Annotated in this window: 46 protein-coding genes, 1 tRNA gene and 1 pseudogene; 26 read left to right on the top strand and 22 right to left on the bottom strand. The window is 65.3% G+C overall.

Going from position 1 to position 57,658, the window contains the following annotated elements:
* The 5 genes from RTO53_RS03695 to RTO53_RS03675 all read left to right on the top strand — a co-directional run.
* Positions 1-3,066: efflux RND transporter permease subunit (locus RTO53_RS03695; protein ID WP_312236530.1), on the top strand; the 3,066-nt coding region annotated here is incomplete at its 5' end.
* Between the two features lie 275 nt (positions 3,067-3,341).
* A complete protein-coding gene (locus RTO53_RS03690) occupies positions 3,342-4,859 on the top strand; it encodes an alanine/glycine:cation symporter family protein (protein WP_312236529.1) in 1,518 nt (505 codons plus the stop codon).
* Between the two features lie 52 nt (positions 4,860-4,911).
* The gene (locus RTO53_RS03685) at positions 4,912-5,691 is read left to right on the top strand and encodes a TrmH family RNA methyltransferase (RefSeq protein ID WP_312236532.1); all 780 of its coding nucleotides are present in this window, start codon (positions 4,912-4,914) and stop codon (positions 5,689-5,691) included.
* Positions 5,692-6,189: 498 nt separating this feature from the next.
* On the top strand, positions 6,190-7,188 hold the full coding sequence (locus RTO53_RS03680) for a hypothetical protein (RefSeq protein WP_312236528.1): 999 nt from the start codon (positions 6,190-6,192) through the stop codon (positions 7,186-7,188).
* A 36-nt stretch (positions 7,189-7,224) separates the two neighbouring features.
* Positions 7,225-8,694 (top strand): alanine/glycine:cation symporter family protein, encoded by a 1,470-nt coding sequence (locus tag RTO53_RS03675; RefSeq protein ID WP_312236527.1) that lies wholly within the window; start codon positions 7,225-7,227, stop codon positions 8,692-8,694.
* A gap of 43 nt (positions 8,695-8,737) precedes the next feature.
* Here RTO53_RS03675 and RTO53_RS03670 read toward each other — a convergent pair whose 3' ends face one another.
* From RTO53_RS03670 to RTO53_RS03655, 4 genes are all read right to left on the bottom strand, one after another.
* On the bottom strand, positions 8,738-10,159 hold the full coding sequence (locus RTO53_RS03670) for a M28 family peptidase (protein ID WP_312236526.1): 1,422 nt from the start codon (positions 10,157-10,159) through the stop codon (positions 8,738-8,740).
* Positions 10,160-10,294: 135 nt separating this feature from the next.
* A complete protein-coding gene (gene mscL / locus RTO53_RS03665; RefSeq protein WP_312236525.1) occupies positions 10,295-10,699 on the bottom strand; it encodes a large-conductance mechanosensitive channel protein MscL in 405 nt (134 codons plus the stop codon).
* A gap of 56 nt (positions 10,700-10,755) precedes the next feature.
* Complete coding sequence (locus RTO53_RS03660; protein ID WP_312236524.1) at positions 10,756-11,463, bottom strand: fumarylacetoacetate hydrolase family protein; 708 nt, start codon at positions 11,461-11,463, stop codon at positions 10,756-10,758.
* A gap of 131 nt (positions 11,464-11,594) precedes the next feature.
* Positions 11,595-11,873 (bottom strand): hypothetical protein, encoded by a 279-nt coding sequence (locus RTO53_RS03655; protein WP_312236523.1) that lies wholly within the window; start codon positions 11,871-11,873, stop codon positions 11,595-11,597.
* Between the two features lie 178 nt (positions 11,874-12,051).
* Here RTO53_RS03655 and RTO53_RS03650 point away from each other — a divergent pair, with 178 nt between their 5' ends.
* The gene (locus tag RTO53_RS03650) at positions 12,052-12,399 is read left to right on the top strand and encodes a Rieske (2Fe-2S) protein (protein WP_312236522.1); all 348 of its coding nucleotides are present in this window, start codon (positions 12,052-12,054) and stop codon (positions 12,397-12,399) included.
* Between the two features lie 57 nt (positions 12,400-12,456).
* On the opposite strand, the gene RTO53_RS03645 is transcribed toward RTO53_RS03650, so the two are convergent.
* From RTO53_RS03645 to thiS, 4 genes are all read right to left on the bottom strand, one after another.
* On the bottom strand, positions 12,457-14,304 hold the full coding sequence (locus tag RTO53_RS03645; RefSeq protein WP_312236521.1) for an SLC13 family permease: 1,848 nt from the start codon (positions 14,302-14,304) through the stop codon (positions 12,457-12,459).
* A 27-nt stretch (positions 14,305-14,331) separates the two neighbouring features.
* Positions 14,332-15,066, bottom strand: coding sequence for a tRNA (guanosine(46)-N7)-methyltransferase TrmB (gene trmB / locus RTO53_RS03640; RefSeq protein WP_312236520.1), 735 nt, complete (start codon positions 15,064-15,066; stop codon positions 14,332-14,334).
* A complete protein-coding gene (locus tag RTO53_RS03635; RefSeq protein ID WP_312236519.1) occupies positions 15,066-15,860 on the bottom strand; it encodes a thiazole synthase in 795 nt (264 codons plus the stop codon). Before RTO53_RS03635 ends, trmB begins: the two co-directional genes overlap by 1 nt.
* An 83-nt stretch (positions 15,861-15,943) precedes the next feature.
* Entirely contained in the window at positions 15,944-16,144 is a 201-nt protein-coding gene (thiS, locus tag RTO53_RS03630; RefSeq protein WP_312236518.1) for a sulfur carrier protein ThiS, read from the bottom strand.
* Between the two features lie 230 nt (positions 16,145-16,374).
* On the opposite strand from thiS, the gene RTO53_RS03625 reads away from it, so the two are divergent.
* Entirely contained in the window at positions 16,375-18,174 is a 1,800-nt protein-coding gene (locus tag RTO53_RS03625; protein ID WP_312236531.1) for an autotransporter domain-containing protein, read from the top strand.
* Between the two features lie 124 nt (positions 18,175-18,298).
* Positions 18,299-18,372 (top strand) — tRNA-Gly (locus tag RTO53_RS03620).
* A 221-nt stretch (positions 18,373-18,593) separates the two neighbouring features.
* On the opposite strand, the gene RTO53_RS03615 is transcribed toward RTO53_RS03620, so the two are convergent.
* Positions 18,594-19,307 carry a hypothetical protein gene (locus tag RTO53_RS03615; RefSeq protein ID WP_312236517.1) on the bottom strand — a complete coding sequence of 238 codons (714 nt, stop codon included), beginning with the start codon at positions 19,305-19,307 and terminating at the stop codon, positions 18,594-18,596.
* A gap of 309 nt (positions 19,308-19,616) precedes the next feature.
* Between RTO53_RS03615 and rimK the strand changes: the two genes are divergently transcribed.
* The 4 genes from rimK (at position 19,617) to RTO53_RS03595 (ending at position 23,241) form a co-directional block, all read left to right on the top strand.
* A complete protein-coding gene (gene rimK, locus RTO53_RS03610; protein ID WP_312236516.1) occupies positions 19,617-20,510 on the top strand; it encodes a 30S ribosomal protein S6--L-glutamate ligase in 894 nt (297 codons plus the stop codon).
* A 244-nt stretch (positions 20,511-20,754) separates the two neighbouring features.
* Positions 20,755-21,225 carry a hypothetical protein gene (locus RTO53_RS03605; RefSeq protein ID WP_312236515.1) on the top strand — a complete coding sequence of 157 codons (471 nt, stop codon included), beginning with the start codon at positions 20,755-20,757 and terminating at the stop codon, positions 21,223-21,225.
* Positions 21,226-21,233: 8 nt separating this feature from the next.
* Positions 21,234-21,911: a response regulator transcription factor gene (locus tag RTO53_RS03600; protein ID WP_017356179.1), complete on the top strand. Its 678-nt coding sequence runs from the start codon at positions 21,234-21,236 to the stop codon at positions 21,909-21,911.
* Positions 21,874-23,241 carry a HAMP domain-containing sensor histidine kinase gene (locus RTO53_RS03595; RefSeq protein WP_312236514.1) on the top strand — a complete coding sequence of 456 codons (1,368 nt, stop codon included), beginning with the start codon at positions 21,874-21,876 and terminating at the stop codon, positions 23,239-23,241. The genes RTO53_RS03600 and RTO53_RS03595 overlap by 38 nt, the downstream gene beginning before the upstream one ends.
* Before the next feature lie 109 nt (positions 23,242-23,350).
* Here RTO53_RS03595 and coaE read toward each other — a convergent pair whose 3' ends face one another.
* The 3 genes from coaE to RTO53_RS03580 are packed head-to-tail and all read right to left on the bottom strand — an operon-like array spanning position 23,351 to position 26,121.
* The gene (gene coaE / locus RTO53_RS03590) at positions 23,351-23,980 is read right to left on the bottom strand and encodes a dephospho-CoA kinase (RefSeq protein ID WP_312236513.1); all 630 of its coding nucleotides are present in this window, start codon (positions 23,978-23,980) and stop codon (positions 23,351-23,353) included.
* Positions 23,981-23,990: 10 nt separating this feature from the next.
* Positions 23,991-24,854: an A24 family peptidase gene (locus RTO53_RS03585; protein WP_312236512.1), complete on the bottom strand. Its 864-nt coding sequence runs from the start codon at positions 24,852-24,854 to the stop codon at positions 23,991-23,993.
* 7 nt (positions 24,855-24,861) lie between these two features.
* Positions 24,862-26,121 carry a type II secretion system F family protein gene (locus RTO53_RS03580; RefSeq protein WP_312236511.1) on the bottom strand — a complete coding sequence of 420 codons (1,260 nt, stop codon included), beginning with the start codon at positions 26,119-26,121 and terminating at the stop codon, positions 24,862-24,864.
* 359 nt (positions 26,122-26,480) lie between these two features.
* Here RTO53_RS03580 and RTO53_RS03575 point away from each other — a divergent pair, with 359 nt between their 5' ends.
* From RTO53_RS03575 to RTO53_RS03560, 4 genes are all read left to right on the top strand, one after another.
* On the top strand, positions 26,481-26,894 hold the full coding sequence (locus tag RTO53_RS03575) for a pilin (protein WP_312236510.1): 414 nt from the start codon (positions 26,481-26,483) through the stop codon (positions 26,892-26,894).
* Between the two features lie 76 nt (positions 26,895-26,970).
* The gene (locus tag RTO53_RS03570; RefSeq protein ID WP_312236509.1) at positions 26,971-27,378 is read left to right on the top strand and encodes a pilin; all 408 of its coding nucleotides are present in this window, start codon (positions 26,971-26,973) and stop codon (positions 27,376-27,378) included.
* A 53-nt stretch (positions 27,379-27,431) separates the two neighbouring features.
* Positions 27,432-29,159, top strand: coding sequence for a type IV-A pilus assembly ATPase PilB (gene pilB / locus RTO53_RS03565; protein WP_312236508.1), 1,728 nt, complete (start codon positions 27,432-27,434; stop codon positions 29,157-29,159).
* A 590-nt stretch (positions 29,160-29,749) separates the two neighbouring features.
* A complete protein-coding gene (locus tag RTO53_RS03560) occupies positions 29,750-34,612 on the top strand; it encodes an RHS repeat-associated core domain-containing protein (protein ID WP_312236507.1) in 4,863 nt (1,620 codons plus the stop codon).
* Positions 34,613-35,051: 439 nt separating this feature from the next.
* Here the strand turns inward: RTO53_RS03560 and RTO53_RS03555 are convergent.
* Positions 35,052-35,453, bottom strand: a pseudogene (locus RTO53_RS03555) (sigma 54-interacting transcriptional regulator); the annotation flags it as partial.
* A gap of 93 nt (positions 35,454-35,546) precedes the next feature.
* Between RTO53_RS03555 and RTO53_RS03550 the strand changes: the two are divergent.
* The 3 genes from RTO53_RS03550 (at position 35,547) to RTO53_RS03540 (ending at position 37,354) form a co-directional block, all read left to right on the top strand.
* Complete coding sequence (locus RTO53_RS03550) at positions 35,547-36,266, top strand: RHS repeat-associated core domain-containing protein (protein WP_312236506.1); 720 nt, start codon at positions 35,547-35,549, stop codon at positions 36,264-36,266.
* Positions 36,267-36,271: 5 nt separating this feature from the next.
* Entirely contained in the window at positions 36,272-36,592 is a 321-nt protein-coding gene (locus RTO53_RS03545) for a hypothetical protein (RefSeq protein WP_312236505.1), read from the top strand.
* Between the two features lie 459 nt (positions 36,593-37,051).
* On the top strand, positions 37,052-37,354 hold the full coding sequence (locus RTO53_RS03540) for a hypothetical protein (protein WP_312236504.1): 303 nt from the start codon (positions 37,052-37,054) through the stop codon (positions 37,352-37,354).
* 678 nt (positions 37,355-38,032) lie between these two features.
* Here the strand turns inward: RTO53_RS03540 and RTO53_RS03535 are convergent.
* On the bottom strand, positions 38,033-38,251 hold the full coding sequence (locus RTO53_RS03535) for a helix-turn-helix domain-containing protein (protein WP_312236503.1): 219 nt from the start codon (positions 38,249-38,251) through the stop codon (positions 38,033-38,035).
* Here RTO53_RS03535 and RTO53_RS03530 point away from each other — a divergent pair.
* Positions 38,231-38,605 (top strand): DUF6869 domain-containing protein, encoded by a 375-nt coding sequence (locus RTO53_RS03530; RefSeq protein WP_312236502.1) that lies wholly within the window; start codon positions 38,231-38,233, stop codon positions 38,603-38,605. The two genes, RTO53_RS03535 and RTO53_RS03530, sit on opposite strands and share 21 nt — an antisense overlap.
* A gap of 891 nt (positions 38,606-39,496) precedes the next feature.
* On the opposite strand, the gene RTO53_RS03525 is transcribed toward RTO53_RS03530, so the two are convergent.
* Both RTO53_RS03525 and RTO53_RS03520 read right to left on the bottom strand, forming a co-directional pair.
* Positions 39,497-40,876 (bottom strand): sigma-54 dependent transcriptional regulator, encoded by a 1,380-nt coding sequence (locus tag RTO53_RS03525; protein ID WP_312236501.1) that lies wholly within the window; start codon positions 40,874-40,876, stop codon positions 39,497-39,499.
* A 91-nt stretch (positions 40,877-40,967) separates the two neighbouring features.
* Positions 40,968-42,581 (bottom strand): HAMP domain-containing sensor histidine kinase, encoded by a 1,614-nt coding sequence (locus tag RTO53_RS03520; protein WP_312236500.1) that lies wholly within the window; start codon positions 42,579-42,581, stop codon positions 40,968-40,970.
* A gap of 340 nt (positions 42,582-42,921) precedes the next feature.
* On the opposite strand from RTO53_RS03520, the gene sucC reads away from it, so the two are divergent.
* The 3 genes from sucC to RTO53_RS03505 all read left to right on the top strand — a co-directional run bounded on the left by sucC (position 42,922) and on the right by RTO53_RS03505 (position 46,971).
* Complete coding sequence (gene sucC / locus RTO53_RS03515) at positions 42,922-44,091, top strand: ADP-forming succinate--CoA ligase subunit beta (protein WP_312236499.1); 1,170 nt, start codon at positions 42,922-42,924, stop codon at positions 44,089-44,091.
* Between the two features lie 175 nt (positions 44,092-44,266).
* On the top strand, positions 44,267-45,142 hold the full coding sequence (sucD, locus tag RTO53_RS03510; RefSeq protein WP_312236498.1) for a succinate--CoA ligase subunit alpha: 876 nt from the start codon (positions 44,267-44,269) through the stop codon (positions 45,140-45,142).
* A gap of 194 nt (positions 45,143-45,336) precedes the next feature.
* The gene (locus tag RTO53_RS03505; RefSeq protein ID WP_312236497.1) at positions 45,337-46,971 is read left to right on the top strand and encodes an NAD+ synthase; all 1,635 of its coding nucleotides are present in this window, start codon (positions 45,337-45,339) and stop codon (positions 46,969-46,971) included.
* Between the two features lie 36 nt (positions 46,972-47,007).
* Here the strand turns inward: RTO53_RS03505 and RTO53_RS03500 are convergent, their stop codons facing one another.
* Both RTO53_RS03500 and RTO53_RS03495 read right to left on the bottom strand, forming a co-directional pair.
* Complete coding sequence (locus tag RTO53_RS03500) at positions 47,008-48,249, bottom strand: lipase family protein (protein ID WP_312236496.1); 1,242 nt, start codon at positions 48,247-48,249, stop codon at positions 47,008-47,010.
* A 187-nt stretch (positions 48,250-48,436) separates the two neighbouring features.
* On the bottom strand, positions 48,437-49,321 hold the full coding sequence (locus RTO53_RS03495; protein ID WP_312236495.1) for an outer membrane protein assembly factor BamD: 885 nt from the start codon (positions 49,319-49,321) through the stop codon (positions 48,437-48,439).
* A gap of 116 nt (positions 49,322-49,437) precedes the next feature.
* Between RTO53_RS03495 and rluD the strand changes: the two genes are divergently transcribed.
* The 3 genes from rluD to RTO53_RS03480 are packed head-to-tail and all read left to right on the top strand — an operon-like array spanning position 49,438 to position 51,639.
* Complete coding sequence (rluD, locus tag RTO53_RS03490; RefSeq protein WP_312236494.1) at positions 49,438-50,433, top strand: 23S rRNA pseudouridine(1911/1915/1917) synthase RluD; 996 nt, start codon at positions 49,438-49,440, stop codon at positions 50,431-50,433.
* A complete protein-coding gene (gene pgeF, locus RTO53_RS03485; RefSeq protein ID WP_312236493.1) occupies positions 50,433-51,212 on the top strand; it encodes a peptidoglycan editing factor PgeF in 780 nt (259 codons plus the stop codon). The genes rluD and pgeF overlap by 1 nt, the downstream gene beginning before the upstream one ends.
* Before the next feature lie 4 nt (positions 51,213-51,216).
* Positions 51,217-51,639, top strand: a complete 423-nt coding sequence (locus RTO53_RS03480) for a thiol-disulfide oxidoreductase DCC family protein (RefSeq protein ID WP_312236492.1) — start codon at positions 51,217-51,219, stop codon at positions 51,637-51,639.
* A 7-nt stretch (positions 51,640-51,646) separates the two neighbouring features.
* Here RTO53_RS03480 and RTO53_RS03475 read toward each other — a convergent pair whose 3' ends face one another.
* The 4 genes from RTO53_RS03475 to otsB all read right to left on the bottom strand — a co-directional run bounded on the left by RTO53_RS03475 (position 51,647) and on the right by otsB (position 57,354).
* Positions 51,647-52,990 (bottom strand): OmpA family protein, encoded by a 1,344-nt coding sequence (locus RTO53_RS03475; protein WP_312236491.1) that lies wholly within the window; start codon positions 52,988-52,990, stop codon positions 51,647-51,649.
* A gap of 386 nt (positions 52,991-53,376) precedes the next feature.
* Positions 53,377-54,741 carry an alpha,alpha-trehalose-phosphate synthase (UDP-forming) gene (gene otsA, locus RTO53_RS03470; protein WP_312236490.1) on the bottom strand — a complete coding sequence of 455 codons (1,365 nt, stop codon included), beginning with the start codon at positions 54,739-54,741 and terminating at the stop codon, positions 53,377-53,379.
* Positions 54,738-56,519 carry a glycoside hydrolase family 15 protein gene (locus RTO53_RS03465; protein ID WP_312236489.1) on the bottom strand — a complete coding sequence of 594 codons (1,782 nt, stop codon included), beginning with the start codon at positions 56,517-56,519 and terminating at the stop codon, positions 54,738-54,740. The genes otsA and RTO53_RS03465 overlap by 4 nt, the downstream gene beginning before the upstream one ends.
* 76 nt (positions 56,520-56,595) lie before the next feature.
* Positions 56,596-57,354, bottom strand: a complete 759-nt coding sequence (gene otsB, locus RTO53_RS03460; RefSeq protein WP_312236488.1) for a trehalose-phosphatase — start codon at positions 57,352-57,354, stop codon at positions 56,596-56,598.
* Positions 57,355-57,658 lie beyond the last annotated feature (304 nt).

Below are 57,658 nucleotides of genomic sequence, written 5' to 3'. Positions count from 1 at the left end.
CTGGTCGTACTGGGCATCATGTCGTTCACCCGCCTGACCCTGCGCGAACTGCCGGCCATCGATCCGCCGATCGTGTCGGTGTCGGTCGATTACACCGGCGCCTCGGCCGCGGTCATTGAAAGCCGCGTCACCCAGGTGCTGGAAGATGCGTTGGCCGGCATCGAAGGTATCGACACCATCAACGCGCGCAGCTCCAACGGCCGCGCGCAGGTAAGCATCGAGTTCAATGCCAGCCGCGATATCGAGGCGGCCGCCAACGACGTGCGCGATGCGGTCAGCCGTGTCGCCGACCGCATGCCCGAAGAAGCGCGTCCGCCGGAAATCGCCAAGGTCGAATCCGATGCCGACCCGATCATCTGGTTCAACATGGCGTCCTCCACCATGGACACCCTGGAGCTGAGCGACTACGCCGACCGCTACGTGGTGGATCGCTTCTCCAGCCTGGATGGGGTGGCCCAGGTCCGGATCGGCGGCCGCCAGCGCTACGCCATGCGGATCTGGCTGGACCGCGACCAGCTCGCCGCGCGCGGCCTCGCCGTGGGCGATGTGGAAACCGCGCTGCGCAATGAAAACGTGGAACTGCCGGCCGGTCGCATCGAATCGACCGACCGCGATTTCACCCTGCGCGTGGAGCGCAACTACAGCAAGCCCGAGGACTTTGCGACCATCCCGCTGGGCAAGGGCAACGACGGCTACGTGGTACGCCTGGGCGACGTGGCGAAGATCGAACTGGCCTCCTCCGAACGCCGCGCCTACTACCGCAGCAACGGCGAGCCGGGCATCGGCCTGGGCATCGTCAAAACCTCCACCGCCAACGCGCTCGACGTGGCCCGTACCGCGCGCGCCGAGGCCGAGCGCGTCGCGCTGACCCTGCCCGAAGGCACCCGCATCTTCGTCGCCTTCGACAACACCACCTTCATCGAAGCGGCCGTGGACCGGGTGTATGCCACGCTGGTGGAGGCGATGCTGCTGGTGCTGGCGGTGATCTGGCTGTTCCTGGGCAGCTTCCGCGCCGCGCTGATTCCTGCGGTGACCGTGCCGGTGTGCCTGGTCGCCGCGTTCATCGCGCTGTACGCCTTCGGCTTCTCGATCAACCTGCTGACCCTGTTGGCGCTGGTGCTGTGCATCGGCCTGGTGGTGGATGATGCGATCGTGGTAGTGGAGAACGTGCAGCGTCGCATCGACCTGGGCGAACCGCCGCTGGTGGCCTCCAAGCGCGGCACCGCGCAGGTCGCCTTCGCGGTGATCGCCACCACGGCGGTGCTGGTGGCGGTGTTCCTGCCGGTGGGCTTCCTGGAAGGCAATACCGGCCGCCTGTTCCGCGAGCTGGCCGTCGCCCTGGCCGCCGCGGTGGCGCTGTCGGCGTTCGTCTCGCTCACGCTCACCCCGATGATGGCGTCCAAGTTGCTCAAGCCGCATACCGGGCGCGCCCCGCGTGGCCTGCACGGCGTCATCGATCGCAGCCTGGCGCGTGTGTCCGGCGCCTATGGCCGCGTGCTCGAGCGGCATGTGGGCCGCACCTGGATCTACGTCGTGGTGATGCTGCTGTCGCTGCTGGCCAGCGCACTGCTGCTGAAACTGCTGCCCGCCGAACTGGCCCCGGCCGAAGACCGCGGCTCGTTCCAGATCATGATCGACGGCCCCGAAGGCGCCGGCTACGACTACACCGTCGGCCAGGTGCAGCAGGTGGAGAAGATCGTGTCCGGCTTCGTCGGCGACGACAAACCGATCGTGCGCGCCAACCCACGCGTGCCCGGCGGCTTCGGGGCCAGCGAGGAAATGCACACCGGCCGTATCAGCGTGTTCCTGCAACCGTGGAAACAGCGCGAGGTGGCCACCCCGGACGTCGCCGCCGACCTGCAGAAACACCTGGATGGGCTGCGCGGCGTGCGCGTGCGCACCCAGGTGGGGGGCGGGCTGGTCCGCAGCCAGGGCCAGCCGTTCCAGATCGTGCTCGGTGGGCCCGAGTACGCCGAGATCGCGCAGTGGCGCGACCGCATGCTGCTGCGCATGGCCGACAACCCCGGCCTGGTCGGCGTGGACTCGGACTACAAGGAAACCCGCCCGCAGATGCGGGTCAACATCGACCGCCAGCGTGCCGCCGACATGGGCGTGTCGGTCACCGCGATCGGCAGCGCGCTGGAAACCATGATGGGCTCGCGCCGCGTCACCACCTTCGTCGACAACGGCGAGGAGTACGACGTGCTGGTCCAGGCCGGGCGCGATGGCCGTGCCTCGCCGGCCGACCTGGCCGCCATCCGCGTGCGCGCCAGCAACGGCGAACTGGTGCCGCTGTCCAACCTGGTCACCCTCAGCGAAGTGGCCGAGGCCGGCAACCTCAACCGCTTCAACCGGCTGCGCTCGATCACCATCAGCGCCGGCCTGGCCCCGGGCTATCCGCTCGGCGAGGCGATCGCCTGGGCGCAGCAGACCGCGAGCGAAGAACTGCCGCAGCACGCGCAGCTGGACTGGAAGGGCGAATCGCGCGAGTACCAGAACGCCGGCAGCGCGGTGCTCCTCACCTTCGCCATGGCGCTGCTGGTGGTGTACCTGGTGCTGGCCGCGCAGTTCGAGAGCTTCATCCATCCGCTGGTGATCATGCTGACCGTGCCGCTGGGCGTGCTCGGCGCACTGCTCGGGCTGTACGTCAGTGGGGGCAGCATCAACCTGTTCAGCCAGATCGGCATCGTGATGCTGGTCGGGCTGGCGGCCAAGAACGGCATCCTGATCGTGGAATTCGCCAACCAGCTGCGCGACGAGGGCCGCAACGTGCATGCCGCCATCGTCGAATCGGCGGTGGTGCGCCTGCGTCCGATCCTGATGACCTCCATTGCCACGGTGGTCGGCGCGATCCCGCTGGTGGTGGCCGGCGGCCCGGGCTCGGCCAGCCGCGGCACCATCGGCATCGTGGTGATCTTCGGGGTCACCGTGTCCACCTTCCTGTCGCTGTTCGTGGTGCCGGCGTTCTATTCGCTGCTGGCCCCGTATACGCGCTCGCCTGAAGCGGTGGCGCGTGAGCTGGAGCGGCAGGAGGCGGAGACGCCTTCGGTGGGCGGCCATGCCTGATCCGGCGATCTCCCGCATCGTCGGTGCGGGTTCCGTGCTGGGCTGCGCCAGCGACGAGGGGTAGTGCGCGGGCTGCGCAGCCCGTAATCCAGCGTGGGCCCGGAGGCAGCCGGGCATGGCCCGGCTCCACCCGTCGAGGCAGCCGGGCATGGCCCGGCTCTAGCAGGGCCGATGAACCGGTGCTGCTACCGCAGCGGCCCTCGATCGTGGAGAATCGACCCGGTCCCCTCCAGCCGACGGGACGTCCTTTATTTTCCGCCGACTGGAGAGAGCGCGTGGAAGCAGCCGTACATTTTGTCAACAGCATCATCTGGAGCAAGGCACTGATCGCCGTGTGCCTGGGCGCCGGCCTGTTCTTCAGCATCCGGACCCGGTTCATGCAGATCCGGGGCTTCTTCGAGATGTGCCGCCTCACCGTGCAGGGCGAGAAGTCCGACGCGGGCGTGTCCTCGTTCCAGGCACTGGCCATGTCGATGGCCGGGCGCATGGGCATCGGCAACATCGCCGGCGTGGCCACCGCCATCGCCTTCGGCGGTCCCGGCGCGATCTTCTGGATGTGGGTCATGGGCTTCCTCGGCGCCTCCACCTCCTATGTCGAGTGCACCCTGGCGCAGATCTACAAGACCAAGGATGCCGAAGGCCGTTACCGTGGCGGCCCGGCGTATTACATCGAAAAGGCCATGGGGCTGAAGTGGTACGCGCTGGCGTTCGCCGTGGCGACCATCATCGCCGCCGGCTTCCTGATGCCGGGCGTGCAGGCCAACGCGATCGCCGACAGCATCATCAATGCCTGCCGTGGCGGCGCATTGTGCGGCCCGCTGGATGGCCAGTTCATGGGCATGGAATCGGTGCAGGCGCTGAAGCTGGGCATCGGCATCGTGGTGGCGCTGCTGCTGGGCGTGGTCATCTTCGGCGGGGTCAAGCGCATCGCCAACTTCGCCGAAGTGGTGGTGCCGTTCATGGCGGCCGCCTTCATCCTGATGGCCATCGTCATCATGATCATCAACTACGACCGCGTGCCGGAAATGTTCGGCATCATCTTCGACAGCGCCTTCGGCACCCACGCCGCGTTCGGCGCGATGATGGGCCTGGCGGTGGAGTGGGGCATCAAGCGCGGCATCTACGCCAACGAAGCCGGCCAGGGCTCGGGCCCGCATGCTGCAGCGGCCTCGGAGGTCTCGCACCCGGCCAAGCAGGGCTACGTGCAGGCCTTTGCGATCTACTTCGACACCATGATGGTGTGCACTGCCACCGCCTTCCTGATCCTGGCCAGTGGCACGTACAACGTCTACTCGCCGGTGGCCGGTGCCGAGCCGATCTTCCAGGGCCTGGCGGGCATCCCCGAAGGTGCCGGCTATGCGCAGGCCGGCGTGGAAGCGGTACTGCCGGGCTGGGGCGCCTCGTTCGTGTCATTGGCGATCTTCTTCTTCGCCTTCACCACGATCATGGCCTATTACTACATGGCCGAAACCAACCTCAGCTACATCAACCAGAACCGCAAGCGACCGCTGACCGTGCTGGTGCTGCGCCTGGGCATCATCGGCATGGTGGTGTTCGGCGCGTTCCACAACGCGACCCTGGCCTGGGCGCTGGGTGACATCGGCGTGGGCCTGATGGCCTGGTTGAACATCATCGCCATCCTGATCGTGCAGAAGCCGGCGATGCTGGCCCTGCGCGATTACGAACGACAGAAGAAGCTCGGCCTCGACCCGACCTTCGACCCCGATGCCCTGGGCATCAAGAACGCCGATTTCTGGCGTCAACGCAAGCTGGAGTTGTCCCGTAGTGAATGATCCCTGGAAAAACGCCCGCCGCCCGTCCTCGCGACCGCCGCGGGCCACCCCGTTGCCCCCGCGCGAGGGCGGCACGCCGCCACCGCCGGGGCGTGGCAACGACGAACTGCGCCTGTATGGCTGGAACGCGGTGCAGGCGTTGTTCGAGAAGCGCCCGCAGGCGCTGCGCAAGCTGTATCTGGCCGAGTCGCTGATCCCGCGCATGCAGCCGGTGTTGAAGTGGTGCGTGGCCAACCGCGTCGGCTACCGCGTGGTGGAGGAGGGCGATCTCAACAAGCTCGCCGCCACGACCCATCACGAAGGCGTGGTCGCCGACGTGCTGCGCGCGCCGATGCTCGACCTCGATGCGTGGCTGGACACGCTGCCGGCCGGCAGGCCCGCGCTGGCGCTGTGGCTGGATGGCGTCGGCAATCCGCACAACTTCGGCGCGATCCTGCGCTCGGCCGCGCATTTCGGCGTGGCCGGCCTGCTCCTGCCGCCCGGTTCCACCCTGGCCCTGTCCGGGGCCGCCGCGCGCGTGGCCGAGGGCGGTGCCGAATCGGTACCGCTGGTGCGCCTGCCGGAACTGCCGCGGGCGATGGCGCAGCTGCGCCAGGCCGGCTTCGGGCTGGCCGCGACGCTGGTTGACGGCGGCAACGACCTGTTCGCCAGCGATGTACCGGCGCGCCTGGTCTATGTGATGGGCGCCGAAGGCGAGGGCATGGACCGTGAGCTGGCGCAGGACTGCGATCAGCAGTTGTCCATTCCCGGCACGGGGGCGGTGGAAAGCCTCAACGTGGCATCGGCGACGGCGGTGTTGCTGTCGCACTGGTACGCGCGCCAGGCACGCTGAGCAGGACGTGGTTTTCGGGTAGCGCGCTTGCGCGCTTCTCCGACTCGGTGTGATCGGTGTCACCGATAACGTCGTGACTACACGGGATTCGGATTAATCGCATAGTGACCGGCCCATGCGCTGCGTCACAGTGCAAGGCGGTGCTGTGTTGGGTGGGTGAGGAGAGACACCCGCCCAGCGCGGCACCGTTGTCCGGACCGCAGTATGTCTGTGGCGCTCACCGCGTGGGGTGTGACGAGTCCCGGTAGCCCGGTCGCTTTGCGGCCGGGCTTTTTTTCTGCGCGGTGCATTGCAGCCGACAATGATGAGTCGGTGATTGATTGGCGAGGTATTACGCGCATGCGCACCATTCACCGTGCTGCAAAACTCCGTGTGTGCGCCTGTCCACACAACGCTGGATTTCATTGGTTACTCCGTTGTGGCACATGATTGCGCTGTGCAGATTGGGGGCGCGATGCAGAACGCATCGCATCCCTGCCTGTCTGCCGGAGTCGTCCAATGTCCCTGTCCCCATCCCCTGTTTTCCCCTTCGTTTCCCTGTGCCTGGCCAGCGTGCTCGGCCTGGCGTCGACGCCTGCCGTCGCGCAGTCGAACAGCCTCGATGACATCCACTTCACCGGTCCGTTGATCACCCCCAATGCAGCGGGTCTTCCGCACGGGGCGTGGAATGTCGAACCCTACCTGGTGCGCGTGGACAGCGATCACTACTACGATGCCGACGGCAACCGCACACGCAGCAACGGCAGCAGCGGTGCGTGGCTGACCGTGGTGCCGATCGCGCACGGCATCAGCGACCGCGTCACCGCGCAGGTGAACCTCAGCGCGGTGCGTGCCGAATCCGGCGCGTCCCGCAGCGGTGGCTTCCGTGCCGGCGATACCACGGCGCGGCTGCAGTTTCTGCTGCAGGCACCGGACGCCGACGGCGCACGGCCGGCGGTGGCCGTGGCGCTGACCCAGCGCTTTGCCACCGGCAGCTACGATCGCGTTGGCGGCAACCCGCTCAACGCGCAGGGTGACGGCGTGCAGCGCACCAGCGCGGCCGTGGCGGTGCAGCAGGTGTTGTGGTTGCCCAACGGGCGCCCACTGCGCTGGCGCGGTCAGTTCAGCGCCAGCCCGGCACCGTCACGGGTGGCACTGCATGACAGCAGCGTGTATGGCACCGGGCCGGACTTCCGCGGCAGCGTCGCGCGCGGTTCGCTGCTCGGCCTGTCGATGGCGGCCGAGTACAGCATCTCCGCGCGTTGGGTCGGCGTGTTCGAGGTCTCCGCCAGCCGGGAGAGCGACCAGCAGCTGAGCGGCTACGTGCCCGGTGATGACGGCGTCGCCCGACGCATTGAAGAGCGTCGGCCGGCCAGCAGCAGCATCAGCCTCGCGCCGGCCGTGGAGTACCACTTCGCACCGAACGTCGGGCTGATCGCCGGGGTCGAGTTCAGCGTGGGCGGGCGCAACAGCGGGGCCTTCATCAGCCCGCAGATCGCGCTGGCGATGTCGTTCTGATGCGGCCGCAGCCTTACCCATCCAAGGGAGTGTCCCATGCGTTTTGAAGATATCGTTGCCGGCGTGCTGGCCATTGTCTGGAGTCCCGCGCTGGTCGGTCTGTGCCTGCTGGCGGGCCTGTACTTCAGCGTGCGCACGCGGTTCATCCAGCTGCGCGCGCTGCCGGACATGCTGCGCCTGATCTTCCAGTGCCGCAGTTCGGCATCCGGGTTGTCCTCGTTCCAGGCGTTGAGCATGTCCCTGTCCAGTCGGGTCGGCGTCGGCAACATCGCCGGTGTCGCGATGGCCATTGCCTACGGTGGACCCGGGGCGATCTTCTGGATGTGGATCGTCGCCTTCCTCGGCGCATCGACCGCCTTCGTCGAATCCACGCTGGCGCAGATCTACAAGGTGCGCGATGCCGGTGGCATGTACCGCGGTGGCCCGGCGTACTACATCGAGAAGGGCCTGGGCCAGCGCTGGTACGCGGTGCTGTTCGCGTGGAGTACGGTGCTCGGGTGCGGGCTGCTCCTGCCCGGCACCCAGTCCAATGCCATTGTCGGTGCGCTTGATGAAACCTGGGGCGTCTCGGGGGGATGGACGGCGGCGGTCATCACCGTGGTGGTCGGGGTGGTGATCTTCGGCGGCGTGCGCCGCATCGCGCACGTGGCCCAGGTGGTGGTGCCGTTCATGGCGCTGGGCTATCTGCTGGTGGCCGCGCTGGTGATGCTGCTCAACCTGCAGGCCGTGCCGGAGATGTTCCTGCTGATCGTACGCAGTGCGTTCGGCGGCGACGCCGCGTTCGGCGCGATGCTCGGCACGGCGGTCCAGTGGGGCGTGCGCCGCGGGGTCATGTCCAACGAAGCGGGCATGGGCAGCGGCGCGCATCCGGCGGCGGCTGCGGAGGTCTCGCACCCGGTCAAGCAGGGCCTGGTCCAGGCCTTTTCCGTCTACATCGACACGCTGGTGGTGTGCAGTGCCACGGCGTTCCTGATCCTCTCGGCCGGCACCTACAACGTGTACGACCCGGGTTCGGGCGGTGTGGAGATGATCGTGGCCTACGTGCCAGGACTGGAGGCGGGGCCGCGTTTCGTGCAGCAGGCGGTGGAGTCGGTGCTGCCCGGGTTCGGTTCGGCCTTCGTCGCCCTGGCGATCCTGCCCTTTGCCTTCACCACCATCCTGGCGCTGTACTACACCGCCGAGACCAACGTGGTGTATCTCGGTCGCAACCGGCCGGCGCCCTGGATGCTGATGCTGTTCCGCGCGGGGTTTCTCGCGGCGATGGTGTACTCGGCGGTCAACACCGTCACCGTGGCCTGGTCACTGGGCGATATCGGCGTCGGACTGATGACCGGGTTGAACATCGTCGCGTTGCTGCTGCTGCAGAAGCCGGCGCTTGCCGCGCTGGATGATTACGAACGCTCGCGTGGGGCCGGCGTGGACCCGCTGTACGACCCGGACCTGGCCGGGGAACGCGCGGCCGGTGTGTGGCGGCGGATCGCCGTCGTGCACAACCGCGAGGGGTAATGCGGCACCGGCCGTGGCGCGAGCGCGCCACGGCCGGTGTGGATCACTCGTTCGGCGGCGTGGTCGGTTTGGCTTCGCTGCCGAAGCTGCCCTCGGCTTCGGCAGCCAGGTAGGCGAACACCGTGTAGGCGGCCACGTTCTGGGCCAGCGCGGCCGGCTCGATCTTGTCCAGGGTGTCGTCGGCGGTGTGGTGCAGGTTGAAGTAATCGCTGCCGTCCTGCGCCAGCCATGCCCATGCGCCCCCCTTGGCCGCCAGCGGCCCCACGTCCGGGCCCGGGCCACCCTTGTCGGCGGCATATTCGATGCCCAGCGGCTTGAGCACCTGGGCAATCTGGCGGGTCGCTTCGCGCGAGCCTTCCGGATTCGGCGAGCCGGTGTTGAACGCATAGATGCGGCCGGCACCGAAGTCGCTTTCGGCGGCCAGCTGGTGCAGGACGATATCCTTGGCATGCGCCTCGGCATAAGCCTTGCCGCCGTACAAACCCTGTTCCTCGTTGGCGAAGGCGACCACGCGGATGGTGCGCCGGGGCGCCTGCTTGAGCTGGCCGATCAGATGGCCGGCGGCCATGGTGATGGCCACCCCCGCACCGTCATCGATCGCGCCGGTGCCCAGGTCCCACGAATCCAGATGCCCACCGATCACCACCACTTCCTTGGGCAGGCTGCGCCCGGTGATCTCGCCGATCACGTTGTAGGAGGTGGCCTTGCCGTCCCAGCCGCAGTCCAGGGTGAGCTTGAGCGTGGTGCTGCCCAGCGCCACCAGGCGCGCCAGCTGGTTGGCATCGGGCACCGACAACGCCGCTGACGGCACCGGGGTGAGACCCTCATCGAAGCGGGTGATGCCGGTGTGCGGCACGCGGTGCGAGTCGGTACCGGCCGAACGCATCACAAAGCCCACCGCGCCCTTGCGGATCGCCTCGGACGGGCCCTTGCTGCGCACCGCGCCGCCGTTGCCGTAGTCGCGGCCGTCGCGGTAGGCGGTCATCTGGTAATCGACGAACGCGATCTTGCCGGTCAGCGAGCCGGCCGGGGCGGCCTGCAGCGCGGCCAGGTCGGCAAAGCGCACCACCTCGGCCTCGACCGTGCCGCCCGGGCTGCCGCCCAGCGCGGTGATGGTCAGCGGCTGGGCGTGCTTGCCGGTGACCTGGGCATGCTCACTGCGACGCTCCCACTTGGGGAAGGTGACCGGCTCGGTCCACACCTTGTCAAAGCCCAGTGACTTGAACTTGGCCACGGCCCAGGCCACGGCACGGGGATCGGCTTCACCGCCGGCGATGCGCGGGCCGATCTCGGTGGTCAGCGATTCGACCACCTTCCAGCCGGTGTCGTCCTTGAGCGCCTGCTCACGCAGTTCGGCGGCGGTGGCCAGCGATTTGGGCGGCAGCGTGGTGGTGCCGGTCGCCGCAAAGGCCGGCGCGGCCAGCAGGGCGAGGGAGGATGCGATGGCAAGGACGCGGCGACGCATGGACAACTCCGGGAAACGGGACGGAAGTCTCCGAGCTTAGCAGCCTGCCAGCGCCGCACATGGCCGGTAGGTCATGGTTGTGCGGACGCTGATTTCCATACGCGAAAGCCCCGCCGGAGCGGGGCTTTCGATGCCTCAGCGCTTGAGGTTGTCGCGGATCTCGCGCAACAGCAGCACTTCTTCAGCCGGTGCGGCCGGTGCGGCTTCCTTCTTGCGGGCCAGACGGTTGATGAACTTGACCACGATGAAGATCGCAAAGGCCACGATCACGAACTGGACCAGGGTATTGAGGAAATCGCCGTAGCCGATCACCACCGCCGGGATCTCCTTGCCGTTCTCGGCAATCCGGGCCGGGGCCAGGGTCCAGGCCAGTTCGGAGAAATCCACCCGCCCGATCAGCCAGCCCAGCGGCGGCATGATGATCTTGTCCACCAGCGCGGTGACGATCTTGCCGAACGCCGCGCCGATGACCACACCGACCGCCAGGTCGATGACGTTGCCACGCATGGCGAATTCTTTGAACTCAGTCAGTACGCCCATCGGGCTCTCCTGTCGTTGGGGGAATCAAGGGACGCTGCAGCCTAACGCAGCGATTGTCATCCGGCGATGATGCCGTGGCGCTCGGCCACGTTCTCCAGCCGCGCGCTGAAACGGTCGCCCGGCTTCAACGCAGCCACGCCCGAGGGGGTGCCCATGAAGACCAGATCGCCGGCCTTCAGTGCCCACAACTTGGACAGCTCGTGCAGGATCTCCGGCACGTTCCAGATCATCTGGTCCAGCAGCGACTGCTGGCGTACTTCGCCGTTGATCTCCAGCGACAGGTTGAGCGCGGCCAGATCGCCCACTTCCGCGGCCGGCACCAGTTCGCTGACCGGCGCGGACTGATCGAAGCCCTTGGCAGGATCCCACGGATGGCCCTTGGCCTTGGCCTGCGCCTGCAGGTCGCGGCGGGTCAGGTCCAGGCCGACGCCGTAGCCGAACACCAGCGCTTCGGCCTGGTCGACCGGCAGCTCGCCGGCAGGTGCATCGCGGCCGATCGCCACCACCAGCTCCACTTCGTGGTGCAGGTCCGAGGTCGCCAGGGGGTAGGGGATCACGTCGTCATGCCCGACCACGATCGCATCGGCCGGCTTGCTGAAGAACATCGGACGGCCGCGATCATCGGCGGCCGGCACGGCCGCGCCCATTTCGCGCGCATGGTCGGCGAAATTGCGCCCGACACAGTAGATGCGGCGCACCGGGAAGGTGCCGCCACCGGCAACCGGAATGCGCGGTTGTTCGGGCGTGGGGATTACATCGGTCATGCTCGCGTCCTGTCACGTAAGGTCACGGGCAGTCTAGAACGTGCGCGCGCGGCATGCCACGCCGAGGCGTGGCGGTTCGCGTTCAATGCGGGAAAGACCGACGACGCCGCGCGGCCCCGCGCGGCGGACGATCAACGCGACAGCGGCAAGGCCTGCTTGCGCACCACGCGGTACTCGGCGTCGACCACGTGCGGGTCGCTCGGACGCGCATTCTGCTTGCGCTGGGCGAGCAGCTTCCATGCCAGGCCGGCGATGATCATCGCCGCACCCACGAACACCCCGACAAACACCAGCGCGGCCAGGATCGCCAGGCCCAGCAGACCCACCGCAACGCGCACCAGCGGATGGCGCGGCTTGCGCGGCGCGAACAGGGTGCGGAACGAGTTGAACTGGAAGAAGCGGTTGTACATGGCGTTTCTTTGGCTGAAGTCAGCGAACCCCGAGTATCCGGGGTGGCCACTGTCATTGAGTGAAAAACTCGTTAAACGACACGGCTGTTCATTTCAAATCAATGACTTGTGTTCATCGCGCAGCCAGTCATATGAGGGCGTGAGAGAATGCGATCCCGTTATACGACTGCCGCTCGCCATGCCTGCACCTGATACCGCCGTAGCCGCGTTGATCGCGCTGGACGCCATTGCCGAGGCCGGATTCGCCGAGGTGGACGCGACCCTGGACGGTGACAGCGAGTCGCTGGTGCTGTATCGGCAAGGCGATGACGTACGCGGCTGGCTGAACATCTGCCCGCACGCCGGCCGCCGCCTGGACTGGGCGCCGGGCCAGTTCCTCAAAAGCCGCGAAGGACACCTGGTGTGCGCTGCGCATGGAGCGTCGTTCTCGCTGGACGACGGCGCCTGCGTGGCCGGGCCCTGCAAGGGCGATCGCCTGCGTGCGGTAGCGCTGCAGGTGCGCGACGGCCAGGTGTGGCTGGCCTGACGGCCTGCGTCACGCAGCGCGACCGCTCACCCATCCACGCCCTGCGTGGATGCCGCCTCAGAACATCAGGTTGATCATCAGCACCACCACGATGGTGTAGATCAGCGACAGCGGCGCGCCCACCCGCCACAGCTCGCGCGGTGTGTAGTTGGCCGGGCCGGTGATCATCGAAATCACCGGGTTGGAGGCGGTCATCAGGTTGTTGGACGCCGACAACGCGACGATCAACGCGAATGCGGTCGGATTGCCACCGGCGGCCAACGCCAGGTTGACCGCGATCGGCACCATCACGATGGTCGCCCCCACGTGGCTGATCACCAGCGAGAACATCGTGGTCAACAGCGCCAGCGCGATCTCCAGCACCCACACCGGGATGCCGGTGGGCAGGCGGTCGATGGTGTGGCCGGCGATCCAGGCGGCCGCGCCACTGCTGTCCATCGCCCAACCCAGCGGGATCAGCCCGGCCATCATGAAGATGGTCTTCCAGTTGATCGAGGCGTAGGCCTCGTCCATGCGCAGCACGCCGGTCAGCAGCATGCCGGCCACGCCGGTCATCAGGGTCAGCGCCACCGGCAGCTTGGAGGTCAGCGCGATCAGGATGGTGATGGCGAAGATGCTCATCGCGATCTTGAACTTGTGCGGGCGCTGCTCGCCCTTGGGATAGTCGGTGACCACCACGAAGTCGCGACTCTTGGCGGCCTGCGCCAGGTCGGTCCAGATGCTGTGGAACACCAGCATGTCGCCAGCGCGCAGCGCCACGTTGCGCACGTCCTCGCGGATCACCTGCTTGTCGCGGTTGATCGCCAGCAGGCTGATGCCGCGCTGCTTGCGCAGGCGCAGTTCCGAGGCGCTCTTGCCGATCACGTCCGAGGTCGGCGGGATCACGGCTTCGGAAATACCCGCGCGGCTGGGATTGAACAGGTCGCCCAGGTGCTTCAGGCGGGAGGACATCCGCAGGAACTGGTTCTGCGCGAAGTCGCCCACCTGCTGGCGCGCGCCCATCACCCCGAGCACGCTGCCGACCCAGATGCGCATTTCCGCCGGCGGTGCCAGGCGGGTGTCGTTGCCGGTTTTGAGCGCGAGCAGCAGTGGCGCATCGTGCACGTTCTCGGCCTCGCCCAGGGTCATACCGACCAGCGGGCTTTCGGCGGTGACCACCAGCTCGAATACGTCGCCTTCGATGCCGTAGGTCTTGGCGAAGTAGCTTTCGGTGCGGGCCGGGGTGACGCCATCGTTGGCCAGGGTTTCTTCCTCGACCAGCTTGCGGTCGCCGAAGTAGCGGAAGTACAGCAGCGAGGCGATCAACAGCGCCACGCCGATCGGCAGCGGCGCGAACATCCGCAGCGGCTCGATGGTGGCCAGGCCCGAGGGCAGGTTGTTGTTGGCCGAGGCCAGCAGATCGTTCAACAGGATCAGCGGCGAGTTGCCGACCATGGTCAACGCGCCGCCCATCACGATCGCCGCGGCGATCGGCAGCAGCAGCCGCTGCAGGGTCAGGCCGGTGCGCGCGGCCAGCCGCGAGGCGACCGGCAGGTACAGCGCCATCACCGAGGGGTTCTGCATGAACGAAGAGTTCAAGCCGGCGATGGCGGTGGTCATCATCAACAGGCGCGTTTCAACGCCGTGCCCGCGCCGCAGCAGCCAGGCCGCCAACCGGTTCAAGGCCCCGGTGCGGTCCAGGCCCGCACCGAGAATGGTGGTGGCGATGATGCTCATCACCGCGTTGCCGGAGAAGCCGCCGAAGATTTCCTCCGGCGCGATCAACCCGGTCACGCCCAGCACCACCAGCACCACCAGCGCCACCACATCGGCGCGGATGCGCTCGAACAGGAACATCGCCATCGTGAAGCCGACCAGCCCAAGGACGAGCTTCATGTCGGTGGTCAGCGTCAGCGCGTTGTCCATGGGGTGGCGCGGTTCCTTGGGGTGGGATCAGGTGCGGTCGTACAGCAGGTCCCACACCCCATGGCCGAGTTTCTGGCCCCGGGTCTCGAAGTGGGTCTGCGGGCGCCACGCGGGGCGTTCCACCTGGCCACGCGGCCCGGCGCGGTTGCTCAGCCCGGCGGTCGCGTCGAGCACGTCCCACATCTGCTCGGCGTAGTCCTCCCAGTCGGTGGCGCAATGCAGGCGGCCACCGACGCACAGCTTGCGCACCAGCAGGTCGGCAAAGCCGGGCTGGATCAGGCGGCGCTTGTTGTGGCGCTTCTTGTGCCACGGATCGGGGAAATAGATGCGCACTTCATCCAGCGCGCCATCGGCGATTTCCTTCTCCAGCACTTCCACCGCATCGTGGTGGTACAGGCGAACGTGGTCGGCATTGTCATCGGCCAGCGCGTTGAGCAGCCGGCCGACGCCGGGCGCGTGGACCTCCAGGCCGATGTAATCGCGGCTCGGGTCCTGCTGGGCGGCGAAACGCAGCGCCGCGCCGTTGCCGAAACCGATCTCCAGCACCTTGTGCGCGTCGCGCCCGAAGGTGGCATCCAGGTCGCGCGGCTCGCCGGTGAAGTCCAGCCCGAAGCGCGGCCAGCGGTCGTCGAACGCGCGCTGCTGGGCCGGGGTGAAGCGGCCCTGGCGCAGCACGAAACTGCGCACCTCACGGCGGCCTTCGGTGATGGTGAAGGGCTTGGGCGGTGCCTTGGCACCGGCGCTGTCGAAGGGATTGGTCATCAGCCGATCAACCCGTCGATCGGCGAAGAGGCACTGGCGTAGCGCTTGCGTGGAATGCGCCCGGCCAGGAACGCCTCGCGCCCCGCTTCGACCGCCTTGCGCATCGCGCTGGCCATCAATACCGGATTGCGTGCGCCGGCGATGGCGGTGTTCATCAGTACGCCGTCGCAGCCCAGTTCCATCGCGATCGCCGCATCCGAGGCGGTGCCCACGCCGGCGTCGACGATGATCGGCACCTTGGCATCTTCGATGATCTGCAGCAGGTTGTACTTGTTCTGGATGCCCAGCCCCGAGCCGATCGGCGCGGCCAGCGGCATCACCGCAACGCAGCCGATCTCCTCCAGGCGCTTGGCCAGGATCGGATCATCGGAGGTGTAGACCATCACCTCGAAGCCATCCTTGACCAGCTGCTCGGCGGCCTTGAGGGTCTGCACCACGTCCGGGTACAGGGTCTTCTGGTCGCCCAGCACTTCCAGCTTGGTCAGGTTGTGCCCGTCCAGCAGTTCGCGGGCCAGGCGGCAGGTGCGCACCGCGTCTTCGGCGGTGTAGCAGCCGGCGGTGTTGGGCAGGATCGTGTAACGGTCCGGCGGCAGCACGTCGAGCAGGTTCGGCTCGCCCGGGTTCTGCCCGATGTTGGTGCGGCGGATCGCCACGGTGACGATCCGGGCCCCGGCGGCATCGGTGGCGATGCGGGTTTCTTCCAGATCCTTGAACTTGCCGGTGCCGGTCAGCAGCCGGGAACTGTAGGTCTTGCCGGCGATCACCAGCGAATCAGTGGGGGCATTTGCATTCATGGGCTGAATTATCGCCTATCGCGCGTCACGATGCTGCGGCCGCATCGACCGCGCAGGCGACGACGCGGCACCGCCGACAAGGCTCAACCGCCGCCCAGCGCATGCACGATTTCCACCACGTCGCCGTCCTGCAGCGGGTGGTCGGCGTGGCGGCTGCGGGTGATGATTTCGCCATTGACCTCCACCGCGACGCGACGCTCGAGCAGGTCTTCGGTCTGCAGCAGGTCCAGGACGGTGGCGCTTTGCGGAAGCTGGCGGGTGTCGCCGTTGAGCACGATGTTCATGTCGCCATTGTCCCTCAACGGCGCCGGACTGCGTACCCTTGCCGACCCGTGGCGGGCGGCGGAGGCTGCTGCGCCAAGGGCCATGTCGCTTCCGGACAAATTCATGCGGCGACGCAGCGTGAATTGGTCCGGGGGCAGTGAAACCATGGCGCCATGCGCCGGCGTACGTCGGTCGTACTCCCACCTTCAAGGAGCTCCACATGTTGCGCAAACGTCCCGCCCTCTCGCTGATGGCCGTTGCCCTCGCCCTGGCCGCCGCACCGGCCATGGCCCAGCAGTCGCCGTATTCCCGCACCGTGTTCATCGGCGACAGCCTGACCGATGCCGGTTACTTCCGTCCGCTGCTGCCCGCATCGGTACAGGCGGTCACCGGTCAGTTCACCACCAACCCGGGCTGGACCTACGCCCAGTACGTGGCCAATTACTACGGCACCAACGGCGCCGCACACGGCAACGGGCAGGGCGGTGACAACTACGCCATAGGTGGCGCCCGCGTCGGCGTGGACACCAGCCAGGTGCTGGCCCCGGGCACCCCGGCCGTGCCGGTGTACTCGCTCAAGACCCAGACCGCGCAGTACCTGGCCGCCAACGGCGGCAAGGCCGACGCCAACGCGCTGTACACCGTGTTCGGCGGCGCCAACGATCTGTTCGCCATCCAGGCCGGCGCGCCGCTGGTGTCGACCCTGACCAATGCGGTGACCGACCAGGTCGGGATCGTCGCCACGCTGAAGGGTGCCGGCGCCGAGTACATCGTGGTCCCGACCATTCCCGACGTCGGCCTGACCCCGGGCGCCCGCGCCGGTGGCGCCGCCGGCATGGCGGCCGGTACCGCGCTGGCCAAGGCCTACAACGACGCCCTGTTCGGTGGCCTGAAGGCCGCCGGCCTGCAGGTGATCCCGGTGGACACCTTCCACGTCCTGCAGGAAATCGTCGCCAACCCGGGCCAGTACGGCTTCGTCAACGTCACCAACCCGGCCTGCACCACGGCCTCGTCGCTGACCTGCAACCCGACCAGCTACGTCACCCCGAACGCAGCCAACAGCTACGTGTTCGCCGATGGCGTGCACCCGACCACCGCCACCCATGAAATGCTGGGCCAGTACACCGTGTCGATCCTGGAAGCCCCGCGCAACCAGCAGATCCTGACCCACTCGGCACAGACCGTCGGCCGTTCGCGCGCCGATCAGGTCAGCTGGCATCTGGGCGGCCGTCCGGCCGACGGCCTGAGCTGGTGGGGCAACCTGCGCGGTGACATGCAGCGCTACGCCCACGCCGACCTGTACGACGGCATGGCCCCGGCGGGCCTGTTCGGTGTCGACTGGGCCCGTGATGGCATGGTGCTCGGCGGCTTCGCCGGCTACGGCCGCATGGACGCCGATTTCGGCAAGAACAAGGGCGACTTCACCCAGTCCGACACCTCGCTGGGCCTGTTCGCCGGCTGGTACGGGGAGCGCGCCTGGGTCAACGCCCAGCTCAGCTACAGCTGGCTGGACTATGACGTGACCCGCAAGGTCCAGCTGGGGCCGGCCACCCGCATCCACGAAGGCTCGCCGGAAGGCAGCAACCTGACCGCAGCGCTGAACGCCGGCTACGAGTTCGGCACCGAGGGCGGCTTCCGCCACGGTCCGGTTGCCGCCGTGATCTGGCAGAAGGTCAAGCTGGACGGCTACACCGAGAGCAACCCGAGCGCCACCGCGCTGGGCTATGCCAACCAGGATGCCGACTCCACCGTGGGCCGCATCGGCTGGCAGGCACGCTTCGATGGCGGCAGCGTCAAGCCGTACGTGCAGGTGACCTACGACCACGAGTTCGAAGACGGCAAGCAGGCCAGCGCGTGGCTGCAGTCGATGCCGGAAGTGGGCATGTACAAGGTGCCGGGCCTGGAGTTCGACAAGGACTACGCCACCGCCGTACTGGGTGCTCGCGTGAACCTGTGGGGCCTGAACAGCAACGTGGGCATCAGCACCACCACGCTGCAGAAGCGCGCCCGCGACGCGACGCTGTTCGCCAGCTTCAGCGGCAGCTTCTGATCCACTTCGCGCAGCACCCCGACCGGGGCGCTGCGCGCGGCGGCGGAAAAGCACCAAGAACGGGCGGCCCAGTGCCGCCCGTTGCCTTTTTACCGTCCCGCCGCATAGACTTGTCCGGCACCACGCGGGTGTAGCTCAATGGTAGAGCTGTAGCTTCCCAAGCTACTGACGAGGGTTCGATTCCCTTCACCCGCTCCATGTTCCGACACATGGACGGGAATGCAGCGCTCCGCAGCCGCCGGACCGCGCCGCGATTGCCCCGATCAGGCGCCTGTTAATTCTCTCCGCTTCATACCCCATCCGCTGGAATCGACAGCGACGTGCTTCGGTTGCCGGATCGACGTGGCCGACGATGCACAGGAAGCTTCCGAGCGTGCTGCAATGTTGGCGTGCGCAGGGTCGCCGGCACGGGCGAGCCCCTATTCGTCGATGACCTCGAAGGCAAATGGATTGTCCGGATCGGGAAAGCGCAACAGATAGCGCGCAATGCGTGTCCTGCCGTCCGGCAGCAGGTAGTCCACTTGCAGGCCCAGCGGACTGTCCTCCAGTCCGGGTCCCAGGTAGGTGTTGCTCGGATAGCTGAAGCGGTGCTGCGGCGCCTCGCGAATGGCTGCGCACGTGCCAAACAGCGGGGGCAGGATGTACAGGCGTTCCGTATGCAGCAACAGCACGGTGGTGTACCGATCGCCCTTGCCACTGCTGACGTAGCGCATATCCAGACACACCGAGGTGCCGTGCTGCCACGCCGTGACGTCCTCCAGGTTTTCCGGGCGAATGGACGTGCCGGTGCGCCATTCCCGCGGTGCGAGGTCGACGGCGCCGCTCAGTGGCCAGCGCCGCGCGCCCACCGACACCGCCTTGCCATCGAAGACAACGTCGGGACTCCCAGTCGCTGGCGTCTCCGCCAGGCTGCCTGGCACGGTCCACAGCGCGTCCTGATGGCGCTGCAGCGCCCGCATCATCGAGGTGGTCCACAGGCAGTGTCGCGGCGAGTCGGTGCAAGGCATGCCCAGTGCGATTCCCGGTCCCTGGAACAGGTTGCCGCCCAACGAACGATAGAAATCGCCGTAGTCGGTGAACGGCACGGGCGCAGCACGGATCGTGCCCGACAGGAGAACCGTCAGCAGTGCCACGACAGCAAGCGGTCCGGATTTCATTGGCATGCCTCTGCGGAGGTCGCGGTGGTGTCGCGGCTCGGCCGTCGTTGGCCGGGCGTCGAGAGTATCGGTTCAACCGGTGCAGCGAAACATCGTTCCGCCCAGGCAGCTGCAAATACAGCGCATGGCGGGCGCCGGCATGCTGGCGGCGGCACTCGCCCACGGGTCTGGCCGCGCGGCCTGTGCGCCTGAAACCACCGCTGCGCTGCGCGTCGCGCGATCCTCATCGCGGCGTACCCGGCGCAGGCTATGCTTCGCGTTTTCCGGCCCCGTGCGCCCACCGCGATGAAACTCGCCATCCTGTCCCGCAACAGCAAGCTGTACTCCACGCGCCGGCTGGTGGAGGCCGCCCGCGCGCGCGGCCACACCGTGCGCGTACTCGATCCGCTGCGCTGCTACATGCGCATCGCCGCGGACGGATTCACCATGCATTACAAGGGTCGGCCGATCACCGGCGTGGATGCGGTGATCCCGCGTATCGGTGCCTCGGTGACCCGCTATGGCACCGCCGTCCTGCGCCAGTTCGAAATGATGGGCGCTCGCACGCCCAACCCGTCCGATGCGATCCTGCGCGCCCGCGACAAGCTGCGCGCGCACCAGATCCTGGCCTCCAAGGGCATCGACATGCCGGTGACGGTATTCGGCGACAACCCCGACGACACGGTGGACCTGCTGTCGATGCTGGGGCCGCCGCCGCACGTGGTGAAGCTCAACGAGGGCACCCAGGGGCGTGGCGTGATCCTGACCGAAAAGGCCAGTGCCTCCCGGGGCATCGTCGAAGCCCTGCGCGGGCTGTACGCCAACTTCCTGATGCAGGAGTTCATCGGCGAGGCCCAGGGGGCCGACCTGCGTTGCCTGGTTGTCGGCGACCAGGTGGTCGGGGCGATGCAGCGCCAGGCCCCGGACGGTGATTTCCGCTCCAACCTGCATGCCGGTGGCAGTGCCCGGCCGGCCAAGGCCAGCCGGGCCGAGCAGCTGGTGGCGGTGCGCTCGGCCAAGGCACTGGGCCTGAGCGTGGCCGGGGTGGACCTGATCCGCTCCAGCCGTGGCCCGCTGGTACTGGAGGTCAACTCCACCCCGGGGCTGGAGGGTATCGAGGCGATCTGTCAGGCGGATCTGGCCGGTCGCATCATCGAGCATGTCACCCGGATGAAAAAGCCTTCGATTTCAAAGGCTTGAGAATAGTCGCCACGGCGCGCCGCGGCGCTTAACGAGGCTTTAATCGGACCCGGCGTAGCCTTCATCGAACCGCAGCTCTGCCCTCCTCAGCAGGATCGGTAATCGGGAAACACTTTCAGGCCCAGGCGGTTTCCGCCTGGGCCTTTTTATCGGCCTTCTGGGCCCTGCCATTGCTCACTTGCTGAGATAAAGCCGACAGCGATACAGTCGGCGCTTCGTTCAGGCTGACTAAGGATTGGTTGCAATGAAATGCACGAAGCTCGCCGGTGTCGCATCGTTCCTGCTGTTTGCTGCCGGGGCTCTACAGGCGGCGCCCAAGGCGGACCTCTTCCCCGACGGCAAGCCGTTGGCTGAACAGATCCAGCAGATCGACACCGACTTGAACGATGGCAAGACCTACTCGGAAATCAAGGCCGATGATCGGACCCGGGTCCGCGAAGCCTTGGGGCGTATGCGTTCAACCCTCGAACGCTACCCGGGCCAGGCGACGCTCCCGGCCCAGGCGGCGACCGAGGTGTTCAACGACCAGCAGCTGGTAAACACGGTTTTGACACGGGCGCGCGAAGATAGCCGTCTAATATGTCGGCGTGAGAAGGCAACGGGGTCGAACTTTGCGACCACCCAATGCATGACCGTCGCCCAACGCGAGCGTATCAAGGCAGATGCGCAAAGGAACATGGATCAGCACCAGCGCGTGGGCAATTATTCCAACTAGAGGTCACAGTGCGAATTCTTGTAATTGAAGACAACAGCGACATCGCCGCCAACCTGGGCGATTACCTTGAAGACCGCGGGCATACCGTGGACTTCGCCGCCGACGGCGTGACTGGCCTGCACCTTGCCGTGGTGCACGAATTCGATGCGATCGTTCTGGATCTCAACCTGCCGGGCATGGACGGTATCGAAGTCTGCCGCAAGCTTCGCAACGAAGCGCGCAAGCAGACCCCGGTGCTGATGCTCACTGCACGTGATTCGCTGGACAACAAGCTGGCCGGGTTCGACTCCGGTGCCGACGATTACCTGATCAAGCCGTTCGCGCTGCAGGAAGTGGAAGTGCGGTTGAACGCGCTGTCGCGTCGTGGCAAGGGCGTGCAGACCCGCGTGCTGGAAACCGGTGATCTGGAATACAACCTGGATACGCTGGAAGTTCGTCGCCAGGGCAAGCTGCTGCAGCTCAACCCGACCGCGCTGAAAATCCTGCAGGCGCTGATGGAGGCCGCCCCGGCGGTGGTGACCCGTCAGGAGCTGGAAACCCGCGTGTGGGGCGAGGAGCTGCCGGATTCGGACTCGTTGCGCGTGCACATCCACGGCCTGCGCGCGGTGGTGGACAAGCCGTTCGAAGTGCCGTTGATCCAGACCCGCCATGGCATCGGATACCGCATCGCCGCGCCGGAAGCCTGATCCGGTGACCGGGAAGGGGGAGCGTCGCCGCGCGCCATATCGGCGCCGGTTGCGCAGCCGCATCATCGTCTCGTTCGTGCTGTTGGGCTTCTGCCTGACGGCACTGTTCGCCTTTGCCACCAACTGGGCGCGCGCGCGCGTGGAAAACCAGCTGGTCGAAGACGTGATGAACCGCAATATCGACGAGTACGCGCATCGCTACTCGGCCGATCCCTCGCGCAATCCCGACCTGCCGGTGCAGCAGATGCGGGCGCGGATCGTCCGGCCGGACAAGTTCGACGCCCTGCGTACCGAAGAGCCGGACTGGTATGACTTCCGCGATGGCATCCACAGCCTGGGCGGGGTGGATGAGCGCGGCAACGCGTTCTCCTACAAGCTGGCCGTGCGCAAGACACCCGAGGCCTGGTTCTTCCTCGCCTACGACATGACCGAAAGCATCCGCGGCGAAGCGCAGCTCAAACGCGCCTTGCTGGTGTCGGTACTGGTGTTCAGCCTGCTGTCGCTGGTATTGGGCTGGTGGTCGGCCTCCAAGGTGATGAAGCCGGTGTCCGATCTTGCCGCGCGCCTGCGGGCTTACCGGGGCGGCACCAGCGAGCCGGAGCCACTGGCCCCGCGCTTCCCCGACGACGAGGTGGGCCAGCTGGCCCAGGCCCTCGACGACTATTCCTCGCGATTGACCGAAGTGGTCCAGCGCGACCGTGAGTTCAACGCCGACGTCAGCCATGAGCTGCGCACGCCGCTGGCGGTGATCCGCGGCGCGACCGAGCTGCTGCTGGCGCGCCCCGGGCTGGATGAAAAGGTGCTGCAGCGGCTGCAGCGCATCCAGCGTGCCGAACAGCAATGTACCGACCTGATCGGCTCGCTGCTGTTGCTGTCGCGCAATGAGCGCGGGCAGGGCAGCAGCAACGTGGCGCGGGTGGCCGAGCAACTGCTTGACGCGCACCGCGCCCAGCTCGGCGGCAAGCCGTTGGAGCTGGTGCTGGAGGGCGACCGCGAGCTGGTCATCGACGCGCCCGAGTCGGCGCTGTCGGTCGCCCTGGGCAACCTGATCGGCAACGCGGTGAAGTACTCGCAGGAAGGCTCGGTGCGCGTGGTCGTCACCGGCAACCACGTGGATGTGATCGACAGCGGCCCGGGGTTGAGCGCGGAGGATGCGGCCAAGCTGTTCCAGCGCGGCTATCGCGGCACGCATGCCGGGCACTCGCAAGGTGGCGGCATCGGCTTGTCGATCGTCAGCCGGTTATGCGATCTGTATGGCTGGCAGGTCAGTGTGCGCCCGGGCGTGGATCGGGGTGTGGTGGCGACGTTGACGTTCTCGCCGGCGGTCTGATCGTCGCCTGCGCTCGCCGGCGCTGTAATTGCCACGTCCGGTAGAGCCACCCCATGGGTGGCTGTGCGGAGTGTCGGTATACCCAAAAGCAGCCACCCCTGGGGTGGCTCTACCGGTGGTTGGCGACCTTCTTGGCGGCCAGTTGCCGATACAGCCGATCCAGCGCCTCCACCTTGGCCTGCAGGTGCTCAGGTTGCCCGTCATTGACCACCACGTCATCGGCCAGCGCCAGGCGCGCCTCGCGGCTGGCCTGGGCGGCGATCATGCGGTCGGCCAGTTCGGCGGTGATGCCGTCGCGCTGCAGCAGGCGTGCGTGCTGCACGGCTACCGGCACATCGACCACCAGGATGCGGTCCAGCCATGGGTATTGCTGGCGGCCGCCGGCTTCGGTCAGCAGGGGGATGGCAGCGATTGCATAGGGGCCGCCCGCCCGCTCGCAGGTGTCGCGCAGCAACTGGCGGATGGCCGGGTGGGTGATCGCTTCCAGTGCCTGGCGATCCTCCGAGGAAGCGAAGATGCGTTCGCGCAGGCTGGCCCGGTCCAGTTGTCCGTCGGCCAGCAGGATGCCCGGGCCAAAGTGCGCCGCAATGCGGGACAGGCCTTCGCTGCCGGGGGCGACCACCGCGCGGGCGGCCACGTCGGCGTCGGCCACGGTGACACCCATGGCCTCGAAGCGGCGACTCAGTTCGCTTTTGCCGGCGGCGATACCGCCGGTCAAGCCGATGACGTAATCAGACATCGGCCGGCCCTCAGCGTAGGCCGGCGAAGCCCATATAGGCGTTGATCAGCGGCTCGCCCCACATGAACACGATCCAGCCGGCAATCGCCAGGTAGGGGCCGAACGGGATCGGGGTGGCACGGTCGCGGCCGCGCGAGTACAGCCAGATCGAGCCGATGATCGCGCCCACGATCGAGGACAGCAGGATGATCGGCAGAATGCCCTTCAGCCCGCACCAGGCGCCGAGCGCGGCCAGCAGCTTGAAATCGCCGTGGCCCATGCCTTCCTTGCCGGTGATCTGCTTGAACAGCCACCACACCGACCAGAGCGACAGGTAACCGGCCAGCGCACCCAGCAGGGCCGGTTTTGCGGGCATGTACAGGTTGTCGCTGGCTGCGATCAGGCCCAGCCACATCAGCGGCAGGGTCAACTGGTCCGGCAGGAGTTGGGTGCGCAGGTCGATCCCGGACAAGGCAACCAGGAAGCAGCTCAGCACGATCGCACCGAAGCCCTGCCAGCCGAAGCCGAACTGCCAGACGCTGGCCAGCACCAGCAGGGCGGTGACCAGTTCCACCAGCGGGTACTGAATCGAGATCGGGGCATGGCAATGCCGGCACTTGCCGCGCAGGACCAGCCAGCTGAACAGCGGAATGTTCTCGAACCAGGCCAGCTTGTGCTTGCAGTGCGGGCAGTGCGACGGCTCCACCACGATCCCCGGCGGCGGCGGCTCGTAGATATCCGGCTCTTCGAGTACTTCGCGGGCGTCGCGCTTCCACTGCCAGTCCAACCGCTTGGGCAGGCGCAGGATGACTACGTTGAGGAAGCTGCCCAGGAGCAGTCCCAGACCGGCCGCGGCGGGATAGCCGAGACCGGGATGCTGGTCGAGAAATGCCATTGCTTGTTTATCCAACCACCGAGGCGAGCTTGAAGATGGGCAGGTACATACCGATCACCATGCCACCGACGATGGTACCAATAACCACCATGACAATCGGCTCGAGCAGGCTGCTCAGGGCATCGACGGCATTGTTGACTTCCTGTTCGAAGTACTCCGCCACCTTGAACAGCATGGCGTCCAATGCACCGGCCTCTTCGCCGATGGCGGTCATCTGGATCACCATGTGCGGGAACAGGTGAGTCTGCTTCATTGACATGTTGACCGGGTAGCCGACCGAGACGTCATCGCGCATGCGCAGCACGGCTTCTTCATACACCTTGTTGCCCGTTGCGCCAGCGACGATGCTCAGCGCTTCCACCAGCGGGACACCGGCCTTGAAGGTCACCGCCGTGGTCCGCGCGAACCGGGCGATGGCGCTGTTGTGCATCAGCTGGCCGATCACCGGCACCTTCAGGATCAGGCGATCCAGGGTGTGCTGCATGGAGGGCGAACGTTTGTAGGCGGCGATGAAGCCGAAAACCGAGCCGACGATCGCGATCAGGATCAGTAACCACCACGACACCATGAACCTGGACAGGTTCACGATCATCTGGGTGAAGGCGGGCAGGTCGGCGCCGAAGCCCTTGAACACGTCCTCGAACTGGGGCACCACCCAGACCAATAGGATGCCGCTCACCAGCAGTGCGACGGCCAACACCATGATCGGATAGAACAGCGCCTTCTTGATCTTGCCCTTCAGGGCTTCGATGTTCTCTTTGTAATTGGCGACCGTTTCCAGCACGGTCTCCAGCACACCGGCACCTTCACCGGCCCTGACCAGGTTGCGATAGAGCTCGTCGAACTGCACCGGGTGCCGACTGATCGCCTCATAGAGTGAGGAGCCGCCCTCGATGTCGGTGCGGATACTGTCGACCATCTTTTTCATGCGCGGGTTCTTGTGCCCACTGGCGATGATGTCCAGCGAACCCACGATAGGGACACCGGACTTCATCATGGTCGCCATCTGGCGACTGAAGAAAGCAATGTCCTTGGCGCTGATCTTGCTGCCGGCCGCTCCGAACAACGGCTTCGGCTTCGGCTTGACCACCGTAGGCGTGATGCCCTGGCGGCGCAGCTCGGCGCGCAGCAGGTTCATGTTCTTGGCGGGCTGCTCGCCCTTCATCTTGACGCCCCGCTTGTCGGTCCCCTCCCAGACAAACGGCTTCAACTCCATGGTGCTACGCGCCACGGGCTCTTTCTTGACGGCACTACGGCTGACAGACATACAGGGCTCCCCAGCCACGCCATCCCCAGGCGGGCTATCTCGCCGCATGGTAGCCGGTTCCGCGCCCGGTTGGCATCCTTTTCCCGGGGCGGAGCGTGACCAGGATCCGGGACCCCCTTCGTCACAAGGTGACGCAGTACGTCACATTGCAGGGTCGGTCGCAGATTTCTGTGAGGGGGGTTCCAATCCGGAATATTGGTGCCATCATTGCGCCGGGGAATGCTGGGGAGCATTGCTGATGAAGTTGGCACGCAACCTGCTTTGATCCACCCGCACGGGCGCTCGCCTTGCTCAGCCGGTACACCGGCCAGGCCGCGACCCAGTGTTCATTTTTCTACCTACCTCTAGGGGATGTACTCATGAAGAAGCAGCAGGGCTTTACCCTCATCGAACTGATGATCGTCGTGGCGATCATCGCCATCCTGGCCGCCATCGCACTGCCGATGTACCAGGACTACGTGGCCAAGTCGCAGACCGCTGCCGGTCTGGCTGAAGTCACCGGTGGCAAGACCGCCGCAGAAGTCGCACTCAACGAAGGCAAGGATTTTGCCGCCGCCGTTGATATCGGCCTGAAGGTCTCGACCCGTTGCCCGACCGTGACCGTCTCGGGCGTGGCGTCGACCGGCGTTGCCTCGATCGCCTGCACCCTGGCCGGCAATTCGCAGGTCAAGGGTAAGTCCATCACCCTGACCCGCGCTGCTGCCGACGGCACCTGGACCTGCGCAACCACCGTTGCCGCCAAGTACGCGCCGACCGGTTGCACGGGCGTCTAATTGATGCCTTGAGTAGCCAGGAAGCCCCGCAATTGCGGGGCTTCTTGTTACTAGGCCGTGCGAAGGGGGACGCACAATGGCAAGAGATTCTGGTTTTACGTTGATTGAGTTGATGATTGTGGTCGCCATTTTGGCGATTCTGGCCGCCGTGTCTTGGCCGCTGTATCAGGTCTACATCGCAAAGGCGTATGTAGCAGCCGCACTTTCCGATATCCGTCCAGGCAAGACCACGCTGGAGTCGATAGCGCAGGAAAGCAAAGATCCCAGTCTGGTGACTGCTGCGTACATCGGCGTGGTACCTACCGCACGATGTTCCGCCGTGGCTGCAGGACTGGCGGCGGATGGCGTCGGCAGCATTACCTGCAAGGTAGCGGGAAGCAGTACGGTCAGCGGCAAGGACTTGGTGCTCCGCCGTGGTACGGACGGGACCTGGACATGTGATGGGAGTGCCTTCGACGCACGTTACCGTCCCTCAGGGTGCTAGTACCCAGCCCCAACGCTGCCCATAATGCAGCTTCGTACTGAAGGATCCTGCCCATGAACGCAGTAGTCACCGCCAACCTTGTCGGGATCACCGGCATCGCCCGCCGCCTGGTCCAGGACGGCGCGCTGGACGAGGCTACTGCCCGCGACGCGATGGCCAAGGCCAGCGCCGCCAAGCAGCCGCTGCCGCAGTGGTTTGCCGAGAAGAAGCTGGTCACCGCCGCGCAGTTGGCCGCGGCCAATGCGCTGGAATTCGGCATGCCGCTGCTGGATGTCTCGGTGTTCGAGAGCAGCCACAGCGCGATCAGCCTGGTCAGCGAGGAACTGCTGCGCAAGCACCACGTGCTGCCGTTGTTCAAGCGTGGCGGCAAGCTGTTCATCGGGACCAGCGATCCGACCCATTCGCTGGACGAAATCAAGTTCCACACCAACCTCGTGGTCGAGCCGATCCTGGTTGATGAGGAGCAGATCAAGCGCACCCTGGAGCAGTGGCAGTCCAAACACGACACCCTCGGCGGCAGCCTGGGAGGTGATGACGAGGGCATGGGCGACCTGGACGTCTCCGGCGGCGACGAGGAGGGCGGTTCGGGCGACACTGGCCACGACGCCAAGGGCGATGACACTCCGGTGGTGAAGTTCGTCAACAAGGTGCTGGTCGATGCGATCCGCAAGGGCGCATCCGACATCCATTTCGAGCCGTACGAAGACGATTACCGGGTCCGTTTCCGCATCGACGGTCTGCTCAAGAACGTGGCCAAGGCCCCGGTCAAGCTCAACCAGCGCATCGCCGCGCGACTGAAAGTGATGTCGCAGCTGGATATCGCCGAAAAGCGCGTGCCGCAGGATGGGCGCATCAAGCTCAACCTGTCCAAGACCAAGCAGATCGACTTCCGCGTCAGCACGCTGCCGACGCTGTTCGGTGAAAAGATCGTGCTGCGTATCCTCGATGGTAGCGCGGCCAAGCTGGGTATCGACAAGTTGGGTTATGAGGAAAAACAGCAGAAGCTGTTCCTGGATGCCATCCACAAGCCCTACGGCATGGTGCTGGTGACCGGTCCGACCGGCTCGGGCAAGACGGTGTCGCTGTATACCGCGCTGGGCATCCTCAACGATGAAACGCGCAATATCTCCACGGCCGAGGATCCGGTGGAAATCCGCCTGCCCGGCGTCAACCAAGTGCAGCAGAACGTCAAACGCGGCATGACCTTCGCCGCGGCGCTGCGTTCGTTCCTGCGCCAGGATCCGGACATCATCATGGTCGGCGAAATCCGCGACCTGGAAACGGCCGAGATCGCGATCAAGGCCGCCCAGACCGGTCACATGGTGCTCTCCACGCTACATACCAATGACGCGCCGCAGACCATCGCACGTCTGATGAACATGGGTATCGCGCCGTTCAACATCACCAGTTCGGTGACGTTGGTGATTGCCCAGCGCCTGGCGCGCCGGCTGTGCAACAACTGCAAGCGGCCGATCACCTTGCCGACCAACGCGTTGCTGGCCGAAGGCTTCACCCAGGCACAGGTCGATGCCGGCATCACCCTGTACGAGGCGGTCGGCTGCGAAGAGTGCACCGAGGGGTACAAGGGCCGCACCGGTATCTACCAGGTGATGCCGATGAGCGAGGAGATTTCGGTGATCGTGCTGGCCGGCGGCAACGCCATCCAGATCGCCGAGGCCGCGCAACGGGCCGGGGTGAATGATCTGCGCCAGTCGGCGCTGGTGAAGGCGGCGGCGGGTACGACCAGCCTGGCTGAGATCAATCGGGTTACCAAGGATTGATGGGTTGGTTTGGTTGAACGGAAAAGGCCCGCGGATGCGGGCCTTTTCATTTTTCGGGTCGTTGATCGATCTCGGCCGGTAGAGCCTGGCCATGCCTGGCTGTCGCGAAGTGTCCGCTATGCCGTTTTTCTGTCTCAAGAGTAGTCACCCATGGGGTGCTCTGACGGTGGGGGGGCGTGCACGGTGAGATGGTGTGGGTGGGGGGGGGTAGCTACTTTGCACACAGTTAAATAGTGTCACCACCGATCGAGGTGGTGCGCGGCCGCGCCGAACAGGTGACCGTGGCGGTATCGACGGTGGCAGTCGCATGGGACGGAATGGGTCGGCGCCCGTGACTGGAGCGGCCAGTTGCCGGCCAGGCATATGAAGCCATGTCCAAGCAGGGGTGTTGCGTAACCAAGGCCTGCCTGGGTCCCGCGCGCCGTCTGTGCGTCTCAAACTGACCTAAGGGCTAGACGCGATGCCAGCGTATGACGTATCGGGGACGTGGCACTCACTTCAAACGCTGATTTTCGTTCACACTCTCCTAGCTAAACAGGCCATATGGAGGCAGGCTCCTGTGGTTGTTCCCAATCCACAAGGAGGTGGTCGTGTTTTTGCGATCCTTGGTATTTCGTTCCGCGCTCGCTCACGCCGATGCAGGCCGCTTTAGCGTCCATGAGAAATCGCTTTTCCGTCAGCATGCTCCAGTGCGATTAGCGATTCTTCTGTTCCTTCTCTCGCTCGCTGGGATCAGCGGTGAGATGGCCTTCGGACAGACGGCTGAGCCTCGCTTCTGCTACGAGACCTGCCATCCAACGCTGCATGCCGCCGAGGCTGAACTTCGCTCAAAGGCCGGCGCATACGGAAGTCTATGGAAGAAGGAGCGGACGTATCTCGACATGGATACCGCGCAGGGGCCGATCCATTTCATTAAGTACGTCCTGGAGGATCAGCCTGCCAGTGTCATGTACAAGGCTGGCTACACGATCGGAGGACACACTGCCCAGGAGGGGGTCTGTACTTCGCTTCCGGGGCCCCACGACACGACCAGCTGCGCGAGCGAGCAAGAAGGCGTTGATGGAGTGATGGCGAAGTTTCGTGCCGCCGCCCCAACGTGTTCTTACGTCGAACTCGGATATGAGGGGAAGTACGGGGCGCCATACGTCCATACAAGGTCCAACGGTACCCATGGGGTCGTGACCTTCACTTCGGTACTTGCAGGCGCGGAGCGCAGGGAATTTCGCTATACGACATGGTGCCCTGGCTGGGGTTCGGGGTCTCCCCCAACCAACGGAAGCCTGGCCCTAACAAAGATACAAACCTTCGAGTGCCCCGCTGGCTTCAAACCAAAGTATGCGGATAACCCTGCGTATATACCGGGGGGCTCGGGCCTGGACTGGCCCCTGATTTGTGAGCCAGTCATGCCGTCGCAGGCGATCTACGTTTATGGTGTCAATCAAACAGAGTCTGCGGCAGCAAACTGCAATCCCTGCTTCCCTGCGACAGGGGACAAGGCTCGATCAGAAATCGATTTCACCTTTGCGGGTCGGCCTTTCACCCGCTATTACCATTCGTTGGGCCAACTCCAATCGGGGCCTGAGCTTGGGGCGAATTGGTCGCACACTTACTCGGGCGTACTCACCTCAACGGTGGGGCAGGCGCGAATCACCGAACGCGGTTACCTGCAGACGTACTCTTCGGGGCGTGGTAATCAGGTCGCAGGGGAGACGCTTAAAAGGCTCTCGAATGGACAGTTCGAGCTAATCGAGGCCTCTGGCTTCAAGAGGACGTACAGCGCACAGGGCAGGCTCGTCGCAGTGGATGAAGGTGATCCACGAACTGCGGTCACCCTTGTCTATGACGCGAAGGACAGGCTGTTACGCGTCAGCGATGGCACGGGGCGAGCCTTGGTCTTTGAGTATGAGCAGTCGCGGATCAGCTCCATCACCCTGCCGGACGGCTCCGTGTCGAAGTACGCCTATGACGAGTACAGCAATCTGGTTAGGGTGGACAGACCTGATGGGTCGTTCCGCAAGTACCTGTATGCAGAGCAGGGTCTTGCGCCCGACAAGGGGGCGAACCTGCTGACGGGTATCGTAGAAGGAAACGTCCGCTACGCGAGCTTCACCTATAACGAGGCGGCGAAGGTCACGGGAAGTCGTTTGTTCGCAGACGGCCAACCGGTAGACGTGATCACCATTACCTACAACTCTGATGGTTCGGCAACGTCAGTCAACAACCTTGGTGATGTCAGGCAGCACGCGATCGGAGGCGGGCAGTTCCGCCAGATTACCCAAACGGTCGACGCGCAGGGAACGCGATCCAACGGATTCAGCGACAGTGGCAGACCGACGTCAAGTACCGATGCCTTGGGAAATCGCACGACGTTGTCATACGTGGACTCCAGCAGCGGCCCTATTTCGCAGGTGATGACGAGCACAGAAGAGGCCATTGGCCGTGTAACCCGGATCACCCGGGATGCGGATAACCGTGTTGTTGAGCACCGGGTGAGCCAGAAGAGCGGCGCTGGCGAACAGCTCACGTCGTTGGGCCGCCATGTCTACGATGCGCAAGGGCACGTGCTGTTCTCTTGTCGGTATGACACTAGCCAGAGTACTGAATATGTCTGTGGTTCGCTGGTGTCTGCACCCGGCAACGTTCGCCAATTCCAGAACACGTATTGCTCTGCTTCTGATGCCGCGGTCGATCCTTCGTCGTGCCCACTACCCGGTCTGCAGCTGACCAGGCGTAACCCGGAAGGCTTCGTTGCCCGGTTCGAGTACTACGCGGACAACGATGCCGGTTGTGCTTCCGGCGGGAGTTGCGCATATCGCAAAGGCGATCTGCGTGCACAGATTGATGCACTTGGCCACCGAACCGAATACCTCGAGTACGATGCTGGCGGAAGAGAACTCCAGATCAAAAGGGCCGACGGAACAGAAGTGGAGCGCTTGTACGACCCTATGGGGCGTATGGTCACCGAAACCCTCAAGGGGAGCGTGCCGGCAGATGACCGAGTCAGTGTTTTTGAGTATGGTTCGACCGGCAAGCTTACGCGTACCGTTTCACCGGATGGAGTTTGGACCCGAATGCACTACGACTCGGCCAATCGCCTTGGATCGGTTGAGGATTCCATCGGCAATCGAATCACCTATATCCTGGACGGCGCAGGCAATCGTGTGCGCGAAGAGGTGCTGGACAGCGGCGGTACGCTACGGCGCCTGTTGAATCGCTCCTTTGACACTGCCAGCCGCAATACGCGTGTGGCGGGTGCCGACGGGCATGCAATTCTGCTGCGCTACGATGGCAATAACAACGTACTGGAGTCCGAAGATGCTCTGGGCGTTGTGGCTAGGCAGAGCTACGATGGCGCGGACCGCGTGGTCAACGAAGTTCAGGATAGCGGTGGAATAGCGGCTCAGATGGTGTATGAGTACGCGTCGAACGGTCGGGTCTCCAGTGTGGTTGATCCAAAGGGCCTGCGCACAACCTATAGCTATAACGGCTTTGGCGACCTCATCAAGCAGGAGAGTCCGGACAGCGGCAGTTCCAGCGCAACCGTGGACGCCGTCGGTAACTATAAGACGCACACCGACGCCCGCGGCATAACGTCGGTCTATCAGTATGACGCGCTCAATCGGCTGATCGGCATCAGCTACCCAGATCCCGGCTTGGACATCAACTACGTTTACGATACTGCTTCGGCCTCATGCGCCAATGCTGAGCGCTTTGCCGCTCGTCGCCTTTCCTATGTAAAGCATGCCGGTGGCAGCACCGCTTATTGCTATGACCGCTTTGGCCAGATGGTACGCAAGGTCCAGACAGTCGACGGCGTTTCCAGCACGGTGCGCTATGGATATACGAAGGGCGGCCGATTGGCGCAGCTGATCTACCCCGATGGGATGGTGGTGGACTACGCGCGCGATGGCTTGGGGCGCGTCGGTGAGGTTGGTTTGACTCGGCCGGGCCAGGCTCGCAAGGTCGTGCTGAATCAGGTCAGCTATGCGCCATTCGGGCCGGCCACAGGGTGGACTTACGGCAATGGCCGTACCTTGCAGCGCCCGCTGGACCAGGATTACCGCCCGGTTTCTGTGCATGATTCGGCGTCTGGGGGGCTTTCGTTGGGACTCGGCTACGACGCCGTGGGGGCAATCGCTGAGCTGAAAGACGGTGCCGGAAACGCAGTGCTGGCGCAGTACGATTACGATGCCCTTGGCCGCCTCACGCAGACGCAGGATGGCGCCACGGGAACTCCGATTGAGACATACGCCTATGACGCAACGGGAAACCGGACTGCCCTGACTACGGCGGCGGGAACAGCTACCTACACCTACCCCGCCAACAGCCACCGTTTGGTCGCTGTTGACGGCGAAATGCGCAATTACGATGCAACCGGCAATACGTTGAATATTGGAAGTCGTGAGTTCGTCTACAGTGATGCCGGCCGCATGAGCGAGACCAGGCAGAGCGGTGAGGTGGTGGAGCGCTACACCTACAATGATCGCGGCGAGCGTATACAACGGGTCGGCGCCTCGAACGATGCCCTGCTGACGATTTATGATGAAGCGGGTCAGTGGCTGGGAAACTACAGCAGTACCGGCCAGGCCCTGCAGCAGGCGATCTGGCTTGACGACGTTCCCGTGGCACTGGTCAGCACGGTGGCTCCCGGGGTGCCGGAGCTCGCCTACATCGAACCCGACCATCTGGGAACGCCGCGCGTGGTGATTGACCCGGCGCGTAACGTTGCGATCTGGGAATGGAGCAATACGAGCGAAGTGTTCGGCAATCAGGCGCCCAATAGTGACCCGGACGGAGATGGGAGGGCCTTCGAACTGGGTTTAAGGTTCCCAGGCCAGCAGGCCACCGATGGGGCTGGATTGTTCTATAACTATCACCGGGACTACGATGCAGGCAGTGGACGGTATGTGCAGAGCGACCCCTTGGGTCTAGCCGCTGGGTCATCCACCTACGGCTATGTTGGCGGCATGCCAACCGGTGCTTACGATCCGAAGGGGCTGCTTGCAATTCGAGATTCGCTGCTTGGTCCGGGACAAAAGCGGCCGGATGGCACCGTCTACTGTGACGACGGAGTTGTGAAGCCATTCATCAACTGGACTCGCCTTTCCACCTATGAACGGGATTGCATAGGCGATTGTTTGGCGATTCATGAACAAACCCATGTGTCAGATGCCACGAGATCAAATCCAGGTGTGTGCCGCTATGGCGGCTGGCTTCCCGTGCTACATCCGAAGGGGCTGGTGAACTTCGACAATGCACAGGAGAGACTTGCCAGTGAGGCTAGGGCCTACGCGGCGGAGCTTCGTTGCCTCGCGGCAAAGCTGTCTGAGCAATTCTGTATTGGTGGGACTTGCAAGAAGGTTGTGAGAGCCCGAATCAATGACATCATTAAGAAAATTCTTCCAGACGTGTTCGACGGGACGTATCCAAATGGAAACTTTGGCGCAGAGTAGGTTGGGGTTGATTGTGCTGGCAGTGTCAATGGGGGTTGCAGCGTGCTCCAAACCGCCCATCGTTTGTGGGGGTGAGATAAGTCCCAAGAACGCCACCGACGCTGATTTGCGCCTTGTGAGCATCGCGAGGGCCCAGTCGGCAGACCTATGTAACCTGCCAAATTCGGCATGTGACTTCCATGTCTACAAAACCAAGGCAGGTCGGACGGTCAAGGCCACGCGGGTGACTGCCTACGATGGACGATGCGTTACCCGTATTGGCGATGATCGGTTTTATGCTTTTGATGAGTCGGGAAGGCTGGAGGACGTGATCAATGGGCTTTAGAGAGTCTGCGCAGCTATCGGGAATTTAGGAGATCTCGCCACGCGGGCCGTATGTTGTGGTGCGGTCCCTGGTAGAGCCCTTGGTGGGTCATCGGGCCGTTGTGCTAGTCGCATTTACGTTGATGCGGTAGTACAGATCATGGCGGAAGCGACCATCCTCGACCAGTTCGCCCAGGTCCTTGTGGGGGGGGGGCGAGAGGATGCGTACATCCACCGGCCCAAAGGGTTGGCGACCACGTATGCCTACGATGGCTTCGGTCAGCTCACGACACAGACGAGCCCGGATACCGGCGTCACCCAGTTCACCTTCGACCGACTCGGCAGCGAGTGGCAATATGCCTATGACCTGGCCGGCCGGCTTGGTAGCGCGACCCGAGCAGCTCCGCGCAGGCCAGTTACCGCCACAACGCGGCAGGCCAGCGCGTGTTGCAGCAGTTGGGTGCTGAAAAGACGCTGCACCTGCATGGTGAGGGCGGCGAGTGGTTGGGCAGGTATGGTGCAAGCGGTGCCCCGGCACAGCAGGTCGTATGGCTAGGTTCCCGGCCTGTCGGACTGATTCAGGCGGGTAAGGTGCTCTATATCGAGTCCGACCATCGGGTCGCCGCGTGCATTGATCGATCCGCAGCGGGATGTCGCTGTATGGTGCTGGCGCCTGCTTGGTGAGGCGTTTGGGTCCGGCATGTCGGCTGAGGGTCCTGATCAGGACGGAATTCTTCAGCCCTTCGATCTTCGCTTCTCGGGTCAGAAGGTGGAGTTGATTTCCGGGCTGAGCTACGACTACTTCAGGGACTATGATTACCAAGTTGGTCGATATGCACAAAGCGATCCTGTCGGCTTGCGAGCTGGTGCTTCAACATATGCATTGTCCCGGTTGTCTCCATTGAGTAATGTCGACCCTATGGGATTGGTGGCTTGGCGTGGCTATGCGCACGGAATTGCGGGTGGCAACTGGGGTTTTGCAGGGGCCAAGTACAATTTCCACTTGGAATCGGAGTGCGTTAACGGAAAAAGGGGTATCGTTGACTTGGATGTCTACTGGTTCGGTGCCGGTTTTGGTGCTCCAGTTACATATACAGCTTCAAGGGTGGCGCTTGAGGATGGCGCGGCGGACGTGAATCCCCAGAATCTGATTGGCCGTACTGTCCTTTACGGTGGCGGTCTCTCGCTTGGCGGCGGGGCAAGCTACTCAGACTTGATGCTCGGATCGGCGCGATCTGAGCTTTCGTGGGCTGGGCAAGGCGGCTTTGACGCTTCGCTCTACGCCTATCCAAAAGGTATCTCCATGTTTGATGGGCCTCCTCAGGTCATCAACTGTGGGTGTGGTCTCTAGAAGCAATGGATGAACTGATTCCCTACATGTTTTACTGCATGGTAGTTAACGTGCTTAGTCGAACCTGCGCGGTAGCGATCGCCAGGCGAGAGCGAGACAGAACGTCCGGTGAAGAGCAGCTTGCTGCTCTCCCGGTCATGCCAACGCGGGAATTAATGGTAATGCGCGACGCATTCTTCGCGTGCGTTGCCATCATCAGGGAGCGGAGATTTAGAAGTCCGATCGCTATTGTTGCGTTCGTCCACCTTTGCTCGCTGGCTGCGTTCGTCATGATGCTTCTAGCTATGGGCTTCGTTCCGTTGTTGCAGTTTTTCCTGGATGGCTGATGCGAGTGACAGGTCTCTTGCTAGGAGCAGTGGGATACTGCGGGCGTGGTTTTACCATGAGTAGTCTAGGGCTGAAAATTTACGAGCCATGTCAACTTTAAGGACCCTGGTCAGTGGCTAGGGTCCACGTCGGGTGTGAGTTGCAACTATTTTTCGCGACTATGATCCCAGCGTCGGTCGATACATCGAATGCGATCAATTGGCTTGGACGGAGGGATCTCCACTTGACTGTATTGGATGCGAGCCCGGTTATGTTCAAAGGTCCAAGATGAGATGCCCGGCTTTGTAAAGGAGTGCGCGCTGAGAAGCGGATTCGCGGGCCGATCCGCCCCTGAGCCAGCTCCAGATAAGAGGTGGAACTTGGAAGCGTCACCGGGAGCAAGGGCTGCGCTGTATGGAGGTGCTGCTCTGTGGATGTTGGGAACTCTCATCTGGGATTGGTGATGTATGAATGATCAAATGTTCGAGAAGGATGATCTGCACGATGCCTTGCTTCACCGCATCTGCATTGACTTGTCATCTCGTTTGGTCGAAATAGAGATGGCGTACTACGCTTCAAGCGATGACAGGCAGAGGACGCCAGGAGTTCTTCGAATAGAAGGGGTTGGCTCGCTCTCCGCGATCCTTGGTTTGATGTCCCTTGACTCGCATGCCAGATTTGGCAATTTCGTCTCTTGGGTTCCATCTGCGCATGGCCATGGATATCTCTATCTTGCGAACGGCTGCATTCAGGTGGCCTACGAGAGGTACGAGATCTGCTGAATTGGCCGGATCAACGACATCAATAAAATATTCTTCCAGACGTATTCAACGGGACGTATCCGAATGGTGGCTAAGCTGCGGAGTAGATTGGTTTTGACTGTGGTGGTCGCGTCATTGGTAGTGGCGGCCTGTTCCAAGCCGCCCATCACTTGCGTCGGCGAAGTAAACCCAAAGAGCGCTACTGACGCCGAATTGCAGCTTGTAGATATTGCGAGAGAACAGTCGGCAGATCTATGTAATCAGCCAGATTCTGCATGTGACTTCGATGTCTACAAAACAAAGGCAGGTCGCACCGTCAAGGCGACGCGGAGCTTTGCATATGATGGACGATGCATAACCCGCATAGGCGACGAACGATTCTTCAGTTTTGATGAGTCGGGACGGCTTGAGAGCGTGATCAACGGGCTTTAGGTCATCGGCGCAGTCATCAGGAGCGAAGAAAGCCGTGGCATGTGGGCCGTGTTCGAGTGGCCGGCCTCTGCAGAATATCTGACGGCTGTTTGGGCTGGTGTGCCGGCCCATCTTGAAGTTGAAGGCTGGGTTTGCGGGGTTATTTGCGTGCGTGAGCGTGCGGCGCTCGGATGCGACTCCCAAGCCTTGGCTGCTAACGTGTGGGAGGCAATGGAGTAGCCACGCATCGCGTCACTCAGACGTAGCGGTGGCGATTGATCGCCTCCCTCAATCCATCCGCAGCTTCTTCAGCTTGTACCGCAGCACCCGGAGCGTAATCCCCAACTGCGCCGCCGTCCGGGTCTGGTGAATCTTCGCGGGTACCTTGAGGTGGCAGACGCGATGAACTGCAAAGGTTATCCTTCCGACGCTTGGGAGTGGGCAACGAAGCCAGTCCCGACTCAGCCTGCACCGAGGTAGTTTTTGATGGAATTTTTGAACCGCCATGCTTTGGCAAGGGCTTGGGTTGCCTTGCAGGGCGCCACTGATGGTTCCGCTCTACAGAGCGATTCCCAATGGTCTGCAATTCAGCTCAATATGATGTGTATTGAGGATCCTGAACGGGCATGGGGATTGGTTGTCGAGATATTTGAATTGAGTTCCGACCCTTGGGTGCTGGAAAATCTGGGGGCTGGCCCTGTGGAAACGCTGTTGAGCTTGCATGGCCAATTTGCATTGAACGCTATTGAGTCGTACATGTCGGAGAAGAAGGCCTTTTTGGGTGTCTTGGCCCATGTGTGGCGCGATGCACTGTCGCCGGAAGTCGCACAAGGGCTGACGTCTCTAACCAAGAGACGGTGAGCGCGAATTCAGTTCTGTTGAATTTGCGATGGGACATGTTCTACGTGGTCGCCAATCTCGCGCTGGCTAGCTTGGCAATATGTCTTTCGAATTCGCTTGAGTGACGCTGTTGCGTCGAACTGGGGAACTCGACCAAGGTGATGATTAGTTGGCCGACAGTTGCTTCAACGCTTACGCTTGCGCCGACTCTGAAGCCTGCGTTCTCCAGCCAATGGCCGTGTACCGAGAGGCAAGGCGCAGTGCCGTCGCCGAAGCTGTCCATCCATGCGTATGTTCGCGCGCGTACTGTGTAGTGGCGCGGTCGTGCGAAGTAGGTAGGTGGATTTAGGGGGAGAGTGGGGTGTTGCGTGCCGAGCGCATGAGAAGCCTCCATGGGGATATCTCCCTCGCCTCTAGGGCAAGGGAGCCGGGAGGTTCAAATCCGCGTACGTAAGTGTGGCGTGGCATTTTTCCCCGGATGAGGAGTCTTGTATTAGCCACCCTCCCGACATGGGGCGTCCATGATTTTGCGCGTGCATGGAGATTTGAAGCTCCGTCGCACCACGCACGGTGATGCGATCGATAGCTAATCACTTGTGCCTGTTGCTTGTTCGGGGTTTTAGTAGGCGTTGCCAACATCGTGTCGAGAGCGGCTTGGGTTTGGCAGACAGTGCGTGCGGTGGTGCCGTATTGTTGGGACGTTGGCGTCATGTTGGCCGAGTATTACGTTGGACACCCATTGCGTGTCTCTACGCGGGTGGCTACGTGCACGTGACCGGTAGCGACACGCCATGCGTGTCCATCGCAATGCCGGGCGATGCGGGTGCGGTTGGCACCCGTTGGATATTGGGTGTTGCGTTGTTAAGTGGCAGCCACGCAGTGCATGGCTATACGGTCAATCCTGGCCAGGATTCAATCCATCCCCAGCTTCTTCAACTTGTACCGCAACGCCCGGAACGTAATCCCCAGCTGCGCCGCAGTGCGCGTCTTGTTCCACCGGTTTTCTTCCAGCGCCTTCTGGATCGCGGTGCGCTCCATCTGCTCGATGTAGGAGGGCAGGGCGCCGTTGCCGGGGGACAGGTCGACCACGGCTTCTTCCACCGCGGCATTGCTGCCGGGGCGTACGCCGCCGTGCTGCGGCAGACGCAGGTCGCTGGCGCCGATGCTGTCGGTCTCGGCCAAGGCGAGCGCGCGCTCGAGGATGTTTTCCAGCTCGCGCACGTTGCCGGGGAAATGGTACTGGCCCAGCGCGTCCAGGGCGGACGGCGCCAGCAGCGGGGTGGCGCGTTCGTGGGTGCGGGCCAGTCGGGCCAGGATCGAGGCGGCCAGCTGCGGCAGGTCGCTGCGGCGCTCGCGCAGCGGCGGCACGCGCAGTTCGATTACATTGATGCGGTAGTACAGGTCATGGCGGAAGCGGCCATCCTCGACCAGTTCGCCCAGGTCCTTGTGGGTGGCCGAGAGGATGCGTACATCCACCGGTACTTCGGTGGCCGAGCCGACCGGGCGGATCGATTTTTCCTGGATGGCGCGCAGCAGCTTGACCTGCATCTGCAGCGGCAGTTCGGCCACTTCATCCAGGAACAGGGTGCCGCCATGCGCGGCCTGGAACAGCCCCGGCTTGTCGGCGTGGGCGCCGCTGAAGCTGCCCTTCTTGTGCCCGAAGAATTCGCTCTCCATCAGCTCGGACGGAATCGCGCCGCAGTTGACCGGCACGAAGGCACCGGCGGCACGGGCGCTCTGTGCGTGGATGGTGCGTGCCACCAGTTCCTTGCCGACGCCGGATTCGCCGAGGATGTAGACCGGCGCCTGGCTGCGCGCGACCTTGGCGATGGTGCCGCGCAGGGCGTCCATGGCCGGCGATTCGCCGAGCAGGCGTGCGGCCTGGTCGCTGACCAGCGCGGCCGGCACGACGCGTTCGCTGTTGTTGAGCTCCAGCGCGTGCTTGACCAGCCCGCGCAGGACCGAGATGTCCACCGGCTTGCTGACGAAGTCGAAGGCGCCCGCCTTCAGCGCTTCCACGGCCAGGTCCATGCTGCCGAAGGCGGTGATCATCGCCACCGGGGTGCGCGGGTAGTGCTGGGCGATCTCGGTGACCAGTTCGATGCCGTTGCCGTCGGGCAGCCGCATGTCGGTGATGCACAGGTCGTAGGGATTGCTGGCCAGCAGCTCGCGGGCTTCAGCGAGGTTGGCTGCGGTGCTGATGCGCAGGCCCATGCGGCCCAGGGTCAGTACCAGCAGTTCGCGGATGTCACGTTCGTCGTCGACGACGAGGGCGCTGCGGTTTTCGTTCATATGGGGGAAAGATAGCCGAGGGCGGTTGTATCCGACAAATGTTTGACGGGGTGGGGATGACGCGTTCGAATCCATGGCGCTGCGCACGGCTTCATTGCGGCAGCATCGTGTGCGGGCCGGGCAGGATCAGCCGGAAGCAGGCGCCGCCGGCGGGCACCGAGACGTACTCCAGGCGGGCCTGGTTGGCGCGGCACAGTTCGCGGGCGATATACAGGCCCAGGCCGGTGCCGTGCTCGGAGGTGGTGAAGAACGGGCGGAACAGCTGGTTGGCCACGGTCTCCGGAATGCCGGGGCCCCGGTCCATCACGTCGATCACCGCCGCGCGGTCCTGGCGGGCCACACGCAGCCGCACCCGTGCCGGGTCCTGCGCGATGCGGCCGTACTTGAGCGCGTTGTGCACCAGCACGGTGAGGATCTGGTGCAGGTGGCGCGGGTCGATCAGCGCATGCACGGAGGTCTCGGTGATGATCGGCTCGACGCTGTCGGTCTCTAGGCTCAGCCCCTGCTTGTACTCCAGCACGAAGCGGCGCACGAATGCGGCCAGGTCCAGGTTTTCCGGGTTGGCGCGCTCGCGCCGGGCCAGGCCGAGCACGCTTTCGACGATGCCGTTGGTGCGCTGGCACTGCTGGTGGATGATCTGCTGCAGGCGCCGGTCGGTGTCACCGATGGCGGTGGATTCCTCCAGCAGCTGGGCGGCATAGTTGATCGCCGCCAGCGGGTTGCGGATCTCATGGGCCAGGCTGGCCGAGAAGCGGCCCATCGCCGACAACGTCAGCGATTCGGCGCGCCGGGAGACCACGGTGGAGTCGTCCAGGAACACCAGGGTCAGGTCGCTGCCGGCCAGCAGGCGGGCGAAGCGCGGCTGCACTTCCGGCTGGTCGGGCGAGAGCTGCAGCGGGGTTTCCTCATTGTTCCAGCCGTTGCGCCAGCGCTGCAGGCGCCGGCTCAGGTCGGGCGCGGCGCTGCCCAGGTCCAGCCGGCCGCTGCCACCGTCGCCGTCGGCATCGCCGATCAGGGTCGAGGCGGCCTCGTTGGCCAGGGTGATGCGGTTGGCGCCGTCCACCACCAATACGCCGGTGCGCATGCGGCGGATGATCAGCTCGTTGATTTCAAAAAGGTTGGCGACCTCGTCGCCGCGCTGGTTGGCCAGCTGCTGGTTGCGGCGTGCGCGGTTGCCGACCTGGTAGCTCACGTAGGCCAGGGCCAGGTAACTGGTGATGAACATCGCCAGCTCGGCCAGGGTGCGGGTGGGGTCACCGCCTTCGAGCAGCTTCCACAGGTATTCGCCGGCGGTGGCGGCGCTGGCGGTCAGCGCGATGCCCATGCCCAGCGACAACGGCAGCAGCGTGGCGGCGGCGGCGATGCTGAAGAGCAGGGACATCGACAGGCCGGCGCTCGCCCCGGGCAGCGCATGGGCGAGCAGGGTGGCGGCGATGATGTCCACGATCACGCTGCCGATCACGATCGGGCGCAGCCAGCGTTCGTTGCGGCCGGTCACCAGGATCAGCAGCGACAGGCCCAGGTAGGCGCAGCTGACCACGGCGGCCAGGCGCGGGTGGTCGGCGACACCGACCAGCGTGCTCAGCGGACTGAACAGCAGGGCCGCGATCACGGCGGCGATCAGCAGGCGGTAGAGGGCAAAGAAGTACAGCTCCCGCTTCGGTATGGATTCGATGCGGTCGATCAATGAAGCACTGGGTGACACGCCGGAACTCCCCTTCAGGCATGCAGCCAGTGTAGAGGGTGTGGCCGCGCCGTGGGGGTGCCGGTAGTGGCGAACGATGCCGGCCGCCAATGGCGCATGCCCGGGCAGGTCCCGGCCCGGCTTGCGCACTGCCATGGCCGGGCCCCCGGGGCAGGGCCGGGGGGCGTGCCGCAACTGCCTGAAAAATCGCCGGAAAGGGCCGGCACCGCCGGACGACCGCGCGCGTCTTTGCGCCTGCGCGCCGGCTCGTCCACAATAGTGGGCCCGCCGCGGTCCTTACCGGCGCCCCGTGAGGGAGCCCTGGAGATGCGTGCGGTCGTTCCTATACCCACGGTGACGCATGAATTTCCACGAATACCAGTCAAAACAACTGCTTGCCGAGTACGGCATTCCCGTCCCGGCCGGCAAGGTCGCGGCTACCCCGGATGAAGCAGTCGCAGCGGCCAACGCCCTGGGCCAGGGCCCCTGGATGGTCAAGGCGCAGATCCACGCGGGCGGCCGCGGCAAGGCTGGCGGCGTCAAGTTCTGCAAGACCACCGACGACGTGAAGGCCGCTGCGGCCAAGATGCTCGGCACCAAGATGGCCACCTACCAGACCGCCGGCGTCGAGCTGCCGGTCAACCTGGTGCTGGTGACCACCGCCGGTGAGATCGTCAAGGAACTGTACCTGTCGGTACTGGTCGACCGCGGCACCAAGACCATCACCTACATCGCCTCTTCGGAAGGCGGCGTGGAGATCGAGCAGGTTGCGGCTGAAACCCCGGAGCTGATCCACTCGCTCAACGTCGACTTCGTCGAAGGCGTGCAGGGTTACCACGGCCGTGATTTCGGCTTCAAGCTGGGCCTGACCGCCAAGCAGGCCGGCCAGTTCGCCAGCATCATGGTGAATCTGTACCGCCTGTTCAACGAAAAGGACCTGGCGCTGGTTGAAATCAACCCGCTGGCGATCCTGGACGACGGCAACCTGTACGCGCTGGACGGCAAGTTCGACAGCGACGACAACGCCGCGTTCCGTCAGAAGGCGCTGGTTGCCATGCGCGACAAGACCCAGGAAGACGAAACCGAAGTAACCGCTTCGGAGCTGGACATCAACTACGTCACCATGGACGGCAACATCGGCTGCATGGTCAACGGCGCCGGACTGGCCATGGCCACCATGGACGTCATCAAGCTCAACGGCGGCGAGCCGGCGAACTTCCTGGACGTGGGCGGCGGTGCGAACAAGCAGCGCGTCATCGAGGCGTTCAAGCTGATCCTGTCCTCGGACAAGGTCGAAGGCATCTTCGTCAACATCTTCGGCGGCATCGTCCGCTGCGACATGATCGCCGAAGGCATCATCGCCGCGGTCAAGGAAGTGGGCGTCAAGGTTCCGGTCGTGGTGCGCCTGGAAGGCACCAACGTGGAAGAAGGCAAGCAGCTGCTGCGTGACAGCGGCATGGCCATCATCCCGGCCGACAACATCAACGACGGTGCCAAGAAGGTCGTCGAAGCTGTCAAAGCCGCCGCCTAATTTTCCACGGCATCGGATCGCCGGCAGAATCCTGACGTGCCCCCTTGAGTCAAGGGGGCTGGCACTCCGCACCGCGGAGTGACGGGGGTTCTGGTGGCACGCGGTACGGACCTCGACCTGGTCGATGGCTCCTCCTCCGAAGCCGGCCCAAATAATTTACGAAGGACTTCAAGACATGTCCGTTTTGATCAACAAGAACACCAAGGTGATCGTGCAGGGCTTCACCGGCCAGCAGGGCACCTTCCACGCCACTCAGATGATCGAGTACGGCACCCAGGTTGTTGGCGGCGTGACCCCCGGCAAGGGCGGCACCACCCACATCGACCTGCCGGTCTTCAACACCGTCGCCGACGCCGTGTCGGCCACCGGTGCCAACGCCTCGGTCATCTACGTGCCGCCGCCGTACGCGGCCGATGCGATCCTGGAAGCCGCTGCTGCCGGCATCAAGGTCATCGTGTGCATCACCGAAGGCATCCCGGTGCTGGACATGCTGCGCGTCAAGAACGTGCTGACCCGCTCGCATCCGGACACCGTGCTGGTCGGTCCGAACTGCCCCGGCGTGATCACCCCGGGCGAGTGCAAGATCGGCATCATGCCGGGCCACATCCACATGCCGGGCAAGATCGGCATCGTGTCGCGTTCGGGCACGCTGACCTATGAAGCGGTCAAGCAGACCACCGAAGTCGGCCTGGGCCAGTCCACCTGCATCGGCATCGGTGGTGACCCGATCAACGGCCTGAACTTCGTCGACTGCCTGAAGCTGTTCAACGAAGATCCGCAGACCCTGGGCATCATCATGGTCGGCGAAATCGGCGGCGACGCTGAAGAAGCCGGTGCCGAGTACATCAAGCAGTTCGTGAAGAAGCCGGTCGTCGGCTTCATCGCCGGTGCGTCGGCCCCGGCCGGCAAGCGCATGGGCCACGCCGGTGCGATCGCCTCGGGCGGCAAGGGCACGGCCGAAGGCAAGTTTGCCGCCATGGAAGCTGCCGGCGTTGTGACCGTCCGTTCGCCGGGCGACCTGGGCGCTGCCATCGCCAAGCTGGTGAAATAAGCCGCCCGCCGCGCGGTAGAGCCGAGCCATGCTCGGCTGCTTCAACGGTAGAGCCGAGCCATGCTCGGCTGCTTCAAACAGAAAGGCCGCCTCCGGGCGGCCTTTCTGCGTCTGGCACCGGACACATCGATGTCCCCCCTCCATGCATGGCGTGGATCTACAATGAGCGTATTGCAACCACTGGCTGGACCTTCATGGCTTCGATCCGCATCGCGATGGCGCAGTTTGATTTCCCGGTGGGCGCGGTGGCGCAGAACACCGACAACATCATCGCGATGATCGCCGAGGCGCGCGATGAGTACGGTGCCGAGCTGGTGGTGTTCCCGGAACTGGCGATCAGCGGCTACCCGCCGGAAGATCTGCTGCTGCGCCCCGGCTTCCTGTACGACTGCGAGCAGGCACTCAAGCGCATCGCCGCAGCGACCACCGGCATTGCCGCCGTGGTCGGCTGGCCGCAGGCGGCCGGCGCGGTGGTGTACAACGCGGCCAGCGTGCTGCGCGACGGCAAGGTGGAACAGACCTACCGCAAGCGCGAGCTGCCCAACTATGCGGTGTTCGACGAGCGCCGCTACTTCGACGTGGATCCGGACGGCGGCAGCTGCGTGTTCGAGCTGAAGGGCGTGCCGGTCGGCGTGCTGATCTGCGAGGACCTGTGGTTCGCCGAACCGCTGGCCGATACCGTGCGCGAAGGTGCGCAGCTGGTGTTGGTGCCCAACGCCTCGCCGTACGAGCGTGGCAAGCATGCCCAGCGCGATGCACTGCTGGCCGAGCGCACGCGTGAGAGCGGGGCGGCGATCGCCTACCTCAATGTGGTCGGTGGCCAGGATGCACTGGTGTTCGATGGCGCCTCGGTCGTGGCCGACGGTGACGGCACCGTGCACCCGGCCGCAGCGGCGTTCACCGATCAGTGGCTGGTGGTGGACTATGACGCGCACACGCGCCGTTTCCTGCCGCGCGAGTGGATCGACGACGGCGACGAGAGCATGGACGCGCTGGCCTGGCGCGCGGTGACCCGTGGGATCCAGGATTACTGCCGCAAGAATGGCTTCAAGAAGGTGTGGCTGGGCCTGTCCGGCGGCATCGATTCGGCGCTGGTGCTGGCGATGGCGGTGGATGCGCTGGGCGCGGACAACGTCACCGCCGTGCGGCTGCCGTCGCGCTATACCGCCGACATGTCCAACGACCTGGCTGCCGAGCAGTGCCGCGCGCTGGGCGTGAAGCTGGACGCGGTGTCGATCGAGCCGGTGTTTGAGGGGTTGATGGCCGCGCTCGGCCCGATGTTCGAGGGCCAGGCTGCCGACGTCACCGAGGAGAACCTGCAGTCGCGCAGCCGCGGGGTGATCCTGATGGCACTGTCGAACAAGTTCGGCGGTCTGCTGCTGACCACCGGCAACAAGAGCGAGTATGCGGTCGGTTACGCGACCATCTACGGCGACATGTGCGGTGGCTATGCGCCGCTGAAGGACCTCTACAAGACCGAGGTGTTCGGGCTGTCCAAGTGGCGCAACACCGTGGGCGGCGCACCGGTGATTCCGCCGGCGGTGATCAGCCGCCCGCCCTCGGCCGAGCTGCGTGACAACCAGACCGACCAGGACTCGTTGCCGGCCTACGACGTGCTCGACGGCATCCTGTACCGCTACGTGGACCAGGAGCAGTCGCGCGAGGAGATCGTGGCCGCCGGTTACGCCGCCGAGGTGGTGGACCGCGTGCTGCGCCTGGTGCGCACCAGCGAGTGGAAGCGCCACCAGGCCGCACCGGGCCCGAAGGTGTCCCGGCGTGCGTTCGGGCGCGAGCGCCGGTATCCGATCAGCAACGGCTACAAGGGCTGAGCCGGGGCGGCGCCGACAGACGCCGCCCCGATCGGGTCAGCGCAGCGCGTCTTGCGGCAGCGTGTCGATGCCGTCGGAGGCGCGGGCGACGTCGGCCGCGCTGACGTTCCAACCCGGCAGGGCTGCACCAGGCGTGGTGCGTAGGCGCGCCTCGACGAAGGCCAGGACGTCCGCACTGGCCGCATGCAGGCTTTCGGGGTGGGTGGCCGGGTAGCTGCGGAAGCGCAGCGGCTGCTGGTTGATGGCCAGCACCAGCCCGTACAGCAGCGTGCCCAGATAGGCCACATCCGTATCTGCGCTGCCATGGGCGAGCAGGAAGGGCTGGTCGAAGCCGCGCAGCGGCATCGCCAGGTAGCTGTCCAGGGTCGTGTTGATGCCCGGGAGGGTACTCAACGGGGTATGGAAGTACTCGGCCAGCGTGACGCCTTCCAGTTCACCGGTCAGCTCGGCCAGGCACAGCTGCCGGGCCTGCGCCAGCCGTGCGCGGCCCACGTCGGTGAGCAGGTCGGCGATACGGGGTTCGGCCTGGATCAGCCCGTTGATCAGATAGGTCAGGTAGGCGGTACTCCCGGCGCCGAGTTGCTGGGTCGAGCCCGGTCCCAGGCCGCGGGTGGTCAGGTTGACCCAGGCCGGGGTGCCGGTGCCCACCGCGCCGCGGAAGTCCAGCGCCGGCCCGCCGAGCTCGGTGGCCACGCTGGCCGCATATACCGCCGCGCCCGCGCCCTGCGAATACCCCACCGAGACCCAGCGTGGTGCCAGGTGGCGGTTCACCGGCAACGCGGCATTGAGCTGCTGGCTCGCCTTGACCATGTCCACGATGTTGTGGGCCACGCTGGGGCCGTGCAGGTAGGCATGTTCGCCGGGCGAGCCCAGCCCCTGGAAATCCGAGGCGACGATCGCATAGCCCTGCTGGAGGAACAGGTCCAGGTAAGCGGCGTCGCGCGCCGGGTGGGTCGGACCGCCGGCCGAGGGCGCGCACCGGTCGGCCGTGCCCTGGGTGCCGTGCGCCCAGGACACCACCGGCCAGCCGCCGACCGGGGCCGGGCCCGACGGGAGCATCACCAGCCCGGTCGCCAGCGCAGGACGCTGGTGCAGGTCGGTGGTTGCGTAGGTGAGCTTGTAGGCCTGGTCGGCATGCCCGGGCAGCCAGTCGGCCTGGAAGCGGGTGCTGGCGATCAGCTGGCCGGCGTCCTGGGCCAGGGCGGCGAGCGGAGACAGGGCCAGCAGGGCGCAGAACAGGGTGGTGGCGCGGCGTCGGTGACGGTGAAGCTGGGTCATGGGAGCTCCCTGCAGGCCGGGATGGCCTGCTTCGAGCGCGGCAGTCTGCGTGGGGAGCCCGCCTCGAGGCTGGGATGGCGGTCGCAGCTCGCCGTGTATTCAGCCTATTCCTAGGCAGGGCGCGACCGCCTGCCCCACAACGCAAAAGGGCCCCTTGCGGGGCCCTTCCGGGAGGACGAGGACACGCCTACTTGCGGTTCATCGTCGCATTGCGCTGGCCGGTACTGGCGGACTTCTCGCCGGCAAACGGGTTGAGCTTGCGGACCATCCACGGGTACTTCGGCCACTTGCCCTGCAGCCAGGGATGTTCGGGCTGGTTCAGCTCCAGCACGCGGCGGGCGTCGTCGGCCAGGGTCTTGTTGCCCAGGTGGGTATAGGCCTCGCCCAGGGCGGCAACCGCATCGTACTGGAAGGCGCTCTGCGGGTAGGTTTCCAGCAGGTAGTTGGCGCGGCCGGCGGCCGACACCCAGGCCTGGCGGCGCAGGTAATACAGGGCGTTGTCCAGCTCGTGCTGGGCGAACACGTCGCGCAGCTCGATCATGCGCTGGCGCGCGTCGGCGGCGTAACGGCTGTTGGGGTAGCGGTCGACGACGATGTTGAAATCGGCATAGGCCTGACGCGGCGTGGACAGGTCGCGGCGGCTCGGGTCCAGCGACCACACGCGGCGCAGGAACACCGTGTTGCGGTTGCCGTTGGACAGGCCACGCAGGTAGTACATGTAGGCGATGTTGCGGTGGGTCGGGTAGGTACGGATGAAGCGGTCCACGCTGGACACTGCGTCATCGTGCTTGCCGGCCTTGTACTGGGCGTAGGCGGTTTCGATCATCGCCTGCTCGGTGTACGGACCATACGGATACTGGGCGATCAGGCGCCGGAAGCTGGCCTCGGCCCCGCTCCAGTTGCCGCCTTCCATCAGGCGGTGGCTCTTCTCGTAGATCTTCTCGACCGGCTGGCCTTCATCCGGGTTGTCACCCTTGGTGCCGCGATGGCAGCCAGTGGCGACAAGGGCCAGGACCAGCAGCAGAGCGGCGGTGCGGACGTGCGCGGACAGCGAAAAAGAGCGTCGGATCATGGGGTCAGGGCGGGACGCGGCTGGAATACGAGGGGTCGATGATAGCCTAGTGGCCTGTCCTGCGACTGAAAGTGGTTGCCCGGACCCCAAATTTGTCTCCCTGCGGTGCTTTCCCCATGTCCGATAATGCTTCTGAATCCGAATCCCCCCGCCAGGCCGTGGTGCCCGACACCGCCGCCGGGCGCCGTTTCGACGCCGTGCTGGCCGAGCTGTTCCCCGAATTCTCCCGGTCCAAGCTGACCGAGTGGATCAAGTCCGGCGACGTCCTGCTGGACGGCGAGCAGGTCCGCGGGCGCGACCCGGTGCGCGGCGGTGAGGTGGCCAGCCTGCATGTCGTGCTCGACACCCAGACCCATGCCGAGCCGGAGGACATCCCGCTGGAGGTGCTGTACGAGGACGAGCATGTGTTCGTCATCAACAAGCCGGTTGGCCTGGTGGTGCACCCCGGCGCCGGCAATCCCACCGGTACGCTGGTCAACGCACTGCTGTTCCGCGACCCGTCGCTGTCGGTGCTGCCGCGCGCGGGCATCGTGCACCGGCTGGACAAGGACACCAGCGGCGTCATGGTGATCGCACGGACCATCCAGGCGCAGACCGCGCTGGTGGAACAGCTGTCGGCGCGCCAGGTGCACCGACAGTATCTGGCCATCGTGGTGGGGGCACTCGTCTCCGGGGGCACCGCCGATGCGGCGATCGACCGCCATCCGCGCGACCGCGTGCGCATGGCCGTGCGCGAAGACGGCAAGGATGCGATCACCCATTACCGCCTGCGTGAGCGCTTCCGTGCACACACCGCGCTGGAATGCCGTCTGGAAACCGGCCGCACCCACCAGATCCGCGTGCACATGGCGCACCTGCGCCACCCGATCATCGGCGATCAGCTGTACGGCGGCGCGTTGAAGCTGCCCAAGGGCGCCAGCGATGAACTGGTCGCGCAGCTGCGCGGCTTCAAGCGCCAGGCGTTGCACGCGGAAACGCTGGAGTTCGTGCACCCCATCACCGGTGAGACGATCACCAACAGCGCACCGCCGCCGGCCGACATGCAGGCGCTGATGCAGGCGCTGCGCGAAGACAGCAAGCGCTTTGCGGAGCTGGAGCGCGGGCGCCGCTGATGCAGACACCGGTTCCGCTGCTGGCGGCCGACTGGCCGGCCCCGCCCGGGGTCAGCGCCGTGACCACCCTGCGTTTCGGCGCGGGGGGATCGCTGCCGCCGTTCGACCAGTTCAACATGGGCAACCGTTACGCCGCCGACGGCGACGACCCGGCGCAGGTGCAGCGCAACCGCGACCTGCTGCAGGCCGGGTTGGCACTGCCGTCGGCGCCGCATTGGCTGCGCCAGGTGCACAGCACGACGGTACTGCGCTTCGATGCGCCGCCGACCGCGGTCGGTGTGGATGTCGAGCCTACCGCCGACGCGGCGGTGACCTCGGTGCCGGGCGTGGTGCTGGCCATCCTCACCGCCGACTGCCTGCCGGTGGTGTTTGCCGCCCGCGACGGTAGCGAGATCGGCGCGGCCCATGCGGGGTGGCGCGGTCTTGCCGACGGCATGCTGGAGGCGACGGTGGCCGCCCTGCATACGCCGGCCGCGCAGCTGCAGGCGTGGATGGGTCCGGCCGCAGGCCCGGCACATTACGAGGTGGGCGAGGACGTGTTCGCCGCCTTCTTCGATCACGATGCGGGGGCGCAGGCCGCGTTTGTCGCCACCCGCGCCGGGCACTGGAAGGTCGATCTGTACGCGTTGGCGCGGCGACGCCTGCACCGCGTCGGCATCGACCCGGCGCAGATCAGCGGTGGGCAGCTGTGCAGCATCGCCGAGCCACGGCGCTTTTATTCGCACCGCCGCGACCGGCGCACCGGACGCATGGCGACGCTGGCGTGGATCGGGCCCTGAGCGCATGAACGGCAACGACGCGAGCGCGGAGGCTGGGGGCGTGATCGTATTCGACGGCGTGTGCGCGCTGTGCAGCCGCTGGGTGCGTTTTCTGCTGCGGTTCGACCGGCGTCGGCGCTATCGCTTTGCCGCGATGCAGGGCGTGCACGGGCGCGCCTTGCTGCAGCAACACGGCCTGGACCCGGATGATCCGCTGTCGTTCCTGCTGCTGGAGCAGGGCAGGGCCTGGACCGATACCGATGCAATCCTGCAGGTCGTGGCCGGGCTCGGCGGGGCGTGGCGATGCGTCACGCTGCTGCGGGTCCTGCCGCGCGCGTGGCGCGACCGTGCCTACCGTGCGCTGGCACGCAACCGTTATCGCTGGTTCGGACGGCATGACCGCTGTTACGTGCCGGCACCCGGGCAGGCCGCGCGCTTCCTGGACTGATCCGCCCTCACTGCGACTGCATCGCCACCGCGTCGCCGGTGCCTGCGAACGTGGCGGGGCGGAGGACGCTGTAGCGGATGCGCCGGTTGCGTGCGCGGCCCTCGTCGCTGCGGTTGTCGGCAACCGGGTGCTCCTGCCCGTAGCCCACGGCGACCAGCATCGATGCCGGCACCCCGTGCGCCTGCAGTACCTGCACCACCGTATCGGCACGCTGCTGGCTGAGCCGCAGGTTGGCGACCGCGTCGCTGCCGCTGTCGGTATGCGCGCCGACTTCGATCCGCGTGCCCGCCGGTGCCGCTGACAACGCCGCGGCGACCGCCCGCACGGTATCTGCGCAATCGCCGGTCAACGTGGTGGAGCCGGGGGAAAATTTCAACGTGGTCTGGTTCAGTGCCTCGATGCGCTGCTCGGTGTCTGCCCGCGCAGGCAGTCGGGCCAGCGCGGCCAGGCCGGGGCCCCATAGTCCGGTGGTCTGAAGGTCGCTGAAGTCGCGTCGCAACAGGTCCGATATCGCCAGCCGCCGGGCAGGGTCCATGGTGCGGGTATCGACCTGCAGCTGGTCGCCGTCGAAGGCCAGCGACAGGCCGTCGCCGGCCAACTGCGGCAACCGGGGGGGCAGGCGGTCCAGCCAGCGCGGTTGCCGCGTGGCGGGGTCCAGGGCGATCTCGGCGTGCACGTTGGCCCTGCCGTGAAAGGCCACCAGCGCGTTCCAGACCTGCCGCCGCGCCGCCTCGCTGGGCAGGCGCCCCTGCACCTGGACGCGGTCGCCCCGCTGCTGCAGCCACAAGCGGGCATCGCGCTGTGCGCTGACAGCCGGGGTGGCATCGCGCGGTGCACGCATCGTCAGGTACACCCACGCGGTGGCGCTGATCAACGCCGCGCCGATCAGCAGCCACAGCATGCCCCGCAGGGCCAGTCCGTGCATTGCGCGCGAGGGCACCGCGCCGCTGATCAGACGGCGCTGCAGGTGCGGTCGCGGGGCGCCTGCGGCAAGGCGCGCATGGCCCTGTGGTGGGCTCAGCAGGGCGATCAGGCCAGGCAGCAGTTCGCAGGCGATCACCCGGAAGGTTCCCGGTGGGAACCCGGTCCTGCGTGCCAGCGCGGCGAGTGCCTGCGGACCGACCGCCAGCATCAGTTCGCTGGCCAGGATCGGCTGCGGTGGCGTGTCCGGGTGCTGCCAGGAGCGGAACTGGCTGCCCAGTCCGGCCTGCTCGAACTGTTGTTCCAGGCCGTCCAGGCCCAACGGGTGCGACGCCACCCAGGCCACCAGTGCCCCCACCACGCTGCGCGCGCGGTAGCCCAGGTCCAGTCTTACGGCGGCATCTTCGATCAAACGGTCGAGCGCTGACATGCAATCAATCCCCTTGGAAATTCCGTGCACGTTGCGGTGCATGAACCTGCCCATGCGATATCGATGGGCTCTTGGGGGCGTCACTTTGGTCAGGCGCCGTCAATACGAAATGAAATTTTTCAGGTTCTTTCGCTTTGACGGCGGTGGCGTAGGCGATGATTGAATGTATCTATCGCCGCAACTGTTTGTGCGGCCACGGGTTTCGACGCTACGGCGGCTGATTGCGTCAGCATGCGACGCCGCGGCAAGGTCAACGCACAATTGTTTCATCCGCAATCAATTCGCGCCAAATGCGTCGTTGGCCGCGCGGCCTCCGCAGCATCGCGAATGCTGCGGACGATGTGGGCGTGGGTGTGCCGACGTGGTGCAAGCGTGGGCCGTCCGGTTCAGCCCTCCAGCGCCTGCAGGTAGGTCTGCCGCCAGTGGTTGATGTCGTGCGCGCGCAGGTGTTCCATCATCGCCTGCCAACGCTCCACGCGTTTGCGCAGCGGCATGGTGGCGGCGGTGGCGATGGCATCGGCGACGCCATCCAGGTCGTGCGGATTGACCAGCAGCGCCTGCTTGAGTTCATCGGCCGCGCCCGCCAGCAGCGACAGCACCAGCACACCGGGATTTTCCGGGTCCTGCGAGGCCACGTACTCCTTGGCCACCAGGTTCATGCCATCGCGCAGTGGCGTGACCAGGCCGACCGCGGCGGCGCGGTAGAAGCCGGTCAGGGTGGCGTGGGTGAAATTCTGGTTGACGTAGCGCAGCGGAGTCCAGTCAGGCGCGGCATGCCCGCCGTTGATGTGGCCGGCGATCTGTTCCAGCTGGCTGCGCAGCTGGCGGTACTCGGTGACGTCGCCGCGCGAGACCGGCGCGATCTGCAGGTAAGTGAGGCTGCCGTGCTGGTCCGGGTGGCGTTCCAGGTAACGCTCGAAGCCCATGAAACGCTCCGGCAGGCCCTTGGAGTAATCCAGGCGGTCCACACCGATGGCGAGCTGGCGGTCGCGCAGGCTGTTGCGCAGGTCACGCACGGCCGGCTTGTTGGCGCCGGCCTTGGCCTGGCGCGCGATGTGCTCGGTATCGATGCCGATGGGGAAGGCGGCGGCACGGAAACGGCGACCGCCCGGGGCCTCCAGTTCGCCATCGGCCAGCACCCGACCGCCGCCGAACAGGCGCACGTAGGACTGGAAACGGTCGGCGTCGCGCTGGGTCTGGAAACCGACCAGATCGTAGGCGTACAGGCTGGAGAACAGCCGCAGGTGGTCGGGCATGGCCTGCAGCAGGTCGGCCGAGGGCATCGGCACGTGCAGGAAGAAGCCGATCCGGCAGCCGATGCCGCGCTCGCGCAGCAGCGACGCCAACGGGATCAGGTGGTAATCATGGATCCATACGATGTCGTCCTCGCGCAGCAGTGGCGCGAGTTTTTCGGCGAACAGCGCGTTGACCCGCCGATAGGTTTCGCGGGTGGCGCGGTCGTAGTCGACCAGGTCCAGGCGGAAGTGCAGCAGCGGCCACAACGTGCGGTTGGCAAAGCCGTTGTAGTAGCCGTCGACGTCGCGCTTGTTGAGGTCCATGGTCACATAGCGGATATCGCCTTCGACCTGCTCATGCACCGCGCCGCTGTTGTCGCGTACCGATTTGCCGCTCCAGCCGAACCAGACGCCGCCGCGCTCCTTGAGCGCGGCGAGCAGGCCGACCGCCAGCCCGCCGGCGCGGGTTTCCCCGGGCACCGCGACCCGGTTGGAGACCACCACCAGCCGGCTCATGACGCCTCCTGCCAGCTGCGCGACAGGCGCATGGCGGCGGTGATCAGGCCGACGTGCGAATAGGTCTGCGGGAAGTTGCCCCACGCCTCGCCGCTGTCGAAGGCCAGGTCTTCGGAGAGCAGGCCCAGATGGTTGCGGCGCTCGAGCAGGGTCTCGAACATCTCGCGTGCTTCGTCCAGGCGGCCGATCGCGGCCAGCGCGTCGATATACCAGAAGGTGCAGATGGTGAAGCTGGTTTCCGGCTCGCCGAAGTCATCGGGCGCCACGTAGCGGTACAGCGCGTTGCCATGCTTGAGATCGCGGCCGATGGCCTCGACCGTGGCGACAAAACGCGGGTCGTTGGCCTCGATGAAGCCGATATCGGCCAGCAGCAGCAACGACGCGTCCAGGCGATGACCGTCGAAGGTATCGGTGAAGCGCCCCAGCTCCTCGCTCCACGCCTTTTCCAGGATGCGCGCGTGGATGATGTCGGCGCGGCCGCGCCAGTAATCGGCGCGGTCATCCAGCTTCAGGCGCACGGCGATCTTGCACAGCCGGTCGCACGCGGCCCAGCACATGGCGCTGGTGTAGGTGTGCACTTCGGTGCGGCCGCGGAATTCCCACAGGCCGGCATCGGGAACGTCGTGCAGCGCGAAGGCCTGCTCGCCGAGCGGTTCCAGCCGCGCGAAGGTATGCGCGTCGCCCGGGTCCTGCAGGCGCTGGTCGAAGAACAGCTGGGTGGAGGCGAGCACCACGCTGCCGTAGACATCGTGCTGGCGCTGCACCCAGGCCAGGTTGCCGCGACGTACCGGGCCCATGCCGCGGTAGCCGTCCAGCGACGCTACTTCGGTTTCTTCCAGCTTCGCCTCGAAGCCGATGCCGTATAGCGGCTGCAGGCTGCCGTCGGTGGTGGCCAGGTTGAAGATGTAGCCCAGGAACTGCTCCATGGTGCGGGTGGCACCGAGCCGGTTGAGCGTGCGCACGACGAAGGCGGCATCGCGCAGCCAGCAGTAGCGGTAATCCCAGTTGCGGATGCTGCCGGGCGCTTCGGGAATGGAGGTGGTCATCGCGGCGATGATCGCGCCGCTGTCTTCGTACTGGCACAGCTTGAGCGTGATCGCGCTGCGGATCACCGCGTCCTGCCACTCCAGCGGAATGGACAGATACCGCACCCACTCGCGCCAGTAGTCGCGCGTGCGCTGGAAGGACTCCTGCACATAGCCGCTGAGCGAGCGGTTCAGCGATTCGTCCACGCCCAGCACCAGGTTGACCGGGTGGCTGAGTACGAACGGCAGGCCATCGCGGACGAACCGCAGCGGCACGTCGGTGGTCAGGCGCAGTACGTGGTCGGGCAGCACCCAGCGGATGTGGTTGCTGCCCCAGGTGGCGTCGGGCACGCGCGCGCCCCAGTCGGCGAGCGGCCGCGCGCGCACGATGATGCGCGGGTTGCCGGCCAGCGGGCGGACCTGGCGGATCAGGCTGACCGGACGGTAGAAGCGGTCGTTCTGGCGCCAGCGCGGGGCGAAATCGATGATTTCCAGCGCGCCGCCGTGCCTGTCGTGCAGCACGGTGCGCAGGATGGCGGTGTTGGTCAGGTAGCTCTGCTCGCTGCTGACCAGATCCTCCAGTTCGATGGCGAAATCACCGCCTTCGTTCTGGTTGGGGCTGAGCAGGGCGCAGAAGGTGGGGTCGCCGTCGAAGGTGGGCAGGCAGCTCCACACCACGCGTGCGTGCGGGTCGATCAACGCGCCGAAGCTGCCGTTGCCGACTACACCAAGATTAAGATCAGGTTGGGTCATGGGTACTGCATCTCGTTCGGGCCGTGCCACCGCAGCGGATACAGCGGGGCGGCATCGGTGGGGTAAAGGGCCGGGGTCAGTACGCGTTTTCCCGCAGCCAGGCATGCACGCTGCGGATATCCGGCAGGGCGAAGACGGCGGCGCTGGGGCTGCGTCCGCCGACCAGCACGCTCCAGCCATGCTGGGCGTTGGCGGCATCGAAGCCGAATTCGTCGGTGAGATCGTCGCCGAGGAACACCGGCAGGCGGCCACGGAAGGGGTATTCCTGCATCAGCTGTTGCAGGGCGCGGCCTTTGTCGCTGCCCTGCGGGACGAATTCGACGACGTGGTCGCCGGGTTGTAGGCGGTAGCCGGCATGGCCGCGGATGTGGCGGTCGGCGAACGCGCGCACGTCGTCGGCGGCATGCGGAGCACCGCGCCAGTGCAGGGCCAGGCTGCGGCCCTTGTCTTCGACCAGCACCCCGGGATTGCCGTGCGCGAAACGCATGGCCTGTTGATGTACGGCATGCAGCCATTCGCTGGTATCGGCGCTGTTGGCCTGGCTGTCGACGTGGCCATCGGCACGGCGCAGTTCGTGGCCGTGGAGGCCGGCGGCGGGGAGGTGCAGGGGCGCGAAGAGTTCGTCGAGCTGGTTGAGCGGGCGACCGCTGATGAGGGCGACGGCGCCTTCGAGGCGATCGCTGATGCGGCCGATGGCTTCGCGGACTTCAGGCAGCAGCGTGACCGCTTCGGGGTCACGCTCGAATTCGATGAGGGTGCCATCCACGTCGAGGAACAACGCACAGGCATCGTCCAGCAGTGGCGGCGACGGACGCGGGGGGAGGTCGTTGGCCATATGCGTCACGATGCCAGCCACGGCGTGATTGTCAGGTCATGGCAGTGTGCTGTGCCTCATTTTTACGTGTGCGAAGGGCAGCAACCCGCCTTGGTCGGGACACGCCCTGAACCCATCCAAAGCGCTCGTCCGCGAAATCGCTGCTGTGCACGGTCCGGCCGAGGCGGGGTGCGCCTCTTTCTTCCAACATGGCGTGCGCCGGGCGAAGAGCAGCCGACCATGGGTCGGCTCTACCGTACCTCATCACCATCGGTAGAGCCGGGCCATGCCCGGCTGCAGCAATGATCAGAACGTATACCGCACG

It is taken from the genome of Stenotrophomonas sp. (assembly GCF_031995405.1).
GTDB lineage: Bacteria > Pseudomonadota > Gammaproteobacteria > Xanthomonadales > Xanthomonadaceae > Stenotrophomonas.
Note: the sequence above shows the minus strand (reverse complement) of the source record. Positions and strands in the feature narration are given on the sequence as shown.

Excerpts from the sequence above, each read along its gene's own strand:
- RTO53_RS03680 (WP_312236528.1), top strand. The coding sequence starts at position 6,190 with ATGTCCCTGTCCCCATCCCCTGTTTTCCCCTTCGTTTCCCTGTGCCTG.
- RTO53_RS03675 (WP_312236527.1), top strand. The coding sequence starts at position 7,225 with ATGCGTTTTGAAGATATCGTTGCCGGCGTGCTGGCCATTGTCTGGAGT.
- RTO53_RS03670 (WP_312236526.1), bottom strand. The coding sequence starts at position 10,159 with ATGCGTCGCCGCGTCCTTGCCATCGCATCCTCCCTCGCCCTGCTGGCC.
- mscL (WP_312236525.1), bottom strand. The coding sequence starts at position 10,699 with ATGGGCGTACTGACTGAGTTCAAAGAATTCGCCATGCGTGGCAACGTC.
- RTO53_RS03660 (WP_312236524.1), bottom strand. The coding sequence starts at position 11,463 with ATGACCGATGTAATCCCCACGCCCGAACAACCGCGCATTCCGGTTGCC.
- RTO53_RS03655 (WP_312236523.1), bottom strand. The coding sequence starts at position 11,873 with ATGTACAACCGCTTCTTCCAGTTCAACTCGTTCCGCACCCTGTTCGCG.
- RTO53_RS03650 (WP_312236522.1), top strand. The coding sequence starts at position 12,052 with ATGCCTGCACCTGATACCGCCGTAGCCGCGTTGATCGCGCTGGACGCC.
- RTO53_RS03645 (WP_312236521.1), bottom strand. The coding sequence starts at position 14,304 with ATGGACAACGCGCTGACGCTGACCACCGACATGAAGCTCGTCCTTGGG.
- trmB (WP_312236520.1), bottom strand. The coding sequence starts at position 15,066 with ATGACCAATCCCTTCGACAGCGCCGGTGCCAAGGCACCGCCCAAGCCC.
- RTO53_RS03635 (WP_312236519.1), bottom strand. The coding sequence starts at position 15,860 with ATGAATGCAAATGCCCCCACTGATTCGCTGGTGATCGCCGGCAAGACC.
- thiS (WP_312236518.1), bottom strand. The coding sequence starts at position 16,144 with ATGAACATCGTGCTCAACGGCGACACCCGCCAGCTTCCGCAAAGCGCC.
- RTO53_RS03625 (WP_312236531.1), top strand. The coding sequence starts at position 16,375 with ATGGCCGTTGCCCTCGCCCTGGCCGCCGCACCGGCCATGGCCCAGCAG.
- rimK (WP_312236516.1), top strand. The coding sequence starts at position 19,617 with ATGAAACTCGCCATCCTGTCCCGCAACAGCAAGCTGTACTCCACGCGC.
- RTO53_RS03605 (WP_312236515.1), top strand. The coding sequence starts at position 20,755 with ATGAAATGCACGAAGCTCGCCGGTGTCGCATCGTTCCTGCTGTTTGCT.
- RTO53_RS03595 (WP_312236514.1), top strand. The coding sequence starts at position 21,874 with ATGGCATCGGATACCGCATCGCCGCGCCGGAAGCCTGATCCGGTGACC.
- coaE (WP_312236513.1), bottom strand. The coding sequence starts at position 23,980 with ATGTCTGATTACGTCATCGGCTTGACCGGCGGTATCGCCGCCGGCAAA.
- RTO53_RS03585 (WP_312236512.1), bottom strand. The coding sequence starts at position 24,854 with ATGGCATTTCTCGACCAGCATCCCGGTCTCGGCTATCCCGCCGCGGCC.
- RTO53_RS03580 (WP_312236511.1), bottom strand. The coding sequence starts at position 26,121 with ATGTCTGTCAGCCGTAGTGCCGTCAAGAAAGAGCCCGTGGCGCGTAGC.
- RTO53_RS03575 (WP_312236510.1), top strand. The coding sequence starts at position 26,481 with ATGAAGAAGCAGCAGGGCTTTACCCTCATCGAACTGATGATCGTCGTG.
- RTO53_RS03570 (WP_312236509.1), top strand. The coding sequence starts at position 26,971 with ATGGCAAGAGATTCTGGTTTTACGTTGATTGAGTTGATGATTGTGGTC.
- pilB (WP_312236508.1), top strand. The coding sequence starts at position 27,432 with ATGAACGCAGTAGTCACCGCCAACCTTGTCGGGATCACCGGCATCGCC.
- RTO53_RS03545 (WP_312236505.1), top strand. The coding sequence starts at position 36,272 with ATGGATGAACTGATTCCCTACATGTTTTACTGCATGGTAGTTAACGTG.
- RTO53_RS03540 (WP_312236504.1), top strand. The coding sequence starts at position 37,052 with ATGTTCGAGAAGGATGATCTGCACGATGCCTTGCTTCACCGCATCTGC.
- RTO53_RS03530 (WP_312236502.1), top strand. The coding sequence starts at position 38,231 with ATGGAATTTTTGAACCGCCATGCTTTGGCAAGGGCTTGGGTTGCCTTG.
- RTO53_RS03535 (WP_312236503.1), bottom strand. The coding sequence starts at position 38,251 with ATGGCGGTTCAAAAATTCCATCAAAAACTACCTCGGTGCAGGCTGAGT.
- RTO53_RS03525 (WP_312236501.1), bottom strand. The coding sequence starts at position 40,876 with ATGAACGAAAACCGCAGCGCCCTCGTCGTCGACGACGAACGTGACATC.
- sucC (WP_312236499.1), top strand. The coding sequence starts at position 42,922 with ATGAATTTCCACGAATACCAGTCAAAACAACTGCTTGCCGAGTACGGC.
- sucD (WP_312236498.1), top strand. The coding sequence starts at position 44,267 with ATGTCCGTTTTGATCAACAAGAACACCAAGGTGATCGTGCAGGGCTTC.
- RTO53_RS03505 (WP_312236497.1), top strand. The coding sequence starts at position 45,337 with ATGGCTTCGATCCGCATCGCGATGGCGCAGTTTGATTTCCCGGTGGGC.
- RTO53_RS03500 (WP_312236496.1), bottom strand. The coding sequence starts at position 48,249 with ATGACCCAGCTTCACCGTCACCGACGCCGCGCCACCACCCTGTTCTGC.
- RTO53_RS03495 (WP_312236495.1), bottom strand. The coding sequence starts at position 49,321 with ATGATCCGACGCTCTTTTTCGCTGTCCGCGCACGTCCGCACCGCCGCT.
- rluD (WP_312236494.1), top strand. The coding sequence starts at position 49,438 with ATGTCCGATAATGCTTCTGAATCCGAATCCCCCCGCCAGGCCGTGGTG.
- pgeF (WP_312236493.1), top strand. The coding sequence starts at position 50,433 with ATGCAGACACCGGTTCCGCTGCTGGCGGCCGACTGGCCGGCCCCGCCC.
- RTO53_RS03480 (WP_312236492.1), top strand. The coding sequence starts at position 51,217 with ATGAACGGCAACGACGCGAGCGCGGAGGCTGGGGGCGTGATCGTATTC.
- RTO53_RS03475 (WP_312236491.1), bottom strand. The coding sequence starts at position 52,990 with ATGTCAGCGCTCGACCGTTTGATCGAAGATGCCGCCGTAAGACTGGAC.
- otsA (WP_312236490.1), bottom strand. The coding sequence starts at position 54,741 with ATGAGCCGGCTGGTGGTGGTCTCCAACCGGGTCGCGGTGCCCGGGGAA.
- RTO53_RS03465 (WP_312236489.1), bottom strand. The coding sequence starts at position 56,519 with ATGACCCAACCTGATCTTAATCTTGGTGTAGTCGGCAACGGCAGCTTC.
- otsB (WP_312236488.1), bottom strand. The coding sequence starts at position 57,354 with ATGGCCAACGACCTCCCCCCGCGTCCGTCGCCGCCACTGCTGGACGAT.